Origin of the sequence: Acuticoccus kalidii, from assembly GCF_021556395.1 — a bacterium.
In the GTDB taxonomy this organism is placed as follows: domain Bacteria; phylum Pseudomonadota; class Alphaproteobacteria; order Rhizobiales; family Amorphaceae; genus Acuticoccus; species Acuticoccus kalidii.
This window is the reverse complement of sequence record NZ_JAKGCS010000005.1, coordinates 158,636-216,094: the sequence shown is the minus strand read 5'-3', so window position 1 is coordinate 216,094 and position 57,459 is coordinate 158,636. Positions and strand designations below refer to the sequence as shown.

48 protein-coding genes (1 of these 48 running past the window's edge) are annotated in these 57,459 nt (G+C 67.3%); 21 read left to right on the top strand and 27 right to left on the bottom strand.

Annotated elements, in window-relative coordinates; translation table 11 throughout:
• On the top strand, positions 1-272 hold the 3' portion of the coding sequence (locus tag L1787_RS01175) for a TetR/AcrR family transcriptional regulator (protein ID WP_235706642.1). Its footprint begins 340 nt before the window's first position; only the last 272 of its 612 coding nucleotides appear in the window; its start codon lies off the left edge, out of view; it ends in the stop codon at positions 270-272.
• A gap of 29 nt (positions 273-301) precedes the next feature.
• Here the strand turns inward: L1787_RS01175 and L1787_RS01170 are convergent, their stop codons facing one another.
• Positions 302-1,450: an MFS transporter gene (locus tag L1787_RS01170; RefSeq protein WP_235706641.1), complete on the bottom strand. Its 1,149-nt coding sequence runs from the start codon at positions 1,448-1,450 to the stop codon at positions 302-304.
• A complete protein-coding gene (locus L1787_RS01165) occupies positions 1,447-1,974 on the bottom strand; it encodes a TetR/AcrR family transcriptional regulator (protein WP_235706640.1) in 528 nt (175 codons plus the stop codon). Before L1787_RS01165 ends, L1787_RS01170 begins: the two co-directional genes overlap by 4 nt.
• A gap of 171 nt (positions 1,975-2,145) precedes the next feature.
• On the opposite strand from L1787_RS01165, the gene L1787_RS01160 reads away from it, so the two are divergent.
• From L1787_RS01160 to L1787_RS01150, 3 genes are all read left to right on the top strand, one after another.
• Positions 2,146-2,886: an SDR family NAD(P)-dependent oxidoreductase gene (locus tag L1787_RS01160; protein WP_235706639.1), complete on the top strand. Its 741-nt coding sequence runs from the start codon at positions 2,146-2,148 to the stop codon at positions 2,884-2,886.
• A 63-nt stretch (positions 2,887-2,949) separates the two neighbouring features.
• A complete protein-coding gene (locus tag L1787_RS01155; protein WP_369415041.1) occupies positions 2,950-4,371 on the top strand; it encodes an EAL domain-containing protein in 1,422 nt (473 codons plus the stop codon).
• Between the two features lie 113 nt (positions 4,372-4,484).
• Positions 4,485-5,903 (top strand): alanine/glycine:cation symporter family protein, encoded by a 1,419-nt coding sequence (locus tag L1787_RS01150; RefSeq protein WP_235706637.1) that lies wholly within the window; start codon positions 4,485-4,487, stop codon positions 5,901-5,903.
• 90 nt (positions 5,904-5,993) lie between these two features.
• Here the strand turns inward: L1787_RS01150 and L1787_RS01145 are convergent, their stop codons facing one another.
• The 9 genes from L1787_RS01145 to L1787_RS01105 form a co-directional block, all read right to left on the bottom strand.
• On the bottom strand, positions 5,994-7,931 hold the full coding sequence (locus L1787_RS01145) for a hydantoinase B/oxoprolinase family protein (protein WP_235706636.1): 1,938 nt from the start codon (positions 7,929-7,931) through the stop codon (positions 5,994-5,996).
• Positions 7,932-7,940: 9 nt separating this feature from the next.
• Complete coding sequence (locus tag L1787_RS01140; RefSeq protein ID WP_235706635.1) at positions 7,941-9,980, bottom strand: hydantoinase/oxoprolinase family protein; 2,040 nt, start codon at positions 9,978-9,980, stop codon at positions 7,941-7,943.
• 48 nt (positions 9,981-10,028) lie between these two features.
• Positions 10,029-10,721: a GntR family transcriptional regulator gene (locus L1787_RS01135; protein WP_235706634.1), complete on the bottom strand. Its 693-nt coding sequence runs from the start codon at positions 10,719-10,721 to the stop codon at positions 10,029-10,031.
• Positions 10,722-10,867: 146 nt separating this feature from the next.
• Positions 10,868-12,295, bottom strand: a complete 1,428-nt coding sequence (locus L1787_RS01130; RefSeq protein WP_235706633.1) for an aminotransferase — start codon at positions 12,293-12,295, stop codon at positions 10,868-10,870.
• Positions 12,296-12,354: 59 nt separating this feature from the next.
• A complete protein-coding gene (locus L1787_RS01125) occupies positions 12,355-13,233 on the bottom strand; it encodes an ABC transporter permease (RefSeq protein ID WP_235706632.1) in 879 nt (292 codons plus the stop codon).
• Positions 13,234-13,248: 15 nt separating this feature from the next.
• Positions 13,249-14,178 carry an ABC transporter permease gene (locus L1787_RS01120; RefSeq protein ID WP_235706631.1) on the bottom strand — a complete coding sequence of 310 codons (930 nt, stop codon included), beginning with the start codon at positions 14,176-14,178 and terminating at the stop codon, positions 13,249-13,251.
• Positions 14,179-14,271: 93 nt separating this feature from the next.
• Positions 14,272-15,471, bottom strand: a complete 1,200-nt coding sequence (locus tag L1787_RS01115; protein ID WP_235706630.1) for a type 2 periplasmic-binding domain-containing protein — start codon at positions 15,469-15,471, stop codon at positions 14,272-14,274.
• A gap of 44 nt (positions 15,472-15,515) precedes the next feature.
• Positions 15,516-16,607, bottom strand: coding sequence for an ABC transporter ATP-binding protein (locus L1787_RS01110; protein ID WP_235706629.1), 1,092 nt, complete (start codon positions 16,605-16,607; stop codon positions 15,516-15,518).
• 237 nt (positions 16,608-16,844) lie between these two features.
• Entirely contained in the window at positions 16,845-18,344 is a 1,500-nt protein-coding gene (locus tag L1787_RS01105; RefSeq protein ID WP_235706628.1) for a TCP-1/cpn60 chaperonin family protein, read from the bottom strand.
• 198 nt (positions 18,345-18,542) lie between these two features.
• Here L1787_RS01105 and L1787_RS01100 point away from each other — a divergent pair, with 198 nt between their 5' ends.
• The 4 genes from L1787_RS01100 to L1787_RS01085 are packed head-to-tail and all read left to right on the top strand — an operon-like array spanning position 18,543 to position 25,190.
• Positions 18,543-20,600, top strand: coding sequence for a hydantoinase/oxoprolinase family protein (locus L1787_RS01100; protein WP_235706627.1), 2,058 nt, complete (start codon positions 18,543-18,545; stop codon positions 20,598-20,600).
• Between the two features lie 8 nt (positions 20,601-20,608).
• Positions 20,609-22,426: a hydantoinase B/oxoprolinase family protein gene (locus L1787_RS01095; RefSeq protein ID WP_235706626.1), complete on the top strand. Its 1,818-nt coding sequence runs from the start codon at positions 20,609-20,611 to the stop codon at positions 22,424-22,426.
• A complete protein-coding gene (locus L1787_RS01090) occupies positions 22,426-24,240 on the top strand; it encodes a hydantoinase B/oxoprolinase family protein (protein ID WP_235706625.1) in 1,815 nt (604 codons plus the stop codon). The genes L1787_RS01095 and L1787_RS01090 overlap by 1 nt, the downstream gene beginning before the upstream one ends.
• On the top strand, positions 24,237-25,190 hold the full coding sequence (locus tag L1787_RS01085; protein WP_235706624.1) for an aminotransferase class IV: 954 nt from the start codon (positions 24,237-24,239) through the stop codon (positions 25,188-25,190). Before L1787_RS01090 ends, L1787_RS01085 begins: the two co-directional genes overlap by 4 nt.
• A gap of 48 nt (positions 25,191-25,238) precedes the next feature.
• On the opposite strand, the gene L1787_RS01080 is transcribed toward L1787_RS01085, so the two are convergent.
• From L1787_RS01080 to L1787_RS01060, 5 genes are all read right to left on the bottom strand, one after another.
• A complete protein-coding gene (locus L1787_RS01080) occupies positions 25,239-26,123 on the bottom strand; it encodes an NAD(P)/FAD-dependent oxidoreductase (protein WP_235706623.1) in 885 nt (294 codons plus the stop codon).
• A 3-nt stretch (positions 26,124-26,126) separates the two neighbouring features.
• Positions 26,127-26,570, bottom strand: coding sequence for an Rrf2 family transcriptional regulator (locus L1787_RS01075; RefSeq protein ID WP_235706622.1), 444 nt, complete (start codon positions 26,568-26,570; stop codon positions 26,127-26,129).
• Positions 26,571-26,724: 154 nt separating this feature from the next.
• Positions 26,725-28,977 carry a xanthine dehydrogenase family protein molybdopterin-binding subunit gene (locus L1787_RS01070; protein ID WP_235706621.1) on the bottom strand — a complete coding sequence of 751 codons (2,253 nt, stop codon included), beginning with the start codon at positions 28,975-28,977 and terminating at the stop codon, positions 26,725-26,727.
• On the bottom strand, positions 28,970-30,040 hold the full coding sequence (locus L1787_RS01065; RefSeq protein WP_235706620.1) for an FAD binding domain-containing protein: 1,071 nt from the start codon (positions 30,038-30,040) through the stop codon (positions 28,970-28,972). Before L1787_RS01065 ends, L1787_RS01070 begins: the two co-directional genes overlap by 8 nt.
• Entirely contained in the window at positions 30,037-30,531 is a 495-nt protein-coding gene (locus tag L1787_RS01060; RefSeq protein WP_235706619.1) for a (2Fe-2S)-binding protein, read from the bottom strand. Before L1787_RS01060 ends, L1787_RS01065 begins: the two co-directional genes overlap by 4 nt.
• A gap of 174 nt (positions 30,532-30,705) precedes the next feature.
• Between L1787_RS01060 and L1787_RS01055 the strand changes: the two genes are divergently transcribed.
• Positions 30,706-31,290 (top strand): TetR/AcrR family transcriptional regulator, encoded by a 585-nt coding sequence (locus L1787_RS01055; protein WP_235706618.1) that lies wholly within the window; start codon positions 30,706-30,708, stop codon positions 31,288-31,290.
• A 12-nt stretch (positions 31,291-31,302) separates the two neighbouring features.
• Here the strand turns inward: L1787_RS01055 and L1787_RS01050 are convergent, their stop codons facing one another.
• Complete coding sequence (locus L1787_RS01050) at positions 31,303-32,397, bottom strand: hypothetical protein (protein WP_235706617.1); 1,095 nt, start codon at positions 32,395-32,397, stop codon at positions 31,303-31,305.
• Between the two features lie 369 nt (positions 32,398-32,766).
• On the opposite strand from L1787_RS01050, the gene L1787_RS01045 reads away from it, so the two are divergent.
• Positions 32,767-34,167 carry an aspartate aminotransferase family protein gene (locus L1787_RS01045; RefSeq protein WP_235706616.1) on the top strand — a complete coding sequence of 467 codons (1,401 nt, stop codon included), beginning with the start codon at positions 32,767-32,769 and terminating at the stop codon, positions 34,165-34,167.
• A gap of 12 nt (positions 34,168-34,179) precedes the next feature.
• On the opposite strand, the gene L1787_RS01040 is transcribed toward L1787_RS01045, so the two are convergent.
• A complete protein-coding gene (locus L1787_RS01040) occupies positions 34,180-35,349 on the bottom strand; it encodes a M24 family metallopeptidase (RefSeq protein WP_235706615.1) in 1,170 nt (389 codons plus the stop codon).
• A 402-nt stretch (positions 35,350-35,751) separates the two neighbouring features.
• Between L1787_RS01040 and L1787_RS01035 the strand changes: the two genes are divergently transcribed.
• The 4 genes from L1787_RS01035 (at position 35,752) to L1787_RS01020 (ending at position 40,902) form a co-directional block, all read left to right on the top strand.
• Complete coding sequence (locus L1787_RS01035) at positions 35,752-37,281, top strand: sugar ABC transporter ATP-binding protein (protein WP_439648253.1); 1,530 nt, start codon at positions 35,752-35,754, stop codon at positions 37,279-37,281.
• A complete protein-coding gene (locus L1787_RS01030) occupies positions 37,281-38,375 on the top strand; it encodes an ABC transporter permease (RefSeq protein WP_235706613.1) in 1,095 nt (364 codons plus the stop codon). Before L1787_RS01035 ends, L1787_RS01030 begins: the two co-directional genes overlap by 1 nt.
• Positions 38,376-38,409: 34 nt before the next feature.
• A complete protein-coding gene (locus tag L1787_RS01025) occupies positions 38,410-39,516 on the top strand; it encodes a substrate-binding domain-containing protein (protein ID WP_235706612.1) in 1,107 nt (368 codons plus the stop codon).
• 129 nt (positions 39,517-39,645) lie between these two features.
• Positions 39,646-40,902, top strand: a complete 1,257-nt coding sequence (locus tag L1787_RS01020; protein ID WP_235706611.1) for an LVIVD repeat-containing protein — start codon at positions 39,646-39,648, stop codon at positions 40,900-40,902.
• 11 nt (positions 40,903-40,913) lie between these two features.
• Here L1787_RS01020 and L1787_RS01015 read toward each other — a convergent pair whose 3' ends face one another.
• From L1787_RS01015 to L1787_RS00990, 6 genes are all read right to left on the bottom strand, one after another.
• Entirely contained in the window at positions 40,914-41,684 is a 771-nt protein-coding gene (locus L1787_RS01015; protein WP_235706610.1) for a shikimate dehydrogenase family protein, read from the bottom strand.
• On the bottom strand, positions 41,684-42,466 hold the full coding sequence (locus L1787_RS01010) for an ABC transporter ATP-binding protein (RefSeq protein ID WP_235706609.1): 783 nt from the start codon (positions 42,464-42,466) through the stop codon (positions 41,684-41,686). The genes L1787_RS01015 and L1787_RS01010 overlap by 1 nt, the downstream gene beginning before the upstream one ends.
• Positions 42,467-42,489: 23 nt before the next feature.
• The gene (locus L1787_RS01005; protein WP_235706608.1) at positions 42,490-43,290 is read right to left on the bottom strand and encodes an ABC transporter permease; all 801 of its coding nucleotides are present in this window, start codon (positions 43,288-43,290) and stop codon (positions 42,490-42,492) included.
• A gap of 34 nt (positions 43,291-43,324) precedes the next feature.
• Positions 43,325-44,317 (bottom strand): ABC transporter substrate-binding protein, encoded by a 993-nt coding sequence (locus L1787_RS01000; RefSeq protein ID WP_235706607.1) that lies wholly within the window; start codon positions 44,315-44,317, stop codon positions 43,325-43,327.
• A gap of 62 nt (positions 44,318-44,379) precedes the next feature.
• Entirely contained in the window at positions 44,380-45,144 is a 765-nt protein-coding gene (locus L1787_RS00995; RefSeq protein ID WP_235706606.1) for an ABC transporter permease, read from the bottom strand.
• Positions 45,141-45,962, bottom strand: a complete 822-nt coding sequence (locus tag L1787_RS00990) for an IclR family transcriptional regulator (RefSeq protein WP_235706605.1) — start codon at positions 45,960-45,962, stop codon at positions 45,141-45,143. The genes L1787_RS00995 and L1787_RS00990 overlap by 4 nt, the downstream gene beginning before the upstream one ends.
• Before the next feature lie 83 nt (positions 45,963-46,045).
• Between L1787_RS00990 and L1787_RS00985 the strand changes: the two genes are divergently transcribed.
• The 4 genes from L1787_RS00985 (at position 46,046) to L1787_RS00970 (ending at position 49,523) form a co-directional block, all read left to right on the top strand.
• Positions 46,046-46,735 carry a hypothetical protein gene (locus L1787_RS00985; protein ID WP_235706604.1) on the top strand — a complete coding sequence of 230 codons (690 nt, stop codon included), beginning with the start codon at positions 46,046-46,048 and terminating at the stop codon, positions 46,733-46,735.
• Between the two features lie 147 nt (positions 46,736-46,882).
• On the top strand, positions 46,883-47,629 hold the full coding sequence (locus L1787_RS00980; RefSeq protein ID WP_235706603.1) for a FadR/GntR family transcriptional regulator: 747 nt from the start codon (positions 46,883-46,885) through the stop codon (positions 47,627-47,629).
• A gap of 68 nt (positions 47,630-47,697) precedes the next feature.
• Positions 47,698-48,603, top strand: coding sequence for a 5-dehydro-4-deoxyglucarate dehydratase (gene kdgD / locus L1787_RS00975; protein WP_235706602.1), 906 nt, complete (start codon positions 47,698-47,700; stop codon positions 48,601-48,603).
• A gap of 146 nt (positions 48,604-48,749) precedes the next feature.
• A complete protein-coding gene (locus L1787_RS00970) occupies positions 48,750-49,523 on the top strand; it encodes a DUF2189 domain-containing protein (RefSeq protein ID WP_235706601.1) in 774 nt (257 codons plus the stop codon).
• Positions 49,524-49,526: 3 nt separating this feature from the next.
• Here L1787_RS00970 and L1787_RS00965 read toward each other — a convergent pair whose 3' ends face one another.
• From L1787_RS00965 to L1787_RS00955, 3 genes are read right to left on the bottom strand one after another with little or no spacing between them, the layout of a single operon-like run.
• Positions 49,527-50,801 carry an aspartate aminotransferase family protein gene (locus tag L1787_RS00965; protein WP_235706600.1) on the bottom strand — a complete coding sequence of 425 codons (1,275 nt, stop codon included), beginning with the start codon at positions 50,799-50,801 and terminating at the stop codon, positions 49,527-49,529.
• A 55-nt stretch (positions 50,802-50,856) separates the two neighbouring features.
• On the bottom strand, positions 50,857-52,014 hold the full coding sequence (locus L1787_RS00960; RefSeq protein ID WP_235706599.1) for an acyl-CoA dehydrogenase family protein: 1,158 nt from the start codon (positions 52,012-52,014) through the stop codon (positions 50,857-50,859).
• A gap of 3 nt (positions 52,015-52,017) precedes the next feature.
• Complete coding sequence (locus tag L1787_RS00955) at positions 52,018-53,196, bottom strand: CaiB/BaiF CoA transferase family protein (RefSeq protein ID WP_235706598.1); 1,179 nt, start codon at positions 53,194-53,196, stop codon at positions 52,018-52,020.
• A gap of 301 nt (positions 53,197-53,497) precedes the next feature.
• On the opposite strand from L1787_RS00955, the gene L1787_RS00950 reads away from it, so the two are divergent.
• From L1787_RS00950 to L1787_RS00940, 3 genes are all read left to right on the top strand, one after another.
• On the top strand, positions 53,498-54,628 hold the full coding sequence (locus L1787_RS00950) for a zinc-dependent alcohol dehydrogenase family protein (RefSeq protein WP_235706597.1): 1,131 nt from the start codon (positions 53,498-53,500) through the stop codon (positions 54,626-54,628).
• 437 nt (positions 54,629-55,065) lie between these two features.
• On the top strand, positions 55,066-56,520 hold the full coding sequence (locus tag L1787_RS00945) for a hypothetical protein (protein ID WP_235706596.1): 1,455 nt from the start codon (positions 55,066-55,068) through the stop codon (positions 56,518-56,520).
• A 123-nt stretch (positions 56,521-56,643) separates the two neighbouring features.
• Positions 56,644-57,435, top strand: coding sequence for an SDR family NAD(P)-dependent oxidoreductase (locus L1787_RS00940; protein ID WP_235706595.1), 792 nt, complete (start codon positions 56,644-56,646; stop codon positions 57,433-57,435).
• The last annotated feature ends 24 nt before the right edge of the window (positions 57,436-57,459 follow it).

The window sequence follows — 57,459 nt, the reverse complement described above, 5'->3', positions numbered from 1 at the left end:
GCGAATGGCACGCGGTGGGGGCGGCGCTCGCGGGAAGCCCGGAGATGGACGCCGTGCACCGGGAACTCCTCGACGGGTATGTGCGCCTGTTCGCCGCCGTCCTTGCCCCCCACAGCCCGCTTGCGGCGGCAGATCTCGAACGGCGCTGTGTCGGCCTCGTCGGGGCTGGCGAGGCGCTGTCCGCCGCGATGTTGCGAGGCGATTGCAGCGAGGTGGACGCCGCCACCGCGTTCGCCGCTCTGATCGAAGGCGGCCTCCACCCACCGGGATAAGCCTGCGCCGCGCGGCGGCCGCCCCAGGGTCACGCCCCGACGGCCCCCCGCGCGGCCCCCGGCGCCGGACGGTAGCTGACCACCCCGGCCGCGAGGCCAACCGCAGCGAAGGCGAGGACGGCAAGGTCGGGGCCGGACACATCCATCAGCATACCGAAGATCGTCGCGCCGGCGGTCTGGCCGATCGCGATGGTCAGGAAGCCGATCATCAGCCCGGTCGCGGGCCGGTCCGGCAGCGCTTCGACGCCCCAGACGAGATAGACGCCGGTCAGCATCACATAGGACGCGCCGAAGAGCGCCCCACCGACAAGCGTCGTCGCGGGGGTGGCAAAAGCGGAGCCCGCCGCCAGGATGCCGAGCGCCATCGCGGCGAGAAAGACACGGTGCACGGGATCGACCCCGAAGCGGGACACCAACGTGCCGGCAAACGCCCCGGCGATCCCGGCCGCGCCGATCACGGTCCACAGGAGCCCGGTTCCGGCTCCCCCCCAACCAAGCCGCATCGCGGCGAGCTGGCCGCCGAAAGACCACAGCGCCGTGCTCGCCGCCCCCATGAGGAAAGACGCGAGGACGAGGCGCATGATCGCCGCGCTGAGCGGCGGCATGCCGCGCGTCGCGGCCACGCCCGGCGCGCGCGGCACCGTCATCGCCACCACCACGGCGAGGACCACCGCGACCGCTGCGAAGGCCGCGAAGGCAAGCCGCCACTCCCCCGCGATCGCGAGCGCGACGGGACCGGACAGCGCGACCCCCGCGCTCGTCCCGGCGTTGATCGCGGTGTTCGTCGCGCCCTGGCGGTCGGGCCGGACGGCGATGGCGACGGCGGCCGCGAGGGGCGGCGATACGAGGCCCGTGCTCGACCCTGCGAGCAACACCGCCGCGGCGAGCCATGCCGGGTTGGGCGCGAACGCGATCCCCGCCATGCCGACGGCGGCGACGAGCGCCGCGCCGGTCGCGACGGCCCGCGCCCCGATGCGTTCGGTCAGGACCGCCGACCCGACGATCGCGATGCAGTAACCGAAAAAGGAGCCGCCCGAGATCACCCCGGCGAGCGTCGGACCGAGAGAGAGATCCGCATCGATCTGCGGCAGGAACAGCCCGAAGGCGAAGCGGGCGAGGCCGTAACAGACCGCGATGAGGGCGAAGCCGACGCCCCCGAGCCGCAGCGCCGCGCTCATCGCCGTGCCCCGTCGATCAACGTGGCTGCCGCCGCACGCGCCGCCGCCACCGCATCCGGCCCCCGATAGACGGCCGCGGCGGTCGCGCCCTCGATCAGCACGAGGATCTGTTCGGACAGCCCGGCTGCCGTCTCCTCCCCGACCTCGGCGGCGACGATCTCGGCGACCCGCTCGCGAAAGGCGGCTTTGTGCGCCATCACCGCGTCCGCGAGGACGGGCAGGTCAGCACCGGTCTCGCCGAGGGTGCGCAGGAAGAGGCATCCCCTCGCCCCTTCGGTGTGCACCCATTCGGCGAGCGCGACGAAGATCGCGTCGACGCCCGACACGTCGAGCCGCGCCATGAACCGCCGCTCGCGTTCGGCGAGGACGGCTTGCATCAGCGCGGTCTTGCTGCCGGCGTGCTTATAGAGTGTCCGGCTCGACATGCCGGCCTCCGCCGTCAGCCGGTCCATGCCCGTGGCAGTGAAGCCGTGCCGGTCGAACACGCGTTCGGCCGCGGCGATGAGCTTGTGCTTGGTGTCCATGCGCCGAAATGTAAAACGATCGTTTTACATTTCAACCCGCTGCGCCCCTCGCGTTTTCGGCTTTCACCGCGGTGCGCATCAAATATTTTTAGAATGATCGATATAAAAATCATTGAACCCCGAAACCCGCGCCTCTATTTCCGTATCGATCGACACAGAAATAGGTGCAACATGACTGAATTGGCTGGAAAGCGCGCGCTCGTCACAGGCGGCTCGCGCGGAATCGGCGCGGCGATCGCGTCATTGCTCGCCGAGAAAGGCGCGGACGTCGCGATCTCCTACGAGAACTCCGCCGAACGCGCGGCCGGGGTTGTTGCCCAAATCGAGAAGGCGGGCCGCAAGGGTCTCGCGTTTCAGGCCGACAGCGCAGACCCGGCGGCCCTCAAGCGTCTCGTCGCAGAGACCGCCGAAGGGCTCGGCGGCATCGACATTCTCGTCAACAATGCCGGCATTGCCCGTTACGGGCCCGTCGCGGACCTCGACCTTGCCGACGTCGACGCCCTGCTCGACGTCAATGTGCGCGGGGCGGTTCTCGTCTCCCAGGCGGTCATTCCGCATCTCGGTGCGGGCGGCCGCATCATTCTGATCGGCTCCTCGCTCGCCGACCGCATGGTCGCCCCCAACGTGACGATGTATTCGATCACGAAATCGGCGCAGATCGCCCTGACCCGCGGCCTCGCCCGTGAACTCGGTCCGCGCGACATCACCGTCAATCTCGTCAACCCGGGCGCGACGGACACCGAGATGAACCCCGCCGATAGCGACCACGCCGATATGCTTCGCGAAATGTCGGCACTCGGACGCTATGGCACGGCCGAGGACATCGCCGCGGCCGTCGCCTTCCTCGCGAGCCCCGCCGCCAAACAGATCACGGGGACGAGCCTCACCGTCGACGGCGGTCTCAACAGCTGATCGGACCGACCGCGCCATGACGAACCACGATCGGGCCGATCCTGGCCCGATCGTTCTTCGGCAATGCGCTCGATGACGAACGTCGCCTCAGGGACGAGCGAAATCCATAGCCATAGACATTCCCGATTGATCGAATTTCAGAGTTATTCCCTATTCCAAGGAACACATCTGACACTTTCAGGCCAATATGCGTCGAAATGGTGCTCGTCATTTGACGTGGATCTCAAACACGAGATATTCCGGCAAACTTGCTCGTTCCTCGTCGTTCGGACTCCGGCCGTCCAACCTCCATCGGGTCTCATGTTCTCGTCCCAATCGAGATTCAATCTGGCATTCGCTGCCGCCCTCATCGAAGGCCGGATCCGGCCGCATTTTCAGCCGATCGTTTCTCTAGCGGACCAATCGATCACGGGGTTCGAAGTACTCGCCCGCTGGTTCGACGAGGATCAGGGATCGATCAGCCCGTCAGTCTTCGTCGAATACGCCGACCGCGGAGGAATGCTCGACGATCTCCTCGACCTCCTGATGCGCGAAGCCTTCAAGGCCGCGCAGCAATGGCCGGGGCACATCACGCTGGCCTTCAACGTCTCTCCGACGCAATTGCGCGATTGCAACCTTGCCACCCGCTTGCACGACGCGGCCATCGAGCTTGGCTTCTCGCCCTCCAACGTCAACATCGAGATCACCGAAGCATCGATGCTGGAGGACGCGTCTCTCTCGACGATCAACAAGATGCGCTCCCTCGGCTGCGCCATCTCTCTGGACGATTTCGGAACGGGCTATTCGAGCCTGACATGGCTGCGCACGTTGCCGTTCTCGACGGTGAAGATCGACACCAGCTTCGTGCGGGCGATGACCGGACAGAAAGAGAGCCGCAAGATCGTGACGGCGGTGGTCGGCCTCGGACAGAGCCTCGGCTTCTCGGTCATCGCGGAAGGGGTCGAGACCACCGAACAGCAAGAGCTGTTGACCCGTATCGGGTGCTCGTCCGCGCAGGGCCATCTGTTCGGAAGAGCGGTGCCGGCGGCCGAGGTGCTCCCGATGCTCGCCGCCGCCCAGCCTGCGCCGCAAGGGGCGCATTCGCGCACGCGCATGTCGCGGGACAACCTGACCTACCAGGCCTCGTCGCTCTATCAATCGAGCGAAATCCTCGTCCTCTTCGTCGACAACGATCTCAACATCGTCAACACGGGCGCCGGCCTGTACCGCTTCTCGGAGGCCGATCCGATGCGGTTCAAAGGGCACCATATCAGCGCGCTCCCACCGGCCTTCGCCATCCTGATCGAGGAGCTGCGCGCGATGGACGGCGTGGACGAGAACGCCACCGCCTCCCGGGTGGTGACGTCGCACGCGAACGAACGATATTCGATCATCGCCCAAGTCGTTCTCGACGAGATGAAGGACCCGATCGGATATTCGATCTTCGGCTGCCCGATCGAAACCTCGACCGCACCGGAACGACGCCTTTACGCCGTCGACCGCTGACCGGCCGGGGACCACTCCAGAAAAACGCTTGAGATCGTCGCCCGCCAAAGCGCCATGGGTTGCCGCGTGGCATCGGCCCAGGCAGCCTGGGGGCGATCAAGGGGGAGATCACCATGACCGCCATCATCGACGCGCTCAACACCGTCTTCTGGAGCTACGTGCTGATCTACGGCCTACTCGGCGTCGGGATCTACTTCACGGTGCGGCTCGGCTTTCCCCAACTCGTCCATTTCAGCGAGCTGTTCCGCACGCTCTTCTCCGCGCCGGAGACGGACCGGGAGGGCATTTCGCCGTTCCAGGCGCTCACCGTCTCGCTGGCGAGCCGTGTCGGAACGGGCAACCTCGCCGGCGTCGCCGTGGCGCTCTATCTCGGCGGTCCGGGCGCGATCTTCTGGATGTGGGTGGTCGCCTTTGTCGGCATGGCGACGGCCTATGCCGAATCGACCCTCGCCCAGCTCTATAAGAGCCACGGCGAGCAAGGCGTCTATCGCGGCGGTCCGGCCTACTATATTCGGCGCGGCCTCGGTCAGGGCTGGCTCGGCTACGTCTTCTCGATCTGCCTCATCATCTCGTTCGGCCTCGTCTTCAACGCGGTGCAAGCGAACTCGATCGCCCAGGCGATGGAAGGCGCCTTCGGGATCTCGCCGATCATCGTCGGCGCGCTCGTTGCGATCGTCGCCGGCATCGTGATCTTCGGCGGCATCCGCTCGATCGCCCGCGTCGCCGAATACGTCGTCCCCTTCATGGCGATCGCCTATCTCGCTCTTGCCGTGTTCGTGCTGATCATCAACATCACCGCCGTCCCCTCGGTGATCGGCGCGATCTTCGCCTCCGCGTTCGGCCTTCAGGAGGCGGCCGGCGGCGTCACCGGCGGCGTGATGGCGGCGCTCCTCAACGGCGTGAAGCGTGGGCTCTTCTCCAACGAGGCCGGCATGGGCTCGGCCCCCAATATCGCGGCGGCCGCCACCCCGCGCCCGCACCACCCCTCCTCGCAGGGCTTCGTCCAGGCGCTCGGCGTGTTCATCGACACGATCTTGATCTGCACGGCGACGGCGGTCGTCATCCTGCTGTCCGGCGTTCTCGAGCCCGGCAACGGCGTCACCGGCACGCAGCTCACCCAGATCGCGCTCGAAGCGCATATCGGCTCGGCCGGTACGTTCTTCATCGCCATCGCGATCTTCTTCTTCGCCTTCACCTCGATCATCGGCAATTACAGCTACTCCGAGGCCGCGATGTCCTTCCTCGGGCTCGACAACACGGCCGCGCTCACGGTGCTCCGCCTCGCGGTGCTCGGCATGGTGGTGTGGGGCTCGGTGCAGGCGGTGAGCACCGTCTTCAACACGGCCGACGCCTCGATGGGCATGATGGCGACGATCAACCTCATCGCCATCTGTCTCCTGTCCGGCACCGTCGCCAAGCTGACGCGGGACTATTTCAATCAGCGCAAAGCCGGCCGGGAGCCCCGCTTCCACGCGAAGGACTATCCCGAGCTCGCCGGCCAGATCGACGAGACGATCTGGACGCGGGACTGAGACGAGCCGATCGGGTACGATCGCGGCGGCCGCGCCCCGATCCGCGAGCCTCGTAACGCCTCGGCTCCTGTTGCGTCAGCCCCTGTTGCTTCAGGCTTTGCCGCTCCAGCCATAGAGGCGGCTCGCTGCCTCGGCGCTGACATAGCCCTCGGCGACATCCTCGGCGATCGCCCCCGGATCGCGTTCGGCCGGATCGCCATAACCACCGCCGCCGGGGGTCCATAGGAGCACGCGGTCGCCGGGATCGAAGCGCACATTGGCGTACTTGCTCGACGACGTCTTGCCGTAGAGCTCGCACACGGTACTCCATGCCTCGCTGCCGGCCTTCTTCACCATCGTGCCGCCATTGCCGCCTTCCGCGCCGCCGAACAGGGCGAACGGCCTCACCTCGTGGCGGTCGCTGCACTGGCTCGCGGTGATCGGCACCTGCGTCACCACGAGCTCGCGGCGAAAGCCGAGCCCGCCGCGCCAGCGTCCGGCGCCGCCCGAATCCGGCATCATCTCGAAGGTCTCGACCCGCAAGGGAAAGCGCGTCTCGAACACCTCCGTCGGGTTGAAGCGGCAATTGCCGTTGATGGCGATGACGCAGTCATTGCCGTCATGCTCGTGCCGGCCGCCCCAGCCGCCCGACATGATGTCGTAGCAGGCGAAATACTCGTCATAATCCGGGTGCTCGCCGCCGAAAACGAAGTTGGTGCCGGTGCAGCTTTCCGAGGCCATCGCCCGCGTCGGCACGCAGCGGCTCATCGCGCCGATCACGATATTGGCGAGACGCGGGTGGGTCTCCGTGTTGCCGGCGACGAGCGGGCCCGGATAGTCGACATTGACGACGAGGCCCGGCGGGGAGACGACGCGGATCGGGCGGAAACAGCCGGAATTCTTCGGGATGGACGGGTCCGTCACATGGAGGATCCCGTTATAGACCGCCCCCGTCGCGACCCCGAGCGTCGCGTTCACCGGGCCGCGCGCCTGCGGCGAGCTGCGCCGATAGTCGGCGACCACCTCGTCGCCCTGGATGTGGAGGTCGATCGCGACCGTGTAGGGCTTCCTCTCGATCCCGTCATTCTCGATCACGTCCTCGAAGCCGTAGACGCCGTCGGGGAAGGCGTCGAGCTCGGCACGCATCCGGCGCTCCGAATAGTCCATCAAGTCTTCGCAGGTGTCGCGGAAGACGTCGGCGCCGTATTTCTCGACGATCTGGCCCACCCGGTCGACGCCGAGATCGACCGAGCCGATCATCGCCATCAGGTCCCCGTAATTCTGGCGCGGCGTGCGGCAGTTGGCGAGGAGGAGCTTCCACACCTCCTCGACGTCCTTGCCCGCCTTGCGGATCTTCACCGGCGGGACGCGCATCCCCTCGTGGAAGATCTCCGTCGCCTCGCCGCAGAAAGCGCCCGGCACCATGCCGCCGATCTCGGCGATATGGCCGATGCAGACGGCGAAGCCGAGGAGAGCGCCATCGGCGAAGATCGGCTTGAAGAAGGTGTGTTCGGGGCAGTGGAGGCCGCCGCGATAGGGATCGTTGTGGACGATGACGTCACCGGGCTCGAGCGTCGAGAAGTCGATCTCCTGCGCGCACGTCTTGATGAGGATCGGCATCCCGCCGATCATCGTCGGGCAGAATTCGGCGCAGGCGATCATGTCGCCCTTGGCGTCCGCGAGCGCGCAGGTGAAATCGAGCCCTTCATTGAAGATCGTCGAATAGGACGTCTTCATGAGGAGGATGCCCATCTCGCGGCAGATCGAGACCATGGTGGAATCGAGGATGTTCATCATCACCGGGTCCGCCGGCGGGCGTTCGGTGACGCGGGCGGCCATCGCCTCCTCGATCGGCAGGCGCGGCGGGACGATCGGAAGACGGGGCTCCGGGTCGCCCTTCGCCTTCAGCCCCGCCCACTCGACGCACCAGTCCGAGCAATAGATGTCCCGGCTTCCCTCGGTTTGGATGCCGGGGCCGTAGACCAGAAGTCCGCAATTGGCGCACTTCACATACTTCTCGACGTAAAAGCCGTTATCGGAAAAGCGCATGGTGCGACCTCAGGCGTTCGTGTGAGCAGCGATGTGGAGCGAGCCGAATTGGTCGACATCGAGATGTTGACCGGGCGCGACGATAGTGACGGAGGCGGCCTCCTCGACGATCGCGGGCCCCCCGATCGTCTGTCCCGCGAGGAGCGCCTCGCGGCGGTAGACGGGCGCCTCCTCGCGGCCGGAGGCGAAGACGACCGAGCGGCGGCCGACCGGCTCCGGCGGCCCGTCCCCCTCGGCGAGTTTCGGGAAGGCCGGCTTGTCGCCGATCGAGACCACCGTCGCGAGATAGTTCACGATCTCGATCGTCTCCCCCGGAATCGCGAAACCGAAGCGGGCCTCGTGCGCCTTGTGAAACGCGGCCCACAACCCGGCCGCCCGCTCGGGCGAGAGGTCGGCGGGCTCGATGGAGAGTTCGAGCTCGTAATTCTGGCCGAGATAGCGCATCGCAAGCGCCCGATGGACCACGAGATTCTCGGTGAAATCCTGCGCCTTCAGCTCGTCCACCGCATCGGCGACGAGATCTTCGAGGATCTGCGAGGCGCGGGCGGCGTCAAAGCGTCGGCTCGTGAGCTGCGTCGTGCGCTGCCGGTCGACGCGCGCATTGGTGACGATGAAGCCATAGGCCGAGAACTGGCCCGGATGCGGCGGGACGATCGCACGCGGAATGCCGATCTCGCCCATCAGCTCCGCCGCATGGGGCGGGCCGGCGCCGCCGAAGGTGGCGAGGGTGAAGTCGCGCGGGTCGAGGCCGCGCTCGATGAGGACGGAGCGCAGCGCCGAGACCATGTTGTTGTTGGCGATCTGGACGATCGCGAGCGCCGTCGCCTCCACCGACTGGCCGATCGCCTCGGCGACGGCGCCGACGGCGCGCTCCGCCGCTGCCTTGTCGAGCTTCATCGTTCCGTTGAGGAAATTGTCCGGGTCGATCCGGCCGAGGACCACGTTGGCATCCGTCACCGTCGCGTCCGTGCCGCCGAACCCGTAGCAGGCGGGCCCTGGCCGCGCGCCGGCGCTGTGCGGGCCGACGCGCAGCATACCGCCTTTGTCGATCCAGGCGATCGAGCCGCCGCCGGCGCCGATGGTGCGGATGTCGAGCATCGGGATCTGGATCGGAACGCCCCACTCGATCTCGAAATTGGTGGTGAAGCTCTCCTGCTGGCCGAGCACGGTCGCAACGTCCGTCGACGTGCCGCCCATGTCGAGCGTGACGAGATTGTCGATCCCCGTCAGCTCGGCGAGATAACGGCTCGCGATCACCCCGCCGGTCGGCCCCGACATCACGAGATTGACCGGCGCTTCCGCGGCCGCGCCCAATGTCATCTCCCCGCCATTCGACTTGATGACCACGACGGGCGCGCCCACCCCCTCCCCGTCGAGCCGGTCGCGCATGGCGCGGAGCTGGCGGCTCACGACAGGCTTCAGATAGGCGTCGGCGAGCGTCGTCGAGGCGCGCTCATATTCCTTCCATTTCGGCAGCACCTCGAAGGAGGTCGAAATCGGCATATCGGCGCCGAGGCGCTCGGCGAGGATCGCCTTCGCGCGGGTCTCGTGCGCCGGATCGAGATAGGAGAAGAGGAAGCACACGGCGACCGCCTCGATCTCCGGATCGGCCGCGATCCGGTCGGCGATCCGCGCGACCTCCGCCTCGTCGAGCGGGACGATCTCCTTGCCATAGGCGTCGATCCGCTCCGTCACCTCGAAGCAGTGACGACGCTTCACGAGGGGCTTCGGCTTCACCCAGCTCATGTCGTAATGGGCTTTGCGGTTGCCGCGCTGGATGAACGGCACGTCCCGGAAGCCGCGCGTCGTCACGTAGGCGACGGTGCCGCCTTTGCGCTCCAAGACCGCGTTGGTAGCGACCGTGGTGCCCAGCCGAACGAGGGAGATCGTGTCGGGCGAGAGGGCGCTGTGAATGCCGTTCAGGATGCCGTTGATCGGGTCGGTGGGTGTCGATGGGACCTTCCACACCTTCACGTCCCGCTGCATCGCGTCATAGGCGACGAAGTCGGTGAACGTGCCGCCGACGTCGATCCCCAGGAGATAGCGCATCGTTCGACCCTTTTTGTGGTGGCGCATCCGCAAAAGCGCCGCCGGGGCTCAGATGCTCCAGCCGCGCCGAGAATAGAGGTGACGTTGAAACGAGCGCAGATCGGCGCAGCGCAGATGGCGCGCCGCATCCGCGTCGCCCGTGACGATCGCGTGGACGAGTTCGTCCTGAATGTGGACCGTGAATGCCAGGAAGCTCGGCTCGTCCGGCGGCGCGAGCGCGAGGCATTCGGCGATGAAGGGCGCGTAGCGCAGGCGCAGCCCCAGGATCATGTTGAACAGCATCGGCGACTGCGCGCCGACCGCGAGATCGAGATTCCACGCCATCATCTGCCGCATGATCTCGCCCACATCGGACTGGCGATAGCGCTCCCCGAGCGCCGCATTGTGCGCGTAGAGGAGCTTGGCCTCCTCCGGCACCTTGCGCGCCGCAAAGCGCGCCGCCGCCTCGCCCTCCAGGAGAAAGCGCAACGACCACAGCTCGTCCGCCTGCGCCCGATCGAGGCGCGGAACGCGGACGGCACGCCCCGGCGTCAGCTCGAGGGCACTGGCCGCGAGGAGCTTGCCGACGGCCTCCCGCACGGGCTGGACCGAGGTGTTCAAGCGGGTCGCGATCTTGCGCAGGCTCTGGCGCGCCTCCGGCGGCCATCGACCCGTGATGATATCCTGTTCGAGCTCGGCATAGATCTGCTCGCCGAGCGTGGACGCGCCTTCGAGTGGCGCGTCCGCCGTGATGTCCGCCAAAATGAATCCATCTCCATCGCGCGTCCGCGTTCGGGCATGACACCCGAAGTGACGCGGCGTTCGGCCGAAAGTCGGCCCAATTTAGCATGACCCGCGGCACGATGGCGTGATCCCGCAATGGGCGCCGTCGCCGGCGCCCGATCCCGTCAGTGGCCGGCGAGGCGCGCGAGTTCGGGGCTCGCATCCTCGAGCCCGGCGGCGAACCGCTCGACCGCGAGGTCGCATTCCTCCTTCGAGATGGTGAGCGCGGGCGAGAACGACACGACCTCGATGAAGGGCAGCGCGCGGACCATCACGCCTTGCGCATTCGCCTTCGCCGCCACGAGACGGTGCGCCGCGGCCGCCGGATCGAAGGGGCGCCGGGTCGCCTTGTCGGCGATGAACTCGACGCCGATCATCAGCCCCTCGCCGCGCACGTCACCGACATGGGGGTGATCGCCCACCTTCGCCTTGAGGGCGGCGAGGAGATAGGCGCCCGATTCGGCCGCGTTCTGGACGAGACCCTCGTTCTCCATGATGTCGAGATTGGCCATCGCGACGGCGGCCCCGACAGGATGGCCGGAATAGGTGAAGCCGTGCATCACCGGGCCATATTCGTCCGAAGCCTCGGAGAAGACGTCCCACATCCGTTCCGACACCACCGACGCGGACATCGGGAAGTAGGCGCTCGTCAGCCCCTTCGCGAGGGTGATGAGGTCCGGTTTCAGCCCGTAGAGGCCGGTGCCGAACCAGTTGCCGGTGCGCCCGAAGCCGGTGATCACCTCATCGACGATCAAGAGGATGTCGTGCCGGTCGAGAACCTCCTGTACGCGGGCGAAGTAGCCCTTCGGCGGGATGAGGACGCCGCCGGTGCCCATGATGGGCTCCGCGATGAAGCCGCCGATCGTGTCGGCGCCCTCGCGCGCGATGATCGCTTCGAGGTCAGCGATCATCCGGTCGCAGAACGCCGCCTCATCCTCCCCGTCGCGGGCGAAGCGGTAGAAATGCGGGCATTCGGTGTAGACGACATCGGCCGCCGGCAGGTTCCACGCCTTGTGATAGGCAGCGATCCCCGTCAGCGAGGACGCCGCCGCCGTGAGGCCATGATAGCCGCCGGTGCGGGAGATGATCTTTTTCTTTTCGGGCTTGCCGCGCAGCGTCGAATAATAGCGGACGAGCTTATAATTCGTGTCGTTCGCGTCGGAGCCGGACGTGCCGTAGAAGACGCGCGCGGCGTTGGTGAAGCCGGCCTCCTCGCGAAGCAGCGTCAGGATCCGGCTCGACAGGCGAATGGTCGCCTCGTTCGAGGACGAGCCGAAGAGATGCCAATAATTGAGGTCCGTCATCGCCTTGGCGGCTGCCTCGGCGATCTCCTCCCGGCCGAAGCCGATATTGACGCACCAGAGGCCGCCCGAGCAGTCGACATATTCGGTCCCGTCCGCACCGACGACCCGCGCCCCCTTGGCCGAGCGCATGATCGCGGGGCCGGCCTTCATGTGGGCGGAAATCGAGGTCAGCGGGTGAAAGATCGTGTTCCGGTCCATTTCCTCCAGCGAATAATTCGTGCCGGGAAGACCGTTCTCGAGGTCGAGCATTGTCGTGTCGCTTTCTGCGCTAATTGGGGCGGCGGAGCGGGACGCCGCCCGGGAAAGGGTCAGGACTTGTCCAGCTTGACGAACAAGACCCAGAAGAAGGTGCCCATGACGGGGAGCGTGATCGCGAGGAGCAGCGTCGTCAGCGAGAAGATGATCGGCACCTGCGACTGCTGCGAGGCGGCCATCGCCCAGTTGTAGATCGGCATGGTCGTGTCGATCCCGCGCACGAAGAGCGAGCGCGGCAGCTCGTTGAAAGACAGGAGGAAGCCGAAGATCCCCGCGCCGAAGATGCCGGGCTTCAGGATCGGCAGCTCGACGTCGAAGAAGCGCCGCCAAGGCGAGGCGCCAAGGTCTTCAGCGGCCTCGAGAAGGTTGAGATCGAACCGGCTCGCGACGACGAGAACGAGGAGGAGGCAGAAGGGCAGCGCCCAGATGAGCTGGGCGAGATAGATCGACCACAGCCCCAAAGTCAGCCCGAGGATCGTGCGCAGGAAGATGAACAGCGCCGCCCCCATCGTGAGGCCGGGCACGAACAACGGGATCAGGGTGAGAAGAAGCGGCGCGCCGGGACTGCGCATCCGCGTCAGCGCCCGCCCGACCACCGTCGCGAGCACCATGCAGGTGAGCGCGACGAGAGCGCTCATGAAGAGGCTCGTCCGCATCGGCCCCATCCAGCGCTCATCGCCGGCGAGCGCGGCATAATGCTCGACCGTGAGGGGATAGGGCACGCCGGAGAGCGGGTTGGGCGTGAAGCTCATCACCGCGAGGAAGATCAGCGGGATATAGATCATCGCGAGGGCGAACAGCCCGCACGCTTTGGCGACCGTCGGCCAGAGGCCGGTCCGCCCCGGCGCCCGGCGGCGGGACGCGCGTGCCGGAGCGGCCGCCTCGCGCCCGCTTTTGGTTTCGCCGGCTTGGTCCAATGCGACGGATGACATGAGGCGCCCTCCCGATCAGCGTTTCATAGCGACGAACATCGCCGAGATGTCCGCCCGCTTTCTGAGGACGAGGATGAGGACCGCGAGGCAGATCCCGAGGAGCGCGACGACAAAGGTCGAGAGCGCCGCGGCGGTCGGATATTTGAGCTGCTGCAGCGCCGAGTTCACCGAATTGCCGAGCAGGTCGACGAACCCGCCGCCGAGAAGCTGCGGCTCGACGAAGGCGGCCATCAGCGGCACCAGCGTGAACACGATCCCGGCGACGATGCCGGGCAGCGCGAGCGGGATGATGACGGTGAAGAGCGTCTGCGAGGGGCGCGCGCCGAGATCCTGGCTCGCGGCGATATAGTCGTTGTCGATCAGCGCGCAGGACAGGAAGATCGGGAACACCATCGTCGGGAAGTGCGTGCCGATCAGGCCGAAATGGACGGCGAATTCCGAGTAGAGCAGCCACTCGATCGGCGCGTCTGTCACGCCGAGCCACATCAGGAGCGAGTTGACCGCGCCGTTCGCCCCGAGGATCGAGCGCCACACGATGATGCGCGAGGAGGCGTCGAGGAAGAACGGGATCGTGAGCAGCGTGATGATCGCCGCCTTCACATATTTCGAGCGGCACCCTTTGGCGAGCCACAGCGCGAAGGGAAAGGCGAGCAGGAGTTCGATGACGGTCATCGTCACCGCGACGCGCAAGGTGCGCACCGCCGAGAGCCACCGGCCCGAGTTGATCAGCGATTCCCAGGTCTCGAAGGTCGGCGAATAGACGACCTTGTAATATTTCACCGAGAAGAAGCTGAAGACGACGATCACCAGGAGCGGCAGGAGCACCAGGAGCGACCACGCCACGAGGAAGGTCGGCACCACGATCGAGGAGGGCCTCAGGCCGTCGATCCAGCGCAGGAGGAACGGTCGTCGTGTCGGCTTCGCCGTCTCGGCAGCAAGTGTCATCCGGTTGCCCCTTGTGGTCCTTGGCGAGACGCGGGCGGCGAGCGCCCGCGCAACGGCGTCGGGGGCGGACGGAAGGCCCGTCCGCTGACGCGATCAGGCGTTGAGGAAGCGCTGCCACTCCTCTTCCATCACGCCGGCATTCTCCGGCACGACCTTGCACGAGAAGGGCTTCTGGAATTTGCGGGCGACCTTTTCCTCGGTCCACTTGAGCTCGGCGATGTCCTCTTCGGACCAGCCGTTCTCCTCGGCATATTTCACGCCGAGATCCATGTTCGGACCGGCATAGCCGCGCTCCTTGGCCTGGTAGGCGCGGTACTCGCCACCGAGGAAGTAGTTCAGCATCTTGTAGATGTTGTCGACGTTGTCCCGCTCCATCGCGGCGGAGGCGACATGCGCGCCATGGCCCCAGAGATAGTACCCCTCGACGGTGAAGGCGTAGATCACCGTGTCCGGGCCGAGGGCGTTGTTCGCCTCCTTCACCGCCGGCTCCCAGCAGTTGATCATGTCCGCTTCGCGGTTCGAGAAGAGCTGCACCTGCTCCTCGAAGGCGGTGAAGATCGTGCGGAACTGGCCCGCGCGCTTCCGCTCCACGAGATAGTCGGCAACCGTGCGGGCGGCCTCCGGCGGAAGGTCGGCCGGATCCTCGACATCGAGGCGGCCGTGGTGCTTGAGGAAGTTCGCCGTCTCCGACATCGACTGGAGCCAGCTTCGGTCGATCGCGACGCGGCCGCGCACGTCCTCACCCTCGAAGAAGGTCGTCCACGGCACCTCGTCCATGCCGTCGGGCGAGGCGCCGATCTTTTCGGGGAAGTACCCGAACGCGTCGCCGTTGCCGATGACCGGAACGCCGAATTGCTTGTCGTCGGCACGCAGGAAGTTGGCGCGCTTCCAGCTGTCCGGCGTCCGCTCCCACAGGGTCAGCTCGGGATGATCCTCGACGATCTCCGCATAGAACCCTTCCGGCCCGAGAAGATCCTCGGACCCGCCGTCGAAGATGAAGATGTCCTGCGTCGCACCGAGATTGTTGCCCATGACATCGCGCATGAAGATGCCGATGTCCGCATTGGTGGGCGTGTAGTTCATCGTGAGGCCGATCGAGTCCGTCATCCTCGACCAGTCTTTGAGCTGCGCGGTGGTGACGCCGTAGAGCGAGACCTCGTTGGACGCGGCCCAGGCGGCCTGATCCATACCCGGCATCATCGAGGCGGCGAGCCCCATGGCCCCGACGCTGAGCGTGGAGCCGAGAAAATCGCGGCGCGACAGGCCGTTGGCTTTGGTCGTATCGTCGGTCATGCGGTTCTCCAGGATGGGTTGGGAGCGATAGGCGGCCTGTCGGCTCAGGCGTTCATCACGATGCAGTCGTCTTTCTTCCACCAGACGAAGGACGGCTCGGGGACGGCGGACGCGACGTCCCAGATGCGCGCCTTCATCGGCGCGACGCCGGTGTCGACGGTGCGGTCGAGATATTTGCCCTTGTAGATCGCGCCGTCGCCGCGGCAGGGCAGGACATTGATGTCGTCCCGGTCCGGCGCGGTGTCGGCGAGGGTCAGCCACTCGGCGCGCATCCCGATCGCGACCTTCTCGCCGGCTTTCGGCTTGCGCTTGCCCGACCAGCGGCCGGCAAGGCGTTCGCCGCCCACCATCACGTCGGCCCGCTCGCCGTCGAGCGAGATGAGGTCACCCTCGAAGCAGTTGTCGACGCCCATGAAGCGCGCCGCGAAGGCGGAGACGGGCCGATCGAAAATATCGGTCGGCGTGCCGGTCTGCTCGATCTTGCCGTGACGCATCAGGAGGATGCGGTCGCTCATGGTGAGCGCCTCCTCCTGGCTGTGCGTGATGTAGACGAAGGTGGTGCCCAGCGTCTTTTGCAGCCCCATGAGCTCGACCTGCATGTCGACGCGGAGGCGTTCGTCGAGGGCGCCGAGCGGCTCGTCGAGCAACAGGATGTCCGGTTGGGGGACGAGCGCGCGGGCGAGCGCCACGCGCTGGCGCTGACCGCCGGAAAGCTGGTGGACGCGGCGGTCGTACATGTCTTCGAGCTGGACGAGGCGCAGCGCCTCGCGCGAGCGGGTCTCGCGTTCGCTGGCGGGCGTGCCGCGCACCTTCAGCCCGTAGGCGACATTCTCGCCGACGCTCATGTGCGGAAACAGCGCGTAGTTCTGAAAGACCGTGGTGCAGTTGCGCTTGAAGGCCGGTGTGTCGCGCACGTCGACCCCGCCGAGCCGCAGGACGCGCACGCTATAAGGCGTCTCGAGGCCGGAAATGATGCGCAACAGCGTCGTCTTACCCGACCCGCTTTCGCCGAGGATGGTGAGGAATTCGCCGGGCGCGGCCGTGATGCTGACGCCATCGAGGGCGACGACGTCGTCATAGACGTGAACGGCATCAATGATCTCGAGGATCGGCGAGGCAGGAGGTGCGGTCGTCATCTCGTTCCCCGTGTCGTGTCGCGATCTCCCCGAGCCACGCGACAGCCCGGGTCTCGAACCGCATTTTGTGATCACAAAATAGTCCGCGGCCGTCCCCCACTGTCAAAGTATTCCATGGTGTTTGTCGAGATTATTTTGTGCGCAATCGTCATCCTCTGGATGAGCAAAGCGCCTTTCGTCTAGTCATAACGCCAAAAACGCCCGCAAAATCGCCAAAATAACATCGGGATGCCGCCGTCATTCGGAAACCATCGAGATCGACGCGGCGACACCCATGAAGGTCGTCGCCGTCGACGCGGCGCCACTCAAAGCGGCAGTCAGCACAGCGACTGGCTCGGCCAGTGGGCGCGCGGGCGCCATGCGGCGCAGCGTGACGTCGAAGGCGAAATCGCGCGGCGCCTCGGCGAGGGTGCGCGCCACGGCGCGGCCGTCGAGACCGGCGTTCGCGGCAATCGCCGCCGTCGGTGCGGCGAGCGCCTCGGCGAACACGCGGCGCGCCAGTATCGCGGCATCCGACGCGTCGCCGCAACCCGCCCGCGCGGCGCGGATATAGGCCGCCGCTCCACCCGGCGCGACGCCCTCCTTGAGCGCCGCACGGACAGCCGAAAGCGCCCGCTCCGCCTGGGTTTTCCGTTCGTCTTGCTCCCGCTTGTCACGCCCGCCGACGCGCACCTCGACGATGCCGCCGGTAAAGCGGGCAAGACGCTCGGCATACCGCTCCCGATCGAGCGAAAGCGACGTCTCCGCCTCCATCATGACGCGCAGCCCCTCGGCATAACGGGCCACCGTATCGGCCTCCCCGCCACCATCGACGATGGCGAGACCGCGCGCCGTCACACGCGCGCGACCGGCTTGCCCAAGCATCGACGGCCGCAGCCCTTCGAGCGACGTTCCGAAATGGGGCGCGATCACCGAAGCGCCCGTCGCCGCCGCGATGTCATCGAGATAACGCGCCTTCCAAAGCCCTGCGCCGGGCGCGCGGGCTGCGGCGACTTTGAGGCCGTTTTGCTGGTTCTTGACGAGCGTTCCGATCGCCTCGTCGCCGAACGCATCGGCCACGATGAGGAGGCTCTTGCCCGCCTTGGCGATCATCTCGAGGACGCGGGAGAGCGACGAAAAGGTCTCGACGATACCGTTATAGAGAAGCACCAGCGGCGCCTCGACGACGGTCTCGCTCACGGCCGGATCGGTTGCGAGGTGCGGGCTCGCCCAGGCGGTTTCGAAATACATGCCGGGCTCGTGCACACTCTCGTCACGCTCGGTCAGCGCCCGCGCGACAGTCACGGCACCGTCCGCCCCCGCCGCCGACACAGCCTGCGCAATCCGCGCCCCGAGGGCCCCGTCGCCGCCCGCCGCGCGCGTCGCGATCGCCAGCAAATCCGCCTCGTTCGCGGGCTCCGCGGCAGCATGAAGCGCGGCGATGACAGTGCGCTTTTCCCGCTCCATCTCGCGGCGCAACCCGGTCGGCGCGTGACCCGCAAGGATTGCCTTTTCACCATCGCGCAGCAGCGCACGGGCAATCAGGATCGCGGTCGCCGTGCCGTCTCCGACCGACTGCGAAGTCTGCCAGGCGAGCTCGCGCATCGCGACGACGCCGGCGCGCCGGCCGGGCGCGTCGTCCTCCAGCGCCTTTGCGATCGCGTATCCGCCCGAGAGCCATTCCGGCGCCCGGTTCGGGCGACCCGACAACACGGCACGCCCGCACGGGCCGATGGTGGTCGCCACGGTGTCCGCCACGAGGTCGATTCCGCACGCGATCGGCGCCCGCGCGCGCGCCTCCAGGCGAATTATCCTTGCGTTCATCTCGATCAATACCTGGCTATTTACAGAGCTTCACAAGATTATTTCCTGGCACCACCCTTGCATATGGCGGGCCAAGGCGGAAAAGTGTGATCACTATATCCGACCCGCCCGACCACATAGGAGAGGACGTTCATGCGTCTGGCTTGCGATACCGGCGGCACCTTCACCGATCTCGTTGTTGAAGAGGGCGACACGATCCGCCTCTTCAAAGCCTCGACCACCCCGGACGATCCGGTCCGCGGCGTGCTCGACGCGCTCCGTCTCGCCGCAGACCATGCCGGCGAGGACCTCGCGACCTTCCTCGGCCGCGCCGATGCGTTCATTCACGGCACGACGCGCGCCATCAACGCGATCCTCACCGGCAACACCGCGAAAACCGCCTTCCTCACCACCAAGGGGCACCCCGATATCCTGGTGATCCGCGAAGGCGGGCGGACCGAGCCGTTCAACTTCACCGTCCCGTTCCCCGAGCCCTACGTGCCGCGCCGCCTCACCTTCGAGGTGCCGGAGCGCGTCATGGCGAACGGCACCGTTCGCGAGGCGCTCGACGAGGCGGCCGTCCTCGAGATCGTCGAGAAGCTGAAGGCGATGAAGGTGGAGGCGGTCGGGGTCTGCCTCCTATGGTCAATCGTCAATCCCGTGCATGAAAAGCGTGTCGGCGAGCTTCTCGCGGAGCATCTGCCGGGTATTCCGGTCAGCCTCTCCCACTCGCTGAACCCGACGCTGCGCGAATATCGCCGCGCCTCCGCGACCGTCATCGACGCCTCGCTGAAGCCGTTGATGTTCGACTATCTCGACAGCCTCACCCGCCGCCTCGGCGAGGCCGGCTTCACCGGCCGCACGCTGATGGTGACCTCCGGCGGCGGCATCATGGACGCCTCGATCGTCGCCCGCGCCCCGATCCACTCGATCAATTCCGGCCCCGCGATGGCCCCCGTCGCCGGGCGCTTCTATTCCGATCGCGATTTCGACGGGCGTCCCGCCATCGTCGCCGACACCGGCGGCACGACCTACGACGTCTCCCTCGTCCGGGACGGGCGGATCCCGTGGACGCGTGAGACGTGGATCGGCCAACCTTTCCGCGGCCACATGACGGGCTTTCCCTCCGTCGACGTGAAGTCGATCGGCGCCGGCGGCGGCTCGATCGCCTGGGTCGATGATGGCGGCCTCCTGCGCGTCGGCCCGCAATCGGCCGGCTCGACCCCCGGCCCCGTCTCCTACGGCAAAGGCGGCACGGAGCCGACCGTCACGGACTGCTCGATCATTCTCGGTTATATCGACCCGGATTTCTTCCTCGGCGGCACCATGGTGCTCGACCGTGAGGCGGCGCGCGACGTCCTCAAGGAGAAGATCGCCGATCCGCTCGGCCTCACCGTCGAGGAGGCGGCGGCCTCGGTTCTCACCCTCGCCACCGAGAAGATGGTCGGCGCGATCGACGAGATCACCGTCAACCAGGGCATCGACCCGTCGACCGCCATCCTGATGGGCGGCGGCGGCGCGGCCGGCCTCAACGCCGTCGCGGTCGGTCGCCGGCTCGGCTGCGCGGGCGTCCTCATCCCGGAGGCGGGCTCCGTCCTCTCGGCCGCCGGCGCGCTGATGTCCGACATCTCGTCCGACTATGCGCAAATGCTCTACACCACCGACGCCAAGTTCGACTTCGACGCGGTGAACGCCGTGCTCGCGTCGCTGGAAGAGCGTTGCAAGGCCTTCGCCGCCGGCCCCGGCTCCGATGCCCTGCGCAACACGATCACCTTCTCGGTCGAAGCGCGTTACATGCACCAGATCTGGGAAATCGAAACCCCGATGGAAAAGGGCCGGATCGAGACCCAGGCCGATCTCGACGCGCTGTGCGCCGCCTTCCACGCCACGCACCGCCAGATCTTCGAGATCACCGACGACGAGAGCGACATCGAGTTCGTCACCTGGCGCGCGAAGGTGAGCTGCGTCATCCGCGAAGGCGGCACCGGCCAGCTTCCCCCGGAAGCGCCCGGCGGCACGCTCACCAACCGCAAGGTCTATTTCAGCGAGACCGGATGGACCGACGCGGAGGTGATCCGCTTCGAGACGATGGGCTCCGACCGCGAGGTCGCCGGCCCGGCGATCATCGAATCGTCCTTCACCACCGTTGTCGTCGACCCCAACACCCAGGCGCGCCGCACCGAAGGCGGCGGCCTGCGCATCACCTTCTGAGGCCCGGCATGGAAAAACAAATCTCCGCGCCGCGCGCCGACGGCGTCCGCACCGCGATCCTGTCGAGCCGGTTCGAGAGCATCGCCCGGAAGATGCAGAACACGCTCTTCCGCACCGCGCGCTCCGGCATCCTCAACACCGCACACGATTTCTCGTGCGTGATCCTGACGCCGGACTGCCGGCTCCTCGCCGCCGCGGAGAGCCTGCCGAGCCACACGCTGACGGGGCCGGACATCATGTGCCGCACCGTTAAGCACTATCACCCGGACCTCAAAGCCGGGGACTGCTTCCTGCACAACAGCCCCTATGAGGGGAACTCGCACGCGGCGGACCATTGCCTCATCGTCCCGGTCATCGACGCGGGCGGGACGCTGCGCTTCTTCGTTCTCGCGAAGGCCCATCAGGCCGATTGCGGCAATGCCAAGCCGACGACCTATGTCGCCGACGTCGCCGACGTCTACGAAGAGGGCGCGCTGATCTTCTCCGCCGCCAAGATCCAGTCCGACTACACGGACAACGAGGATCTCATCCGCATGTGCCGCGCGCGCATCCGCGTCTCGGAACAGTGGTGGGGCGACTATCTCGCCACCCTCGGCGCGGTCCGCATCGGCGAGCGCGAGCTTCTCGCCCTCGGCGGCGAGGTCGGCTGGGAGGCGCTCGAGGACTACGCGGAAGACTGGTTCGACTATTCCGAGAAGAAGATGGTCGACGCCATCTCCCGCCTGCCGTCCGGCAAGCGCACGGTCTACACCGCGCACGACCCCTTCCCCGGGGTGCCGGAGGGCATCCCGATCACGGCCGATGTCGAGATCGATTCCGAAGGCGCGATGATCCGCGTCGACCTCACCCGGAACCCGGATTGCACGCCGACCGGCCTCAACCTCACCGAGGGCACCTCGTCCTCGGCGGCAATGGTCGCGATCTTCAACGGGCTCATCGATCACACGGTGCCGGTAAACGCCGGCAGCTTCCGCCGCGTCGACATTCGCCTGCGCGAAAATTGCTGCGTCGGCATCCCGCGCCATCCGGCGTCCTGCTCGGTGGCGACGACGAACCTTGCCGACCGCGTGTCGAATCCGGTGCAGAGGGCGATCGCGGAGATCGCGCCGGGCTTCGGTATGGCGGAGACCGGGCCGATCATGCCGCCCGGCATGGGCGTCATCTCCGGCCGCGACCCGCGCCATGACAACGAACCCTTCGTCAACCAGGTCCATATCGGCATCACCGGCGGCGCCGGCACGCCCGTGACCGACGGCTTTCTCTTCATCATCCATGCCGGCAATGCGGGCATGTGCCATATCGACAGTATCGAGGTGGACGAGCTGCACCATCCGATCTACGTCGCCGGCCGGGAAATGCAGGTCGACACCGAAGGCGCCGGCACCTTCCGCGGGGCGCCCTCGATCCGGGCCGAGTTCGGCCCCATCGAGGATTGCACCATGAAGGTGCTCTACACCGCCGACGGCTCGCAGAATGTCGCCCTCGGTGCGCAAGGCGGCGGGCCGGGCGCCCCCTCGCGCGCGTTGAAGGCGGAAACGGACGGATCGCTCACCACCCTGCCCGCCTGCTATGGCGCCGCGCTCGGTCCAGGCGAGACGATCGTCTCCTACTCGGCCGGAGGCGGCGGCTATGGCTCGCCGCTGGCGCGCGCGCCCGAGCGCGTCCTCGCGGACGTCAAAGACGGCTGGATCAGCGCCGAGCGCGCCCGCAACATCTACGGCGTCGTCACCACCGGCAGCCGTGCCGACGATACGCTCGCGATCGATGCCGCCGCGACGCGCGAGACCCGCGCGCGCCTCACAGCCGAAATGACGGGAGCCGCATGATGAACATCCAGACCGTCGCCAAGCCGACCCTGGAGCCCGCGACCGGGTCGAGCGGCGTCAAGATGGCGCTGCTCTCGAACCGGATGGAGGGCATCGCGCGGAAGATGCAGAACACGCTCTTCCGCACCGCGCGCTCCGGCGTCCTCAACACCGCGCACGACTTCTCGTGCGTGGTGCTGACGGCCGATTGCCGCCTCCTCGCGACGGCCGAGAGCCTGCCGATCCACACCCTTCTGGGGCCGGACCTCATGTGCGAGGCCGTCCGCCGGCACCACAAGACGCTGAAGGCGGGTGACTGCTACATCCACAACAGCCCCTATGAGGGCAACTCGCACGCCGCCGATCACTGCCTCATCGTGCCGGTGGTGGACGAAGGCGGCACCCCGCGCTTCTTCGTCCTCGCGAAAGCCCACCAGGCCGACTGCGGCAACTCCAAGCCGACGACCTACATGGGCGACGCCTCGGACGTCTACGAAGAGGGCGCGCTGATCTTCTCCGCCGCCAAGATCCAGTCCGGCTACCGGGACAATCAGGATCTCATCCGCATGTGCCGCGCGCGCATCCGCGTGTCGGAGCAGTGGTGGGGCGACTATCTCGCGACGCTGGCGGCCGTGCGCATCGGCGAGCGAGAGCTTCTGACGCTCGGCGAGGAATTCGGCTGGGACGCGCTCGAGGATTATGCGGAAAGCTGGTTCGACTATTCCGAGGAAAAGATGGTCCAGGCGATCAAGCGCCTGTCGACCGGGTCGACCACCGTCCACTCCGGCCATGATCCGTTTCCGGGCGTCCCGGACGGGATCCCGGTCAACGTCACGATCAAGGTCGACGCCGAGGCGGCGCGCATCGAGGTCGACCTCACCGACAATGTCGATTGCCAGCCCTGCGGCCTCAACCTCACCGAGGGCACCGCGAGCACGGCGGCGATGATCGGCATCTACAACGCGATCAAAGACCATTCGGTGCCGGTCAATTCCGGCAGCTTCCGGCGCATCGACATCAAGTTGCGCGAAAATTGCGCCGTCGGGATACCGCGCCATCCGGCCTCCTGTTCGGTCGCGACGACGAACCTTGCCGACCGCGTGTCGAACCCCGTCCAGCGCGGCATCGCGGAGATCGCGCCGGGCTTCGGTATGGGCGAAGGCGGGCCGATCATGCCGCCCGCCATGGGCGTCATCTCCGGCAAGCATCCCGAGACCGGCGAGGCGTTCGTCAACCAGATCTTTCTCGGCATCACCGGCGGCCCCGGCACGCCGACGACCGACGGTTTCCTGACGCTGATCCACACCGGCAATGCCGGCCTTTGCCGGCAGGACAGCGTCGAGGTGGACGAGCTGCACCACCCGCTCTTCGTCAACGGCCGCCATCTCGTCGCCGACAGCGAGGGGCCCGGCGCCTTCCGCGGCGCGCCTGCGATGGAAGCCGAGTTCGGCCCGATCGACGGCTGCGAGATGACGTTGATCTACACCTCGGACGGCACCGTGAACCCGGCGGCGGGCGCGGCCGGTGGCGGCCCCGGTGCGCTCGCCGACCAATATAAGAGGCGCGCCGACGGTACGCTCGAGACGCTGCCCGCCTGCCATGCGGTGAAGCTCTCCCCCGGCGAGACGGTGATCTCCTATTCGTGCGGCGGCGGCGGTTACGGCCCGCCGGAGACGCGCGAGACGGCGCGTGTCCTCGCCGATGTCGCCGCCGGCCTCGTGACGGCCGAACGGGCACGCGCCGTCTACCGCGTCGCGATCACACCCGACGCGGCCGGCCTGCCGATGATCGACGCGCGCGCCACCGCCGCCCTGCGCGCCGAGGCCCAGCCATGACGACGCTCGACACCGCCGCCGCCCCGGCCGCCCTCGCGGGCTATGAAGCGGGTGCGGCCTATCTCGACGGCGAGTTCATGCCGGTCGGCGAGGCGCGCATTCCCGTCACCGATTTCGGCTATCGGCGCTCCGATGTGACCTATGACGTCGTCGGCGTGTGGGAGGGCAGCTTCTTCCGCCTCGACGATCATATCGCCCGCTTCCGCGCCTCGATGGACGCGCTGCGCCTGTCGCCGCCCGAGACCGACGAGGAGATCCGGGCGATCCTCAACACCCTCGTCGCGACCGCCGGCCTCACCTCGGCCTATGTCGCGATGGACTGCCTTCGCGGCGTGCCGAAGCCCGGCACGGCCCGTCATCCGATGAACGCGCGCAACTATCTCTCGTGCTACGCGGTCCCCTGGATCTCGATCGCTTCGCCCGAGCAGATGGAGCGCGGCAAGCATCTCATCATCGCGAAGACGTTGCGCATTCCGCCTGAATCGTTCGAGCCGCGCGTCAAGAATTTCCATTGGGGTGACCTCACCGCCGGCCTCTTCGAGGCGGCGGACAAGGGCGCCGACACCGCCGTCCTCCTCGACGGTGACGGCAACGTCACCGAGGGGCCGGGCTTCAACGTCTTTTCGATCACCGACGGTGTCGTCGCGACGCCGATCCGTGGCGGGCTCGACGGCATGACGCGCCTGTCGGTGATCGAGCTGTGCGCCGATCTCGGCATCAGGTGCGAGGTGCGGGCGGTTCCGGCCGCGGAGCTGCGCGAGGCGGACGAGATCTTCACCGCGACGACGGCGGGCGGGATCATGCCCGTCTCCCGCATCGACGGCCGGATTCTCGGCAACGACCGCCCCGGCCCCATCTCGATGCGCCTCAAGGACGCCTTCTGGGACAAGCGCGCCAAGGGTTGGCACGCGACGCCCGTCGACTATGGCGCGGCCCTGAAACCGGCCTGACCCCCGCAGGTCCCCGCCCCATCCCCCGCACGGAGGCGGGGGCGGCGATCATGTGTCGGGATGGATCAGCGAGAAGTGGATCTGCGCCCCCGCCCACGCGCCGTCCGCCACTGCAAGGCTGATCGAATGCGGCACCCGCGCGGTGTCGCCACATGCGAAGACGCCGGGCACCGTCGTCCGCTTCCCGCTGTCCGTGCGCACATGAAGGCCGAACCCCGTCTCCTCGAGCGCGCAGCCGAGCGTCTCGGCGAGCGGTGAGGCGGGACTGTTGCGTGGGGCGGTGAAGAGGCCGGCGAAATCGAGCCGCCTCCCGTCCGTCAGCAAGACCCCCGCATGATCGACGAGGGTTGCGATCGGCGTCTCTTCGATCGTCACCCCGCGGGCCTCGAGGGCACCCCGTTGTTCGGTCTCGATCGGCACGACGGCGTTGGTGAACAAGGTGGTCGGCCCCCATTCCGACACCACTTCCGCCTGATGGCCCGACATCGGGTTCGCCCCGATCACGCCGATCGCGCCGCGGCCGAGCTCGTAGCCGTGGCAATAGGGACAGTGATAGACGCTGACGCCCCATCGCTCGGACAGGCCCTTCACCGGCGGCAGCGCGTCGTGAACGCCGGTCGCGAAGAGGAGGCGGCGGCCGCTGAAGGTCTTGCCGGCGGCCGTCACCGTGAAGGCGTCCTTCGTGCCCGCGACCTCGGTCGCCCGGCCATCGACCCAATCGAGGTTCGGGTACGCTTCGAGCTGGCGGCGGGCCTTGCGCGCGATTTCCCCGGGATCGGTTCCGTCTTCGCCGAGAAAGCCGTGCGCGTGGGCGGCAAAGCGGTTCCGCCGCTCGCCGGCGTCGATGATGAGCACCGCCTTATAGGCGCGCAGAAGCTGGAGGGCGGCGGCCATTCCGGCGTAGCTGCCCCCGACGATAATGACGTCGTGCATCGTTTAGTCCTTTTTGGCTCGCCTCGCGCTGTGCCGCCGCGCAAAATCGGTCGCGAGGTCGGCGAGGCTGATCTCGTCGAGACGCTTCAAGATGACCGCCTCCGCCTCGGCGAACGCCCCGTCGAGCGCGGCATTCACCGACTGCTCGACGAGGCAGTCGGGCGCCTCGTGCCGGTGCCCGATCGCGAAGATCTCGGGTTCGCCGAGCGCTTCGTGGAGTTCGCGCAGAGTGATCGTCGAAAGGTCGGCGGCGATGGTCCACCCGCCGGCGTGGCCGCGCTCGGAGCGCACGAGACCCTTCTCGCGCAATAGCCCCATCGTGCGCCGCACGACGACGGGGTTGGTGGACAGGCACTTGGCGAGCGCATCCGACGTCATCGGATGGTCGTGCTCGGCCATGTGCATCAGAGCGTGGAGGACCATGGAGAGGCGGCTGTCGCGTTTCATGTAACAATAGATGTTACGTGAAACGGCGCAAGTCAACGCCCGCCCGCATTTTCTTTCGGTTCGGGGACGCGCCGCCCACGTCTCGCGGACAAAAAAAGGCCGGCGGCATCGCTGCCGCCGGCCTCGCATCGCAGTCTAATGCGCGGATCGATCGCTAGCCGAGCAAGGCGCCGATATGGATCGGGAAGCGGCCGACGCGCACGCCCGTCGCGTGCCGGACCGCGTTGGCGATCGCTCCGACCGTCCCGGTGATCCCGATTTCGCCGACACCCTTGACGCCGAGCGCGTTCACATACGGATCGTCCTCGCCGACGAGCAACGCCTCGACGGAGGGCGCATCGGCGTTCACCGGAATGTGGTAGCCGGCGAAATCGCCATTCACCGGCCGCCCGGTGCGCGGGTCGAGCACCGTCTCCTCATGAAGGGCAAAGCCGATCCCCCAGATCATGCCGCCGGTGAGCTGGCTCTCGGCGAGGCGCGGGTTGATGATCCGCCCCGCCGCGAACGCGCCGACGAGCCGGCTCACCCGGATCTGGCAAAGCTCCGGGTCGACCTTCACCTCGGCGAACACCGCACCGTGGGAGAACATTGCATAGTCCTCCGCGTTGGCCGGATTGCGCGCCCCGGTGCCCTCCCCCTCGATTTCGGCGAGACCGGCGCGGGCCATGATGTCGGAATAGGAGGCGCTGCGCGTTTCGTCGTCGGCCCGGTAGAGGCGGCCGCCCCGCGCGACGACGCCCGCATTGCCGGCCCCGAAGAGGGGCGAGGCCTCGTCCTCGGTCGCGATGTCGGCGAGCTTGCGGATCGCATCGCTGCCGGCGGCGAAGATCGCGCTGCCGGCCGTCGCCGTATGGCCCGAGCCACCCGCGACCCCGCCATCGGGAAGCTCGGAATTGCCGGCCCGGAACTCCAGCCGGTCCTGATCGATCCCGAGACCGTCGGCAGCGATCTGCGCAAGCGCCGTCAACGCGCCCTGCCCCATCTCGACGGCGGAGATTTCCACGAGGCCGGACCCGTCCTCGCGGACGACGGCGCGTGCCTTCGCCTGGAACATCGGCGCGGGGAACATCGCCGTTCCGACGCCCCAGCCGACGAGATGCCCCGCATCGTCCCGCATCTGACGCGGCGCGAGTGGCCGGCCGGCCCAGCCGAACCGCTTCGCCCCTTCCGCATAACATTGGCGGAGCGCCTTGGAGGAGAAGGGCTTGCCGCTCGCCGGATCCGTCTCGGCATAGTTGATGAGGCGGAACTCGAGCGGATCGATGCCGAGCGCCTCCGCCGCCTCGTCCATCGCGCATTCGAGCGCGGCCGAGCCGGAGGCCTCACCGGGCGCGCGCATCGGGCCGGGCGTTCCGATATCGGCCCTGACCCCGGTGTGGATTTGCCGCATCGCCGGCGTCGCATAGATGTTCTGCGAGGCGTTGGCGGCGGGCTCGAGGAAATCGTCGAAACGCGAGGTCATGGCGCTCGCGCGGTGCTCGAGAGCGGTGAGCCGACCGTCCGCGTCGGTGCCGATCCGCAGCGCCTGCCGCGTCGCGCCGCGATGGCCGACGGGGCCGAACATCTGCTGCCGCGTCAGCACCAGCTTGACCGGCTGCCCCGTCATCCGCGCGGCGAGAATGCACAGGATCTGCGGTCCGTTGAGGATCGCCTTGGAGCCGAAGCCGCCCCCGATAAAGGGGCTGCGCAGCGTCACATTTTCGGGCGGTATTCCGAAGAAAGAGGCGAAATCGTTGCGCGCGATCGCGATCGCCTGGTTCGGCACGTCGACGGTGAGATGATCGCCCTCCCAAGCGGCGACGATCGCGTGCGGCTCCAACGCGTTATGATACTGCGCCGGTGTCTCATACTGCGTCTCGACGCGGTGGGCGGCCGCTTCGAGCCCCGCCTCGACATCGCCTTTGTCGAAGGACGGCGGCGCACCGACGCCGACGGCCTCCGGCGCGAACGCTTCGCCGTCGTCGAGCCCGGTGCGCGGGGCCTCGCTTTCATAGCGCGGCGCGAGAAGGCGGGCGCCTTCGGTGGCGGCCTCCAGCGTCGAGGCGATCACCACCGCGACCGGCTGACCGGCGTAGCGCACCCTGTCGTCCTGAAGGGCTTCGAGCCTCCAGGAGAACATGTGCACCTTCGCGTCCGGGTCGCGGGCGAGCGGCGGCCGGTTCGCCGTCGTCATGACCTCGACGACGCCGGGATGGGCCTTGGCTGCCGCGACGTCGAGATGCGTGACGCGCCCGCGGGCGATCGAGCTCGCGGCATAGACGGCATAGAGAAGCCCGTCCGGCCGATTGTCCGCCGCGTAGGTCGCGGCGCCGGTCACCTTCAGCGCGCCGTCACGGCGTGTGATCGGCTGTCCGGCGTTCGAGCCCAGCCGGACGTGGCCCGTCGGAAATTGCAGGGTTTCAGCCATGGATGGCACCTGTGGCGGTCTGGGCGGGAACGGCGGCGAAGACGGAGCCGGGAAGCGCCGGCATCCGCTCCGGCGTCCCGGCCGCGGCAAGGGTGATGGCGCGGGCAAGGACGCGCGTCGCGAGGACGATCTTGTCCGCGTTGTCGCCGGAGGGACGGGCGTCCGCGAGCGCCGCCTCGGCGGCTTCGCGGGCGGTCTCGGCGGTCACGGGCCGGCCGACGAGCGCCGTCTCCGCAGCGTGCGCGCGCCACGGCTTGGCGGCGACCGCGCCGAGCGTGAGGCGCGCCTCCGACACGACGCCGTCCGCGATATCGAGCGCCGCGGCGGCGGAGACGAGCGCGAAGGCGTAGGATGTGCGCTCGCGGACCTTCAGATAGCGCGCATTCGGAGCAAAACGGCGAACCTCGGCAGGCAGCCGGATCGCCGTGATCAGCTCGCCGGGGCGAAGCGCCGTCTCATCGGACGGGTCGTCACCGGGCAGGTTGTGCAGCGCGTCGAACGCGAGGTCGCGGCTTCCGTCGACGCCGGCCACCTCCACCACCGCATCGAGCGCGGCGAGCGGCACGCAAAAATCCGACGGATGGGTCGCGATGCAGGCATCGCTCCAGCCGAGAATGGCCTGGCCGCGCGTGTCCCCGCCGCGCGCGTCACAGCCGGAACCCGGCTCGCGGCGATTGCAGGCGCTTTCGGGATCATAAAAATAGGCGCAGCGCGTGCGCTGCATGACATTGCCGCCGACCGAGGCGGCATTGCGAAGCTGCGCCGACGCGCCGGACAGGAGCGCTTCGGCGACCGCGGGGGCGGCGGCGAGAAGCGTGGGATCGCGCGCAAGGTCGGCGTTCTTGACGAGAGCGCCGATGCGGATCGACCCGTCCGCCAGCGTCTCCACCGCGTCGAGCCCCGGCAACTTCGTGATGTCGACGAGGCGGCCCGGGTGGCGCACGCCGCCCTTCATCAGATCGAGAAGATTGGTGCCGCCGGCGAGATAGGCCGCATCCGCCGACGCGGCGGCCGTCACCGCTTCGGCGACGGAGGTCGGGCGAACATAATCGAACAGGTTCATGCGCTTTTCCGTTCGTTGTCGGCGAGGCGCTTCTGGGCGTCCGCCACGGCCTTGGCGATGCCCGGATAGGCAGCGCAGCGGCACAGATTGCCGCTCATGCCCTCCCGGATGCGCTCGGGATCGTCACCCGCTTCGCCTTCCGCGATGAGGCCGACGGCGCTCATGATCTGACCCGGCGTGCAAAAGCCGCACTGGAAAGCGTCGTTCTCGACGAAGGCGGCCTGGACCGGGTGAAGCGCGCCGTTCTCGGCGAGGCCCTCGATCGTGGTGATCTCGGCGCCGTCGACGCTCATGGCAAGGGTGAGGCAGGCGTTCATGCGGCGGCCGTCGACGAGGACGGTACACGCGCCGCATTGCCCCCGGTCGCACCCTTTCTTCGTCCCGGTGAGCCCGATCCGCTCACGCAAGACATCGAGGAGGGTCGGGCGCGCATCGTCGAGGGGAACCTCGCGACGCTCTCCGTTGACTGTGAGAGTGAGGGTAAGGGTCATCGTCCCTCCATTGAGGTGGATGTATTGGCAGGACGGCCCTAGGACTTCATCGCAGGCATGGTTCGGCGCACGAGGGAGCAACGTGCGTTCGGGGATGCGTTCGTCACGGGGCCGCGAAGGCATATATACGGAGGCACCCTCCGTTTTCAACATGGAGAAAGTCGAAATTGGACGATGAGCGATAAGACCGCACAACCTCGCAAGCCGCGGGCGGATTCGATCCGCAACCGCAAGCGTCTCCTCGCGGCCGCCGCCGAGGTGTTCTCGGTCGGCGGACCGGATGCGAGCCTCGAAGCCGTCGCCCGCACGGCGGAGGTCGGGATCGGCACGCTCTACCGCCATTTCCCGACGCGCGAGGCGTTGTTTCAGGCCGTCTATCAGAACGAAGTAGGCGAGCTCGTCGAACTCGCCACCCGCCTCGGCGAAGAAATGGAGCCGATCGACGCGATCCGCCGATGGCTGCGCGCCTGCGTGCGCATGGTCGCGATGAAGAAGGGCATGGTCGCCGCCCTCGCCCCGGTCCTCGACGCGAACGCCTCGATCTACGCCGATAACGCCGCGCGCCTTCGCGGGGCGCTCGCCGGCCTCCTCGACCGCGCGGTGGCCGCGCGCCTCGTTCGCGACGACGTCAGCGCCGACGAGGTGCTGCGGGTGATGATCGCGCTTTGTTATTCGCGTGAGATGCAAGCCGGCGCTCAGGACGAGATCATCCGCCTTCTCGACATCTTCGTCGACGGGCTCGGCGCCCCGAGGCCTTAGAGAGGCGCGCCGCTAAGCGCGCCACCAATCGGGATCGGTCTCGTAGCCGGTGTTCATCAGCGTCTCGGTCATCCCGATCGAATGGAGCAAGGCTTTATCCTCGGCGGACAGAACCGCGCGCCAGCGGCTGCCGCTTTCGAGCGTCAGCCAGCGGTCCATCATCGACCCGTCCGGGTAGATCGGCGCCTTGCCCCATTGCGGTTTTTCGGTCCTGAGGCGCTGCGCGTTCTCCGCCGAGCGCACCAGCGCCGTCTCGTAATCGCTCCGGGTGAGATCGATGTCGATCTTCGCGAGAAGCGCCTTCAGGTGCGCAAAGCCCGTCGGGCCCATCAGTTCGTCATAGCGGGAGAAATCGACATTGCCGTGGGTGCGGCTATGACGGAGCGCCGAGTCGACATTCTCGTGCCACGGCCCGCAATCGACCTTCTCGAGCCGCTTCAGGATCCGCGTGAACCCGTCGGCCATTCGCGGCACGACCTCGGGCCGGTTCCGGCTGATGCCGCGGATCACGAAATCGTTGTAGGACAGCAGGGAATCGCGCCCGTCCCGGTGCTGATAGATGACCGGGTTGTTGCGATAGGCCGGCCGCATCACGTGATCCTTGACGAACACCGGCGAGCGGAAGCCGATCGTGCGCACCTTGTTCGAGAAATAGCTGCGATTGCTGTAATAGGCGGTGCAGACACGCGCCTTCACCGCATGGATCAGAAGCTGGATGAGATGGGTGTTGCCCGACCGCGGGAACGACACCACGAACGTGATCGGCCGGCCCTCGATGTCGACATAGGGCGCATCGAAATCCGGCTCGGGCAGAAAGGCTTCCATCCGCCTGACGAGGGCGCGCACCGCCGGCCGAGACATCACGACGCCCGCCCGGCCGACCTGCATCAAGCCATGGGCATAACGGCCCTCCATGGCCTGACCGATCACATAAGCCAGCGCGATCTTGTAGCGATCGAGATCGGCGAAATGGGGGCTGAGTTCGTCGAGCTCGGGTGACGCGCGGGCTTTATCCACCATGGACCGCGCGAGCGCGGGATCGCCGGTCTCCTTTTCGAGCTCGACCATCACCGCTTCGAGCTCAGAGACCAGGGAGTTGTCCCGCACGATACGACCTCGAAAATGACACACCTGGAGCCGGCGACCCGCCCCGCGGCCGCCACCGGAGCGAGCGGCGCGCGCCTGCGGCGCTTCTGTCCATATCGTCCCGGATTAGGGGAATGAATGGGACCGCGCAAGCGGCCTTCCTTGGCGCGGCGCGCGGTCACCATAGGCGCCAGCGTCGCCGTCTCGGCACATGATCGTCACACCGACGCCGGAAATCCCGATCTGCGATCGGCGGAATGGGGCGGGCAGCGTCAATCGGCCCGGCTGGAGGATTGTGCACATCGTTCGTGCAAAATCGCGCGACATGCTAAGTCACTCCAAAGTGGCGGATCGCCCCCTGAATCGAGCCTCAATCGGCCGAGTGAGCTAATGGACACTTTCATTCGGGATCTGCTCGCGCGTCGCACCGGCGAGCAGTTCTCCCTCCACGAATCGCACATGAATCGCCAGATGGTGAGGGTCCTCCGCACCATCGGCTATGACCGGAACTATGTCCGCGCGACGGGGCCTTATCTCTACGACGAGGCCGGAGACGAATATCTCGACCTTCTGAGCGGTTTCGGGGTGTTCGCGCTCGGGCGCAATCACCCGGTCGTCAACAGCGCCCTCAAGGAGGTGCTGGACGCCGAGCTGCCGAACCTCGTCCAGCTCGACGTGTCGCTCCTGTCGGGCCTTCTCGGCGAAGCGCTGATCGACACCGCCCCCTCGGACGGGCTCGACCGCGTCTTCTTCGCCAACTCAGGCGCCGAGACGGTCGAGGCGGCCATCAAGTTCGCCCGTTCCGCGACGCGGCGCGAGACGATCGTCTCCTGCGACCACGCCTTTCACGGCCTCACCTATGGCGCCCTCTCCCTCAATGGCGAGAAGGTGTTCCGGGAGGGGTTCGGCCCCTTTCTCGGAGCCTGTCGGTCGGTCCCCTTCAACGATCTCGATGCGCTCGAGGCGGCGCTCTCCAAGCGCGATGTCGCGGCTTTCGTGGTCGAGCCGATCCAAGGCAAGGGCGTCAACCTGCCCGATCCGAACTATCATGCCGACGCCGCCCGCCTGTGCCAGAAATACGGCACGCTCTTCGTCGTCGACGAGGTGCAGACCGGGCTCGGGCGCACCGGCAAGATGTGGGCGATCGAGCATTATGGCGCCGAGCCCGACATGCTCCTCACCGCGAAGGCGCTGTCGGGCGGGCAAGTCCCCGTCGGGGCGGTGCTGATGCGCTCCAAGGTCTTCGAGGCGGTGTTCGACCGGATGGACCGGGCGGTCGTCCACGGCTCGACCTTCGCCAAGAACAACCTCGCGATGGCCGCCGGCCTCGCGACCTTGAAGGTTCTCAAGGAGGACCGCCTCGTCGAACATGCGGCCGCGATGGGCGACCGGCTGATCGCCGATCTCTCCGCCTTCATCGGCAAGCACGAGTTCGTGCACGCCGTGCGCGGCAAGGGGCTGATGATCGGCATCGAGTTCGGCAAGCCGAAGAGCTTCCGCCTGCGCACGGCCTGGGGGCTTCTCGAACAGGCGAACGTCTCGCTGTTCAGTCAGATGATCCTGATCCCGCTCTTCACCGACCACCGCGTTCTCGCCCAGGTCGCGAGCCACGGCCAACACGTGATCAAGCTGTTGCCGCCGCTGGTGATCGGCGAGCGGGACGCCGAGTGGATCGTCGGCGCCTTCGACAAGACGATCGGCGATTGCCACAAGGTGCCGGGCGCCATCTGGGATCTCGGACGGCGCCTCGCGGGGCACGCCATGGCGCGCCCCAAGGCGGCTGCGGAATAGAGCGCGGGCCCGTCAGGCCTTCGACAGGAGTTCGCGCGGGAAATCGGCGAAGCATTCCGCCCCCGTCTCCGTGACCGCGAACGTCTCGGAGACGACGAGGCCGCCATCGTCGGCCCACAGCGCCGGGATGCAGTGGAACGTCATGCCCGCCTCGAGGACCGTCTTGTCGCCTTTTCGGAGGCTCGCGGTCAGCTCACCCCAGGTCGGCGGATAGCCGATGCCGACCGGATAGCCGATACGGCTGTCCTTCTCGACGCCGTGGCGGGAGATGACATTGGTCCACGCCTCGGCGAGCTCTTCGCAGGCGACGCCCGCCTTGACGGTCGCGAGCACCGCTTCGAGCCCTTCGACGATCACCTTCGTGACACGGTCCTGCTCGGCGCTCGGCTTGCCGAGGAGGATGCAGCGCGACAATGGCGAGTGGTAGCGATGCCGCACGCCGCCGAGCTCGATATAAAAGAGATCGCCCGGCACGAGCGGCTCGTCGCTCCAGGACAGATGCGGCGCGGACGCGATCTCGCCGACCATCGCGTTGGGCGGCTTGCACGGGAAGGTGCCGCCGAAGCCCGGCAACCCCGCCGTCGTGACCCGGTAGACTTCCGCCATCACATCGCACTGGCGCACGCCGGGCGCCGCGGCATCGAAGGCGGCCTGTTGCGCGGCGGCGGCGATCTGGCCCGCCTCGCGCATGAACTGGAGTTCGGCCTCCGACTTCACCATGCGGCAGCGATTGACAAGCAGGAAGGCGTCGACGAAGCGGGCATTGGCGAGGCCGTCGGTCAGCACCTGGTGCCATTTGGCGGTGTAATAATAATCGTCCATCTCGACGCCGATGGTGCCCGCGTCGAGGCCGCGACGCTGGAGTTCCTCCACCACGAAGGACATCGGATGCAGCGTCTCGCTGCCGACATATTTGTCGGGATAAGGCACGACATTGTCCGGCGCGAGGAACGCGGTGAACTTCGCCCCGACCGCGTCCATCTTGCGGCCGATCCAGATCGGCTCCTCAGCGTCGAGCGCGACGACCACCATTTGCGGCGTATAGAACGACCAGCCGTCATAACCCGTCAGCCAGAACTGGTTCGCGGGGCTCGCAACGAGAAGGACATCGATCCCGCGTGCCTGCATCGACGCTTTCGCGCGGGCGACACGGGCGAGATATTCGGCGCGCTCAAAGAGCATCAGGCAGGCCTCCGATCGGGGGTTTCAGCGGTGATCCGGCATAGCAGGCGCGCAAACGATGCAAAAGACCGAGGCCGCCCCTCCGGTCGCCCGCCCGCCTTGGCACCATTGTGACGACAGTGGGGCATGACCCGCGGTCTTTTTAAGTCAGCCGGTTCTTGCAGTCGCCTCGCGTGTTGTATTTAGTAGTCATCGGCGACTGAACAGAGAGCAGCCCAAGCTGCCGATAATAATCGTTCCGGTTTTCCCGAACGTCAGTCTCCGGAGGAAACGTATTTTGGACGCACTTGGCTTGCCAGCGCGTCGTGAGGGCGGGTTTGCCTGCGCGCCCCACACGACGAATTTTTGCAAATTACCAAGCCCCCGGCCCCGCCTGCAATGACGGCGCCCCGCGCGGCCCCCATGCCGGAAGAGCCGATCCTCGCCTTCCGAGGCATGACGAAGGCCTTCGGCGGAACGGTCGCCGTCGACGACGTGTCGTTCGACCTTTATCGGGGCGAAGTCCTCGCGTTGCTCGGCGAGAACGGGGCGGGCAAGTCCACCCTCATCAAGATGCTCGCGGGCGTCCATGCGCCCGATTCCGGCGAGATCCTGTTTGCCGGAAAGCCCTATCACCCGCGTGCGTCGGCCGGAAAAGTCGCGTTCATCCATCAAGATCTCGGGCTGATCGAATGGATGACCGTCGCCGAGAATATCGCGCTCTATCGCGGCTATCGCCGGCCGTTCGGCCTCATCGACTGGGCCGGAACCTCGAAGGCGGCGGTCGACGCGCTCGCCCTCGTCGCCGGTGACATCCACCCGGAGCGACGTGTCCAGGAATTGAGCCGCACCGAAAAATCCCTTGTCGCGATCGCCCGCGCCGTATCGATGGACGCGGCCGTCCTCGTCCTCGACGAGCCGACGGCGAGCCTTCCGAAGGGCGAGGTGAACCTCCTGTTCGACGTGCTTCGCGACCTGCGCGCCCGTGGCGTCTCGATCATCTACGTCTCGCACCGTCTCGACGAGGTGATGGCGATATCGGAGCGTCTCGTCGTCCTGCGTGATGGCCGCCTCGTCGGCGTCACACGCACCGCCGAGACCTCGCCCGACGATCTCGTCCGCATGATCATCGGCCGCTCACCAGAGAATCTCTTCGTCCGTCCGCCCGCGCCCTCTGCCACCCCGGCGCTCACGGTTCGCGGCCTCGTCGCCGGCGATGTCGGGCCGCTCGATTTCGATGTCGGAAAGGGCGAGATCGTCGCCCTTGTCGGCCTGCGCGGCGCGGGTCAGGAGGAGGTCGGTCGCGCCCTTTTCGGTGACCGGCCGGCCGAAGCGGGCACCATCACGCTCGACGGCCGCATGGTCGCCCCCCACGCGCCGCCCCAAGCGATCGCGGAAGGGATCGGGTTCGTCGCCGGCGACCGCACCTCCGAATCCGTCGCGCATCGCCTTTCGGTGCGGGAGAATATGTTCATCAACCCGGCCGCGACCGGCCGCTCCGTCCTCGGCCTGCGCACGCCCCGCGCCGAGGCGGAGGAAACCCGGACCCTCGGCCGGCGCATCATGCTGTCGCCGAACGACCCGGATGCGCCGATGGAGACCCTCTCGGGCGGCAATCAGCAGAAGGTCGTCCTCGCCCGCTGGATGCGGATCGGCGGGTCCGTCCTCATTCTCGAGGACCCCACCTCCGGCGTCGATGTCGGCGCGAAGGCGGAGATCTACCGCCTCCTGAGCGCCGCTGTCGAAGGCGGGCTGACGCTGGTTCTCGTTTCCACCGACTTCGAGGAAGTGTGCGCCATCTGCCACCGCGCCCTCGTGTTTCGGGACGGACGGATCGTCGTCGCGCTCGGCACCGACGACCTCACGATGGAGCGTCTCACGCACGCGGCATCCCTTCAGCAGTCACCGCCCGATCCGCGCGGCGCGGCGGGATCGATCACGGGATATCACTGATGCAATCCTTGAAGTCCAACGCGCTCGAGCCGACCCGCTTCGACCTCGCGCACATGTCGAACGGGCAGAAGATCGCGCGGCTCCTGCCGGTCTACGGGATCCCGATCCTCACCGTCCTCCTCATCATCCTGTTCTCGATCATCCTGCCGCGCACGTTCCCGACGATGCTCAATCTGCGCTCGATCCTCGGCGACAAGGCGATCATCGCGCTCCTGTCGCTCGCGGCGATGGTGCCGATGATGGCCGGCCGGATCGACCTCACCGTCGGCTACGGCATCGTCCTTTGGCACATCCTCGCGATCGGCCTTCAGGTGCAGCTCGGTTTCGAGTGGTGGCAGGCCGCGTTGATCGTGATCTGTCTCGGCGCGATGCTCGGCCTCTTCAACGGCCTCCTCGTCGAGCTCGCGCAGATCGATTCGTTCATCGCGACCCTCGGGACCGGCACGGTGATCTACGCGCTCGCGCTCTGGTACACCGAGGGCCGGCAGATCATCGGCGCGTTGCCGCCCGAGTTCACCAACATCTACATGACGCAGGTCTTCGGCCTTCCGATCGCCGCCTTCTACGTGCTCGGGGTCGCGCTGGTGCTGTGGGTCGTCACGGAATATCTGCCGATCGGGCGCTATCTCTACGCGATCGGCGCCAACCCGCGCGCCGCCGCCCTCAACGGCATCCCGACTCGGCGCTATGTGATGGGCGCCTTCATCACCTCCGGCGCCCTCACCGCGCTCGCCGGGGTGGTGCTCGCCGCAAAGCTGAGGATCGGGCAAGCGAGCGTCGGGCTCGAATATCTGCTGCCTGCCCTCGTCGGCGCCTTTCTCGGCTCCACCACCATCAAGCCGGGGCGGGTGAATGTGTGGGGCACGGTCGCCGCAGTCGCGATCCTCGCGGTCGGCATCTCCGGCATCCAGCAACTCGGCGGCGCCTTTTTCGTGGAGCCGCTTTTCAACGGCGTGACGCTCGTCCTCGCGATCGGCCTTGCCGGCTACGCCCAGCGCAAACGCGGGAGCGTGCGCCACAAGACCCTCGCCGGAGCGGCGAACGCGCCGGCGCCGACACCCCCGGCCCCGGAGGACGATCAGAGCCGCGGGTGAATAAAAACAAATCGTCCGGAGGAAAGGAACGCTCATGCAACGGGGATGGATCGGGGCCGGACTGACGGCCGCACTCCTCCTCGGCGGTCTCTCGCCGGCGCTGGCACAAGATCAGCTCGCCGAATCGAGACAGATCGTCGAAGACTATTCCAAGCCGAACCCGCCCTGGGACGGCCCGACGACGGGGCCGAAGGCGGAAGCCGGCAAGCTCATCGTCTATGTCTCGACCGACCAGCGCAATGGCGGCGCCCGCGGCGTCGGCGAGGGTGTCGTCGAGGCGGCCGAGCTGATCGGCTGGGACACGCGCACGATCGACGGTCAGGGCACCGTGTCCGGCCGCTCCTCCGGCCTCACCCAGGCGATTGCCCTCCAGCCCGACGCGATCGTTCTCGGCGGCATCGACGCCAACGAGCAAGCCGCCCTCATCGAAGAGGCGGCGAACGCCGGGATCAAGGTTCTCGGCTGGCACGCTTATGCCGCGACCGGGCCGCACGAAACGCTGCCGATCTTCACCAACATCACCACCGACCCGATGAAGGTCGCCGCCGCGGCCGCCGCCTATGCGGTGGTCACTTCGGAGGGGAAGGCCGGCGCGATCATTTTCACCGACAGCGTCTATGAGATCGCCGTCGCGAAGTCGGATGCGATGGCGGAGGTGATCCGAGCCTGCGCCGAGTGCACGCTCCTCGAGATCATCGACACGCCGCTGTCCGACACCGCGATGCGTATGCCGCCGATGACGACATCGCTCCTCCAGAAATACGGCGATCAGTGGACGCACGCCCTCTCGATCAACGACCTCACCTTCGACTTCATGGCCCCCTCGCTCGCCTCGGCCGGGATCGCGGGCGATGGTCATCCGACCAACATCTCGGCCGGTGACGGCAGCGAGGCGGCCTTCCAGCGCATTCGGGAGAAGCAGTATCAGGCGGCGACGGTCGCCGAGCCGCTGCGGCTCCAGGGCTGGCAGGTGGTCGACGAGGCGAACCGGGCGCTCGCCGGCGAGAAGGACTCCGGCTATGTCGCCCCGCCGCACCTCTTCACGCCGGACAATATCGGCTTCGATGGCGGGCCGGACAACATCTACGACCCGAACAACGGCTACACCGAGATCTACGCCAAGATCTGGGGCGCCGACTGACGCACCGACACACGGTCCGGCCCCGCGCGGGCCGGACCGCCCCCGCGCGCGCCGCACCGCCTTCGGGCCGGCCGCGCCGACGCGGCCCCATCAGCGGGCGCGCCCTCCCCCCTTCCGAGGATCTCCGTCATGACCGACACGCTTGCGAAAGCCGACCTCGCCCGCAACCTCACCCTGATCGGACACAGCGACCAAGGCGGCCGCCCCGACGGCGTCCAGCTCATGGTGAACAAGGGCTACGCCATCACCGGACATATGTTTTCCAAGGGCTTCAGCGTCATCGACGTGCGCAATCCGCGCGCGCCCGAGCCCGTCGCCTATATTCCCGCGCCGCCGAACACCTGGAACATCCACCTTCAGACCCACGAGGATCTCCTCCTCGTCATCAACGCCAAGGATCTCTTCGCCTCCAGCGAGTTCGCCGACGAGAAAGCCTATTATACGACCTCCGTCGGCAAGACCGTCGGGATCGACGAGGTGGGCAAGCGCCCGCGCGACTGGACCGCGGGGATGAGTGTCTACGACATCAAGAACCCCGTCGCGCCGCGTGAAATCGGCTTCATGCCCGTCGAAGGGGCCGGCATCCATCGGATCTGGTACACCGGCGGGCGTTACGCCTACGCCTCCGCCCTGCTCGACGGGTTCGCGGATTATATGTTCATCACCATCGACATGGCGGATCCGACGAAGCCGCGCGAGGTCGGCCGGTGGTGGATTCCGGGCATGCACACCGCTGGCGGCGAGGTGTCCGACGTGCCGCCCGGCAAGCGCTACGGCCTCCACCACGCGATCATCCACGGCGACACCGCCTATGCCGCCTGGCGCGATGCGGGGATGGTGATCCTCGACATCGCCGACCGCAGCGAGCCGAAGCTGATCCGGCACATGAACTGGAGCCCGCCTTATGGCGGCGGCACCCACAATTGCCTGCCGCTGCCCGAGCGGGAGCTTCTCGTGGTCCTCGACGAGGCGGTCCTCGACCATCAGGAGGACGGGGTGAAGCACATCTGGATCTTCAACAACGCGGTCCGCGACAACCCGATCTCGATCGCCACCGTCCCTCAACCGGACGAGGACGATTATGTCGCCAAAGGCGGCCATTTCGGACCGCACAATCTCTATGAGAACCGGCCGGATGGCTTCGTCAGCGAAGAGCTGATCTTCACCACCTTCCAGAATGCCGGGATCCGCGTCTTCTCGATCGCCGATCCCTATCGGCCGGTCGAGACGGCGGCCTATGTGCCGGGCGCGCCGGAGCGGCTCGTCGACCACCGGCCGAACCGGGCGAAGGTGATCCAGAGCTGCGACGTCTATGTCGACAAGAACGGGCTCGTCTACGCGAACGACTATAATGGCGGGCTCTATATCCTCGAATATTCGGGCTGAGGGCGGCGGCCTCAGCTCGTGAGGAAGGCGCCGATCGGGTCGATCTGGAACGTCACCATGTCGTAGCCGGAGACCAGCGGAACGGCCATCGTCCGGGCAAGGTCCGCGAGCCGCGTCTCGTTCGGCACGGCCACGATGTCGGCGACGAGCGCGGCCGCGCCGACCTCCTCGGCCGAGAAGGGGCTCGGATCGTCCGCCGCCATGCCGAGCGGCGTCGCGTTGATCAGGATGTCGGCGGCGGGGCGCGGATCGCCGGGGGCGAGCATCGAAGGCGGCCGCTTCAGGAGCGCCGCCGCCTCGGCGAGCCGCCCGTGTTCGGTGTCGACGAGCGTGAGGGCGGTGCATCCCGCCTCGGCGAAGGCGAGCGCGATCGCAAGGCCCGCCCCGCCGACACCCGCGAGCGTGACGCGCGCCGCCGCAAGGTCCACGCCGCGCGCCGCGACCGCCCGCGCGAGGGCGATCCCGTCAAACTGGTCGCCCACGAGACCCCGGGCGCCGACGCGCTTCACGGCGTTGACACTCCCCACGGCACGCGCGGTTTCGCTGACACTATCGAGGAGGGGCAGCATCGCCCGCTTCAGCGGCATCGAGACCATCAGACCATCGAGCGTCTCGTCCGCCCGGACCTCGTCCATCAGCGCATCGAGGTCGGCGAGCTCCACATGACGCACGTCGCATCGCGCCGGAATCCCCCGCGCGGCGAACCAGGCCTCGAGGAGCGGCGGCGTGCGTACGCTGGTGATCGGCGCCGCCACCATGAGATAATGCCGGGCGCGCGCCATCAGTGGAACTGATAGACGCCGAGCTTCTCGAACGTCGCATAGATGCGCTTGGCGTAGGCCGCGAATTCTGGATACTCGCCGAGATGGGCCGGACGCGGCCGCGGCAGGTCGATCCTGATCTCGTCGACGATCGTTCCCGGCCCCTTCGACATCACAAGAACACGGTCCGAAAGACCCACGGCCTCCTCGATCGAGTGGGTGATGAAGAGGACCGTCTTGCGGGTGTCGAGCCACAACATTTCGAGGTCGTGGCGGATCTGGGTGCGGGTGATCGCGTCGAGCGCCCCGAACGGTTCGTCCATCAGGAGCATCGAGGGGTCGTGAACGAGCGCGCGGGCGATCGACACGCGCTGGCGCATACCGCCCGAAAGCTGCCACGGATAGCGCTGTTCCGCCCCTTCGAGGCCGAGACGCGCGAACAGCGTGTGCGCCCGCTCCTCGATCCGCTTGCGGTCGAGGCGGCGGATCTCCTGCTGGAGCATCACGTTCTTCATCGCGGTGCGAAATTCGAGCAGCAGATGGTCCTGGAAGACGATGCCGACATCGGAAATCGGCGCCGTGAGCGGCTTGCCGTCGACCGCGACCGTGCCGGCGGTCTGCGGCTCGAGGCCGGAGACGAGGAGCAGCGTCGTCGACTTGCCGCAGCCGGACGGGCCGATGAGGCTGACGAACTCGCCCGGCGCGATATCGAGATCGATCGGCCCCAGCGCGTGATAGGCTGACGGTCCCTCGCCATAGACCTTGGTGAGGCCCTTCGCCTCGATCGATGCGCCGGTCGCCATCTCATTCCCTCGTTCGGCGCGCGTCATACGCGGCGCGCCCATGGCATCAGGACGCGTCCGAGGAGCGTCATGATGGCGTTGAAGATCAGGGCGACGATCGCCGTCGCGATCAGCCCGCAGAACATCAGCGGCATGTCCATGTAGCTCGACGCCCGCATGATGAGATGGCCGAGCCCCGCGTTCGAGGCGATGAACTCGGCGATGATCACGCCCTCGACCGCCTTGATGATGCCGATGCGCATCCCCGAATAAATGTGCGGCATCGAGGCCGGCAGGCGGATATGGCGGAAGGTCTGGAACGACGTCGCGCCCATCGAGCGGGTGATGTAATGGAGCCGCGGGTCGACCGCCCGAAAGCCCGACATCGCGTCGACGAGGACGGGAAAGAAGCACATCAGGAAGACGATCAGCACGGCGACCATCGGCCCGATGCCGAACCAGACGATGAGGATCGGCCCGATCACCGTCTTCGGCATGATGTTGAGGAAGACGATAACCGGATAGAGCCCGCGCTCCAGCGCCGGGATCGAGACGAGCGCCAGCGCGAGCGGCACCGCAACGGCGACGCCGAGCAGAAAGCCGAAGAAGATCCGCACCGAGGTCGCCCAGGCCGCCGCGGCGAGCGTCGGCAATTCGGTGGCGAAGCGGCCCAGAAAATCGCTCGGCTTCGGCACGAGCCAGACCGGCACGTCGAAGAGACGGATCACCCCTTCCCAGAGGCCGAACACGATCGCGATAGCGAGGAGCGGGTAGACGATCCCCGCGAGGACGCGACCATCGAAGGCGCGCGCGCGGATCGACCATCCGCGCGCGCCCGTCGTCATCGTAGGGTCCTGCGTTGCCACGGGGCCGGCCGGATCAGGGGCAGGTGATCGGCTCGGCCGGGAGGAGGTCGAGCGTGTAATAATCGGTCACCGGCCGATCGCTTGAAAAGCCCATGGCCGTCGTCATCACGTCGTAAATCTCGCTCCAGGTGTCGTCATCGGTGACGCCGATCGCATCGCCCGCGCCGCCGGGGCAGACCGACGCGAAGGAGTATTTCGCGCCCTGCAGCAGCGCGTCCTTGGTGTTCTCCGTCTCGGGGAACTCGGCGAGGAGCGCGTCGACCGCGGCCTCGGGATCCTCCATCGCGGCCTGCCACCCTTTCAGCGTGGCGCGGATGAAGCGCTCATAAAGGTCGGCATTCTGTTCGACCTTGTCGGAGCGGGCGATGAGGCTGAGGCTCACCACCGGAACGCCGTTGTTGTAGAAGTACATATTCTCGACATCGAGCCCCTCCGCCTCGAGCGGCACGACGGTGTTTTCCGGCGTCTCGGCGATCGCATCGATATCGCCCTTCGCGAGGAGGCCGAGGGCGGCGCTCTGCGTCGCGTTGACGATATCGACGTCGCTCTCGCTCATCCCGTTGGCGGCCAGGAAGGCGCCGAAGAGCGGCACCATCGCCGTGCCGGGCGCCACCGCGACCGATTTGCCCTTGAGGTCGGCGGGCGTCGAGATCCCGGAATCGGCGAGATACTGGACGCCGAACTGCCCGGACTTCCAGATCGTCGCGATCACCTCGATCGGCGCGCCCTGGGCGGCGACGTTGAGTGCGGCGCCGGCGTCGGCGAGGCCGATCTCGGTGCGCCCCGTCGCGACGAGCTGCGCCGCGACCGAGGAGCCGCGCCCCTCTTCGAGCGTCACGTCGAGATCTTCGTCGGCGTAAAAGCCCTTCGCCTTCGCCATCGCGAAACCGAGATGGGCCGAGTCCGCCGTCCAGTTCATCGTCAGCTTGACGGGATCGGCCGCCATCGCGGCGTGCGGCAACGCAAGCGCGCAGCCGGCGAGAATGGTCGTCACGAGCGATTTCATGGTCGTTTCCTCCGTGTTGTTTCGGCTGACCTTCTTCGGATCATGCCGCCTGTCGGTGCCGTTCAGCGTCGATCGCGCCGCCTCCATGGCAGGAGGGCCTGCTCGGCGAGGGTGACGCCGTAGCTGAGGACGACGCCCACCGTGGAGCCGACGACGAGGATCGCGAAAATGAAGGCCGTGTCGGTCGAATCCATCGCCCGCAGGACGAGATAACCGAGGCCATTATTGGAGTTCAGCCACTCCACCACGATCACCACCGTGACGGCGATGACGATGGTGATCTTGAGGCCGGAGAAGATCTGCGGCGCCGCCGACGGCAGCTCGATCGACACGAACGTGCGCCACCAGGAGCCGCCCATCGAGCGCGTCAGATAATAGAGCCGGGGATCGACCGACTTGAAGCCGGCCACCGCGTCGACGAGCACCGGGAAGAAGGTGACGAGGCCGGTCAGAAGCACGATCGGGAACGGACCGAAGCCGAACCACACGAGAAGCAGCGGGGCGAGCGTGATCTTCGGCAGGCCCTGGATGAAGATGATGATCGGATAGAGCAGCCTCTCGCAGGTTCGCGAGCGGGCGATCAGATAGCCGAGCGCGACCCCCGGCACCGCTCCCGCCACGAACCCGTAGAGGATCATCCGCGTGGTGATGAGGCCGTGATGGAGGAGCCGGTCATGCTCCTCCACGATGCGCATTAGGAAGACCGACGGCGCCGGCAGCATGAAGGACGGCACGTCCGCGAGCCGGACGACGAGCTCCCAGACCACCATCAACCCGGCGAACCACAAAAGCGGCTCCAGAATGCGGCGGGTGCGTGAAACGCTCATGCGACGCGGGCCTGTTGGCTGACGGCGCGGCCGGTGCGGCCATAGGCGCGGATGGGCCAGAGCGTCGCGAGTTCGGCCGCCGCGCTCTCCAAAGCGTCGGCGAGCGCGCGGTGCCGCTCCGGCGGAAAACGCGTCAGCGGACCCGCGACGCTGATCGTGCCGGCGACGGGCGAGGTCTGTCCCTCCCCCGCGCGGAACGGGATCGCGACCGCAGCCGTCCCCTCCTCCGCCTCCTCGATCGCGGTCGCATAGCGGTTGCGCCGCACCCGTTCGAGTTCGGCGAGGAGGCCGTCGAGATCGGCGATGCATCGCGGACCGAGCGGGCGCGATGTCGCAAAGCCGCGCGCGGTCAGGATGCGCCGCGCCTCCGCCTCGTCGAGCGTCGCCAGCCATGCCTTTCCGTTGGCGGTCGCATGCAACACGATTTCCTCGCCCATGTCGGGATCGTAGCGCAGGCCGACGGTCGCCCCCTGGGCCCGCGCCACCCAGACCAGGTCTTCCCCTTCGAGGATCGCGAGGCGGCAATATTCATGCGTCGTGGTGGCGAGACGGTCGAGCACGTCCTGCACGACATCGGGCAGCGAGCGGGCGTCGAGATTGCGAAAGCCGAGCGCGGCGAGACGGAGCGACAGGGCATATCCCTGGCTCGCCGGATCCTGGATGACCCAGCCGCGGGCGCTCATCGCCGCGAGCGTCCGATGCGTCGCGCTCATCGGCAGATCGACGCGCGCGGCAAGCGACGACAGCTCGACCGGCTCCGGTTCGCCGGCGAGCGCCTCGATCAATCTGAGACAACGATCGACAGCCGCTACGGTCATTCTTCGCCCTCCGCGAGGGGAGACTATAGCGAGCGGCAGGAAATTGGAATAGGTTTCCAAAAACACGGAAAGGGAGAAGGCGCGTGGCACTATTAGGACGCGGAGCCGTCGCGATCTGGCATGATATCGTCCCCGAGGGGCGCGACCAATTCTATGATTGGCACGGCAACGAGCACATGCTGGAGCGCGTCGAGATCCCCGGCTTCCATCGCGGCCGGCGCTATATCGCGATCGACGCCGACCTCGAATTCTTCAACCTGTACGAGGCCCAGTCGCTCGACGTCCTGAAGAGCCCCGCCTACCAGGACCGCCTCAACAATCCGACGCCGTGGACGGTCGATTCGGTGAAGCATTTTCGCGGCGTGAACCGTTCGCTGGTGAACGTCGCCCACACCACCGGCCGCACCGAAGGCGGGCTCTGCGCGACGCTCCGCTATGACGTCGCGGACGACGATGCCCCCGGACACCAAGCGCGCGCCTGGGCCCATCTCGAAGACATCGCCGCGCTGCCGGAGGTCGCGGGCGCGCACCTCCTCGTCGCCGATCGCGCGGCGAGCGCCATCGACACCGCCGAGCGTAAGGCGCGCGGCGAGGCGAACCGGATTCCAGCCTGGATCGCGATCGTCGAAGGCTGGGGGGACGCGGACCGATTTGCAAATCTCTGCCGCGCGCGCCTGTCCGCCGATGCCTTCGCCAGCCTCGGCGCCCAATCTGTGGATAATCTCGGGATCTACCAGCTTCAGATCACCGTCGCGGATGCTGCGGTTGCGTGAGCCGGGCGCCCATCCAAATAAACTTTGAGTTTATTCGTATGATAAGACGCACTTCACTGCGATGAATTGCACAATGACATCTCGATCATCCCCGTCTGGTCGGCTAAGCCTTCCAATGGTCGAATGTCACAGGGAGGGTCCGAAAGAATGTCGACGTGGGAAGAACCCGCAGCCCCGCAAAAAAAGTCACGCCGAAACTTGGTGATCGGCGTCATCAATTCGCTGCGGACCGACATTCTCGAAGGCCTCTACAAGCCGGGGGACCGCCTTCCCCCGGAAACCCGGCTCACCGAAAAGTTCAGCGTGAGCCGCACCGTCATCCGCGAGGCGATCGCCGGGTTGCGCGCCGACGGACTCGTGGAGCCGCGCCAAGGCGCCGGCGTCTTCGTCCTCGAGCCGCAGCCGGCCAACGGGCGGCCGTTCGAGATCGTCGATTTCGGCAAGATCTCCGCCATCATCGAGATGCTGGAATTGCGCGCAGCGGTCGAGACGGAAGCGGCCGCCATCGCGGCGGTGCGCCGCTCGCCGGCCCAGGAAGAGGCCATCATCGAGGCATGTGAGGAGATGCGGCGCCTCGTCGACAAGAGCACGAGCGCGGCCGAGGTCGATCTACGCTTTCACCTCGCCCTCGCCGACGCCACCAACAATCCCCGCTTTCGCGAGTTTCTCGAAGTGATGGGGCTGACGGCGATCCCGCGCTCGGTCATCCTCTCCCCGCCCCAGGCGAACACCGCGGAATATCTCGACATGATCTGCGAGGAACACCGCGAGGTCGCCGCCGCCGTCAGCCGGTCGGACCCCGAAGGCGCGCGCGAAGCGATGCGCCGCCACCTCAAGGGCAGCCAACAGCGCTACCGGGATCTCGCCAATGAGCGGGCCAAAGTCATCATATGAATTGTTGACAGTCGTCATGCATCTTGGCTAGCTGGCGTAAAATGAGGCACGGCGGAGGGAGACCGATGATGGACCCGCAACAACTGAAACACGCACTTGGGTCCGGCCTCTTGTCGTTCCCGGTCACGGCATTCGGCGCGGACGGGCAGTTCAGCCCGGAGCCCTACAAGGAGCACGTCTCCTGGCTGTCCGGCTTCGACGCTGCGACGCTGTTCGCCGCCGGCGGCACCGGCGAGATCTTCTCGCTCGCCCCGTCCGAGGTCGGCCCCATCGTCGCCGCCGCCAAGGATGCGGCGGGCGAAACCCCGATTGTCGGCGGCTGCGGCTATGGCACGGTGATGGCGATCGAGCTCGCCCAGTCGATCGAAAAGGCGGGCGGCGACGGCATCCTGCTGCTTCCCCACTATCTCATCGACGCGCCGCAGGAAGGCCTCTACCAGCACGTCAAAGCCGTCTGCGATTCGATCAGCATCGGCGTGATGGTCTACAATCGCGACAACTCGATCATCGAGGCCGACACGCTCGCCCGCCTTTGCGAGGCATGCCCCAACCTCGTCGGCTTCAAAGACGGGTCGGGCAATATCGGCCTCGTGCGCCAGATCACGGCGAAGATGGGCGACCGCCTCACCTATCTCGGCGGAATGCCGACGGCGGAGCTCTTCGCCGAGGCCTATCTCGGCGCGGGCTTCAGCACCTACTCCTCCGCCGTCTTCAACTTCGTCCCGCAGCTCGCGGTGGAGTTCTACACGGCGCTGCGCGGCGGCGACCGGGCGCGTTGCGAGGCGATCCTCAACGACTTCTTCTATCCCTTCATGGAGATCCGGAACCGGAAGAAGGGCTATGCGGTGAGCGCGATCAAGGCGGGCGTGCGCCTTCAGGGCTTCAATCCCGGCCCGGTCCGCGCTCCCCTCACCGACCTCACGGGCGAGGAAACCGAGATGCTCGCCGCCCTCATCGGCCCCTATAAGCGCTGAGACGTCGCCGGGCACCTGACCCGGCGCCCATCCTCGCGCCTCGCGCCTCGCGTCTGTGGGGCACGAGGCGCGGGCGCGGCCCGATCCCGTAGATCGGCGACGCAAAGTCGGCCAAGATCGCGAAAAACGACCGCGAGACGACGCCGATGACCCGCGAGACAGAAGCTGCCCCCATCCCGACCATCGCACGGATCGGCCCCGGTGATCTGGCACGCGCCCTTGCCGCCGGCGGGCGCGATTTCGTGCGCGCCCCGCTCTTCGGCCTGTTCTTCTCCGCCTTCTACGTGATCGCCGGGATAGGCCTCGTCCTCGCCGGCGCGGGCACGATCGAGTGGACGCTCGTCCTGTCGCTCGGCTTTCCGCTCGTCGCCCCCTTCGCCGCGGTCGGCCTCTACGAGGTGAGCCGCCGGCTCGAGACCGGCGAGCCGCGTGGCTGGCGCGACATTCTCGGCGTCGTCTGGCGCGAGCGGGGTCGGCAGACGCCGTGGATCGGCGCGATCCTCGTTCTCGTCTTCCTGTTCTGGAGCTTCTTTGCGCACATGTCGTTCGCGCTGTTTCTCGGCCACATGCCGATGACCAACATCTCGACATCGTGGGAGACGCTGATGACGACGAACGGCCTTTCGATGATCGCGTTTCAGATCCTCGTCGGGCTCGGCGTCACCTATCTCGTCTTTTCGCTGACGGTCGTCTCCCTCCCCCTCCTCCTCGACCGGGAGGTCGACTTCGTGACCGCGATGCTGACCTCGATGCGCACCGTCGCGCGCAATCAGGCGACGCTTCTCCTCTGGGCGGCGCTGATCGCGGTCCTTCTCTTCATCGCGATGTCGCCGCTCTTTCTCGGTCTCTTGCTCGCCCTTCCGGTGCTCGGCCACGCGACCTGGCACCTTTATCGGCGGCTAATCCTCTTCCCCGCCTGAGCCTCACGCTGCGGCGAGCGATCCGTACACCGCACGCCGCGCCGCGACCGCATCGCCGACCGCCTGGAGGAAGCCCGCGATCTCCGCCTCGCTGACGGGCAGCGACAGGGCGATGAGGCCACGCGCGGCGATGTGGTAGCCCGCCCGACCGAGATCGAACTGGAGGAGCCGGCGCAGCGCGATATCGCCCGCCGGATCGTCGCCGTGGATCGTCAGGATCGAGCCCATGCCGGTCGCGTGATAGGGCGCGTGCGCATCGGTGAAGACGCCATTGAGGCGGGCGCGCAGATCCTCCCCGCGGGCAAAGAGGGCATCCAGATTGTCGGCCGTGAGGTAGGTTTCGATGGCGGCAATGCCGGCGGCCATCGTCAGCGTGTTGTTGTTGAACGTGCCGGCATGGCCGAGCGCGCCGGAACGGCGTGGATCCATCGTCTCCATGATGGCACGGCGGCCGCCGAAACAGCCGAAGGCGAGGCCGCCGCCGAAGAACTTGCCGAGCGTCGTCATATCGGGCGTGACGCCGGTGCGCGCCTGGACGCCGCCATGGGCCATGCGCGCCGTCTGCACCTCGTCGAAGATCAGAACCGCGCCGTGCTCGCGCGTCAGCCGTCGCAGCGCTTCGAGCACATCCTGCCGCGCGGGATGACAGCCGCCCGCCCCCAGCATCGGCTCGACGAGAACGGCGGCAATGTCGTTCTCCGCGAACGCCGCCTCGGCGGCCTCGATGTCGTTGTACGGCAAAACGAGGAAGTCGAGCGGCGCATTCACCGGCGAGCCGCCGCCCGCGAAGGTGAGGACACCGCCATGATAGCCGCCATCGAACACGACGATCTTCGAGCGCCCCGTCGCCGCTTTCGCGACCATGAGCGCCATCAGGTTTGCTTCGGTGCCCGAGTTGGTGAACCGCAACAGATCGATCGAGGGGAAGCGCGCGGCGATCAGCTCGGCGAGGCGAACCTCGAGCGTGTTGTGGGACGACAGGTTGATCCCGTTCGCGTGCGCCTTGGCGACGGCCGCTGCAAGGACCGGCGAGGAATGCCCGAAGATCCCGGCCGTGAACTCACCCACGAGATCGACATAAATGTGCCCGTCGACATCGGTGATGCGGCACCCTTCGCCCGATGCGATCGTGAGCGGGAACGGCGCACTCCACAGAGACGTGCGCGTGTTCCCGCCGGGCATCACCTGCGCCGCGCGCTGGTGGCTCGCCTCGCTTTGCGGGTTGCGGGCGACGAAATCGCGCTCCGCCTCGGCGAGCGCTTCGGCAACCGACATCATGACATCCTCCCGCTCGGCCTATGGGTCTCCGCCGCCGGCGCGGCGGAGCACCATCTTAGAACGAACGCGGCAGGCCGAGAACGTGCTCCGCGACGTAGGAGAGGATGAAGTTCGTCGAGATCGGCGCGACCTGGTAGAGTTTCGTCTCGCGGAATTTGCGTTCGACGTCGTATTCCTCGGCAAAGCCGAAGCCGCCATGCGTCTGCAAGCACACGTTCGCCGCCTCCCAGGAGGCATCGGCCGCGAGGAGCTTCGCCATGTTCGCCTCGGCCCCGCAGGGAAGGTTCGCGTCGAACCGCTCGGCCGCATTGAAGCGCATCAGGTTCGCCGCCTCGACGTTGATATAGGCGCGCGCGATCGGGAACTGGACGCCCTGATTCTGGCCGATCGGCCGGTCGAACACCGTCCGCTCCCCGGCATAGGCGGATGCCTTGTCGACGAACCAATAGCCGTCGCCGATGCATTCGGCCGCGATCAGCGTCCGCTCGGCGTTGAGCCCGTCGAGGATATATTTGAAGCCGGAGCCTTCCTCGCCGATCAGATTTTCCGCCGGAATTTCGAGATTGTCGAAGAACAGCTCGTTCGTCTCGTGCCCGACCATGTTGCGGATCGGGTTGACGGTGAGGCCGTTGCCGATCGCCTGATGCAGGTCGACGAGGAAGATCGACAGCCCCTGCGACTTCTTCTTCACCTCCGACAGCGGCGTCGTGCGGGCGAGAAGGATCATCAGATCCGAATGCTGAATGCGCGAGATCCACACCTTCTGGCCGTTGACGACATAGCGGTCGCCCGTCTTCACCGCCATCGTCTTCAACTTGGTGGTGTCGGTGCCGGTGGTGGGCTCGGTCACGCCCATCGACTGAAGGCGCAGTTCACCGGAAGCGATTTTCGGCAGATAGTGCGCCTTCTGCGCGTCGGAGCCGTGCCGCAGCAGCGTGCCCATATTGTACATCTGGCCGTGACAATGGCCGGCATTGCCGCCCGCGCGGTTGATCTCCTCCATCACGATCGAGGCTTCGACGAGGCCGAGGCCGGAGCCGCCATAGGCCTCGGGGATCATCGCGGCGAGCCAGCCCGCCCGGGTCAACGCGTCGATGAACTCTTCCGGGTAGGTGTGTTCCGCGCCGTGCTTGCGGTGATACTCGGCCGGAAACTCGGCACAGAGCGCCCGCAGCGCGTCGCGCAGATCGGCATAGGGATCGTCGTTCGTCATCGGTCAGGCGTCTTTCTCGTTGTCGGTCAAAGCGGCGGCCTCCTCCTCCGAGAGGCCGAGCTCCGCCAGAATGCTCGCGGTGTGGGCGCCGAGGGCCGGAACCGGGTCGAGCCGGGGCGTCCAACCGGCTCCCGTCAGCGGCGCGAGGGCCGGGATCGTCCCGCCCGGCAGGCCGATCTCGTGCCAGCGGCCGCGCGCTTGCAGTTGAGGGTGAGCCCACAGCGCCGCCATGTCGTTGACGCTCGCGGTTCCGATCTTCGCCTCTTCGAGCCGGGCCATCGCCTCGGCCGTGCTGAGCGTCGAAAACACCGCGTGGATCGCCCCGTTCACCTCATCCTTGTGCGCGGCCCGGCCGGAATTTCCCTTGAAGCGCGGATCGTCGGCGAGCGCCTCTTGCTGCAAGACGATGCGGGCGAAGGCGGACCATTCCCGGTCATTCTGAAGGCCGAACAGGACGGCGCCGTCGGCGGTATCATAGGGGCCATAGGGGAAGATCGTCGCGTGGCCGGCGCCGGCGGGCGTCGGCGCCGCCTCGCCATCGCTCGCGAAATACATCGGAAAGCCCATCCACTCGGCCATCGCCTCGAGCATCGAGACCTCGATCTCGTCGCCCTCGCCGGTCTTGTGGCGGTTGAGGATCGCCGCGAGGATCGTGTTGTAGGCACTGACACCCGCCGCGATATCGGCGATCGAGATGCCGGCCTTGACCGGCTCGCCCGGCCAACCCGTCACCGACAGGAAGCCCGCTTCGGCCTGGATGAGGAGATCGTAAGCCTTTTTCGACCCGTACGGCCCGCTCTTTCCATAGCCTGAGATCGCACAGGTGATGAGGCGCGGATTGGCGGCCCGCAGCTCCGCCGCGCCGAGGCCGAGCCGCTCCGCCGCGCCCGGCGCGAGATTCTGGACGAAGACGTCCGCCTTCGCGAGAAGCCGCTTCAGGGCTGCGACGCCGTCCGGCCGCTTGAGATCGAGGGTGAGGCTCTCCTTGGACCGGTTCGTCCACACGAAATGGCTGGAGACGCCGCGCGCCCGCGAATCGTACTGCCGGGCGAAATCGCCGCCATCGGGCCGCTCCACCTTGATGACGCGCGCGCCCTGGTCGGCGAGGAGGCGGCTCGCGTACGGGGCGGCGATCGCCTGCTCCAGGCTGACCACGAGAAGGTCGTCGAGGGGGCGCATCATAGTAGTCCTGTCCTTCACGGCGTCATCCGCCGCTGAGGCCGGTCGGCGGCGTCGCTATGGGTGCCGAACGTCGCCGATGGATCGGGCCATCGGCTGGCGCGCGACATTAACGAGCCCGCCAGCGCGATGAAAGCGGCAAGCAATGCCTGGAATGAAAACCGGAATTTCTGTTTTCTCGGTTGCTGAGGGTTTGCGCCCCGCTCAGCGCCCGACCTTGAGGCGGCGCGACGCTTGGCGCTAACCTTGAAAGGACACCCAACGCGCCGCGACATTCGCTCGCGAACGCCGGGAAGGAACCATCATGAAGACCCGCGCCGCCATCCTCTCCGCCTTCCCGGCGCCGCGGCCCTACGCCGCCTCCCGCCCGCTCACGGTCGAAACCGTCGATCTCGACGATCCCGGCGAGGGCGAGGTGCTGGTGAAGATCGCCGCGGCGGGGCTTTGCCACTCCGATCTGTCCGTGATCAACGGCGACCGGCCGCGGCCGATGCCGATGGCGCTCGGCCATGAGGCGTCCGGCATCGTGGAGCGCGTCGGGCCGGGGGTCGGCGATCTCGTCCCCGGCGATCAGGTGGTGATGGTGTTCGTGCCCTCCTGCGGCACATGCGATTGTTGCGCCGAAGGCCGCCCGGCGCTGTGCGAGCCGGGCGCCGCGGCGAACACGGCCGGCACGCTCCTCGGCGGCGGCCACCGCATCCACCGCGACGGGGAGACGGTGTACCACCATGTCGGCGTTTCCGCCTTCGCCGAGCACGCGGTCGTCTCGCGCCGCTCGCTGGTGAAGATCGCCCCCGACTTTCCACTCGACATGGCGGCTCTCTTCGGCTGCGCGGTCCTCACCGGGATGGGCGCCGTCGTGAACACGGCCGCGATCCGCGCGGGCGAGACGGTCGCCGTGGTCGGGCTCGGCGGGGTCGGGCTGTCGGCTGTCCTGGGCGCACTCGCGGCCGGGGCGGCGGAGGTGATCGCCGTCGACGTCAATCCCGACAAGCTCGCCTTCGCCGAACGGCTCGGCGCGACCGCCGTCTACGATTCGCGGGAGGCCGACACCGCCGGCGCGATCCGCGAGGCGACCAGAGGCGGCGTCGACGCCGCGATCGAGACCGCCGGCGTGATGCCCGCCCTCTCCCTCGCCTTCGACATCACCCGACGCGGCGGGCAAACGGTGACGGCGAGCCTCGCCAATCCGGAGCACACCTTCGCGCTTCACCCGGTGCGCCTCGTGGGCGAGGAGCGGACCCTGCGCGGCTCCTATCTCGGCGGCGGCGTTCCGGCGCGCGATATCCGCCGCTACATGGACCTTTTCGAGCGCGGCCGCCTGCCGGTCGACAAGCTTCAGACGAGCGCGGGGCCACTCGACGACATCAACGCCGCCTTCGACGCCCTCGCCGACGGCAAGACGATCCGCCACGTTCTGCGGATGACGGGGTGAGGCCGGCGCGTCGATCATGGCCCCGATCGACCACGCGGAACGACCGCCGATGCCGCGCCCGCGGATCGCGCGCAAGCCTCATCGCACGCGCTCGACCTTACGAGTTGCAGCGCCTGCATGGCGGCGATGCGTTGTAGGTGGCATGACACTCATGGTACGCGGGCACTCAAGTTCACGGCGCGATAAAGGTTTGCCGCTCCGGTGACCGTGGGCCGAGCGCCGAAGGCAGCCGCTGCGCCGCGCGTCTCCGCGATGACGCACCTTCGCGCCATGTTCCGGCCGGTGGCGCGCGTCTTGCGTATCCCGGACCATCCCGCGTCGCCGCGAACGCGCGCGTTGGTGTGACGTCTGATTGCGAGCAACGCTCGCTCGATTGATTTCAACCGAGTGAACGCCGCTCGAACCGCTTTTGGCCCAGGGCTCCCGCGAGCCCCAACATGGCCCAGCCGGACGGCGCAACGCCCGGTGCCGGCCGGGAATGGACTTTGTCGATGCCGGCGATGCCCCTCGCCCCCAAGCCGTTCACCGGGATCATCCTCGCAACTGTCGCCCTTCTCGTCGTCATCGAAGAATGGGCCCCGTCGCCACCGCTCGAGGCCGCAACGGCGATCGGCGCGCTCGTCGTCACGATCCTCCTCTCCTTCGGCGCGAAGCGGCTGCAACTCTTCTTCGTCGTGATCGCGGCGGTCCTCACCGTCATCGCCGCCCTCGCAGGGCACGACTGGCTCGCGACCTCGGTGCGCGGGGCGATGATCGCGGCGTTCATCTCCGCCTTCTTCACCGCCCTCTCGACCTTGCGCAACGCGGCCGACACCTCGCCCGGCATTCAGGAATGCGGCCGCTATCTCGCCCAGCAGCCACCGGGGCGGCGCTATATCGCCCTCACGGTCGGCGGCTCGCTGTTCGCCCTCGTCCTCAATTATGGCTCGATCGCGCTTCTCGGCAGCCTCGCCATGTCGAGCGCCAATCACGAGAAGAACGAGGAGATCCGCGCGATCCGCATCCGCCGGATGCTGCTCGCGATCCAGCGCGGCTTCATCACGGCGCTCCCCTGGTCGCCCCTCTCCTTCGCGATCGCCGTGTCGACGACGCTGGTGCCGGACGCCACATGGGCGGGCGGGATCGTGCCGTGTTTCGTCAGCGGCGTCATCATTGGCGGGATCGGCTGGGCGATGGACACGATCTATAAGCCGAAGCTCAGCGGCCCCCGTCCCGTGCGCCAGCCGAGCGACGGGTCGATCCGGTCCGTCACCCCGCTCGTCCTCCTCCTCCTCATTCTCGGCACCGTCGTTGCCGCGCTCCACCTGTTGACCGGCCACCGTGTGGTGATCCTCGTGATCATGCTGGTGCCGATCGTGGCCGGCGGGTGGATTGCGTTGCAGGCACGCAAGTCGACGCCGATCGCCAATCTCGCGATCCGCGCCCGGCGCTATGTCGCCTACGATCTGCCGAGCTATCGCGGCGAGATCCTGCTCCTGATGATGGCCGGCTATATCGGGACGGTGGGCTCCCACCTTCTCGCGCCCCTCGTCGAGGCGAGCGGGATCGACCTTGCGACCCTGCCGCCGCAGGTGATCCTCGTCGCGCTCGTCTGGGCGATCCCGCTCGCGGGTCAGTTCGGGATGAATCCGATCCTCGCGGTCTCGCTGATGGCGCCCCTCCTCCCCTCCGCGACCGAGCTCGGCATCTCGCCGACGGCGATCCTCGTCGCGATCACCTCCGGCTGGGCGCTCGGCGGTGCCTCCTCGCCGTTCACCGCGACGACGCTTCTCGTCGGCTCCTTCGCCGGCAAGAGCGCGACTCATGTCGGTCTGCGCTGGAACGGCGCCTATACGCTGATCTGCGCCGTCGCCCTGTCGATCTGGGTGGCGATCTATTCTTTCATCGCATAGAGGAAGCAGCGCGCGGTCGCCCGCGATGGTGCCTTCAGCGGCGGCGGATCCGGCCTAAATGAGTTGCGGACGCTTCGCGTCCCAGCGAAACCGCGCCGCGCCAACCGCACCAAGGATATCGCCATGCAGATCGACCTCACCGGCCTCACCGCGATCGTCACAGGATCGACCGGGGGGATCGGATACGCCACCGCGCACGGGCTCGCCGCATCGGGCGCCTCCGTCGTCGTCAACGGTCGCACGCAAGGGGCCGTCGACAAGGCGGTCGCCACACTCGACGCCGCCGTCCACGACGCGAAAGTGACCGGCGTCGCCGCCGATCTCGGCACGCCGGAGGGCTGCGACACGCTCCTCGCCGCGGTGCCGCAGACCGACATCCTCGTCAACAATGTGGGCATTTTCGGCCCGCAGGATTTCTTCGACACGCCGGATTCGGAGTGGCAACGCTTCTTCGACGTCAACATCATGTCCGGCGTCCGCCTCGCACGTGCCTACGCGCCGGGCATGGTCGAGCGCAAATGGGGGCGCATCCTCTTCCTGGCGTCGGAGTCGGCGCTCAACATTCCGGCGGACATGATCCATTACGGGTTCACGAAGACCGCCGTGATGTCGATCGCGCGCGGGCTCGCCAAGCGCCTTGCCGGCACCGGGGTCAACGTCAATTCGATCCTTCCCGGCCCCACATTGTCGGAGGGCGTCGCCGAGATGCTGCGGGGCGACGCGGAGAAGACCGGCAAGACGATCGAGGAGGCCGGCGTCGATTTCGTCAAGTCGCATCGCCCGTCCTCGATCCTGCAGCGCATGGCGACGGTCGACGAGGTCGCCAACATGATCGTCTACGCCGCGTCCCGCGAGGCCTCCGCGACCACGGGTGCGGCGTTGCGCGTCGATGGCGGCGTCGTCGATACGATCTGATGCACGGCGTCGCGCCGCGCTCCC

What these genes read in the sequence shown, in the direction of transcription:
- L1787_RS01110 (WP_235706629.1), bottom strand. Translation starts at nt 16,607, where the DNA reads ATGACGACCGCACCTCCTGCCTCGCCGATCCTCGAGATCATTGATGCC.
- L1787_RS01140 (WP_235706635.1), bottom strand. Translation starts at nt 9,980, where the DNA reads ATGCGCTATCTCCTGGGGATCGACGTCGGCGGCACGTTCACCGACTTC.
- L1787_RS01070 (WP_235706621.1), bottom strand. Translation starts at nt 28,977, where the DNA reads ATGGCTGAAACCCTGCAATTTCCGACGGGCCACGTCCGGCTGGGCTCG.
- L1787_RS00990 (WP_235706605.1), bottom strand. Translation starts at nt 45,962, where the DNA reads ATGACCGTAGCGGCTGTCGATCGTTGTCTCAGATTGATCGAGGCGCTC.
- L1787_RS01040 (WP_235706615.1), bottom strand. Translation starts at nt 35,349, where the DNA reads ATGCTCTTTGAGCGCGCCGAATATCTCGCCCGTGTCGCCCGCGCGAAA.
- L1787_RS01120 (WP_235706631.1), bottom strand. Translation starts at nt 14,178, where the DNA reads ATGACACTTGCTGCCGAGACGGCGAAGCCGACACGACGACCGTTCCTC.
- L1787_RS01080 (WP_235706623.1), bottom strand. Translation starts at nt 26,123, where the DNA reads ATGCACGACGTCATTATCGTCGGGGGCAGCTACGCCGGAATGGCCGCC.
- L1787_RS00995 (WP_235706606.1), bottom strand. Translation starts at nt 45,144, where the DNA reads ATGAGCGTTTCACGCACCCGCCGCATTCTGGAGCCGCTTTTGTGGTTC.
- L1787_RS00940 (WP_235706595.1), top strand. Translation starts at nt 56,644, where the DNA reads ATGCAGATCGACCTCACCGGCCTCACCGCGATCGTCACAGGATCGACC.
- L1787_RS01020 (WP_235706611.1), top strand. Translation starts at nt 39,646, where the DNA reads ATGACCGACACGCTTGCGAAAGCCGACCTCGCCCGCAACCTCACCCTG.
- L1787_RS01025 (WP_235706612.1), top strand. Translation starts at nt 38,410, where the DNA reads ATGCAACGGGGATGGATCGGGGCCGGACTGACGGCCGCACTCCTCCTC.
- L1787_RS01010 (WP_235706609.1), bottom strand. Translation starts at nt 42,466, where the DNA reads ATGGCGACCGGCGCATCGATCGAGGCGAAGGGCCTCACCAAGGTCTAT.
- L1787_RS01165 (WP_235706640.1), bottom strand. Translation starts at nt 1,974, where the DNA reads ATGGACACCAAGCACAAGCTCATCGCCGCGGCCGAACGCGTGTTCGAC.
- L1787_RS01085 (WP_235706624.1), top strand. Translation starts at nt 24,237, where the DNA reads ATGACGACGCTCGACACCGCCGCCGCCCCGGCCGCCCTCGCGGGCTAT.
- L1787_RS01125 (WP_235706632.1), bottom strand. Translation starts at nt 13,233, where the DNA reads ATGTCATCCGTCGCATTGGACCAAGCCGGCGAAACCAAAAGCGGGCGC.
- L1787_RS00945 (WP_235706596.1), top strand. Translation starts at nt 55,066, where the DNA reads ATGGCCCAGCCGGACGGCGCAACGCCCGGTGCCGGCCGGGAATGGACT.
- L1787_RS01115 (WP_235706630.1), bottom strand. Translation starts at nt 15,471, where the DNA reads ATGACCGACGATACGACCAAAGCCAACGGCCTGTCGCGCCGCGATTTT.
- L1787_RS01095 (WP_235706626.1), top strand. Translation starts at nt 20,609, where the DNA reads ATGGAAAAACAAATCTCCGCGCCGCGCGCCGACGGCGTCCGCACCGCG.
- L1787_RS01065 (WP_235706620.1), bottom strand. Translation starts at nt 30,040, where the DNA reads ATGAACCTGTTCGATTATGTTCGCCCGACCTCCGTCGCCGAAGCGGTG.
- L1787_RS01075 (WP_235706622.1), bottom strand. Translation starts at nt 26,570, where the DNA reads ATGAAACGCGACAGCCGCCTCTCCATGGTCCTCCACGCTCTGATGCAC.
- L1787_RS01035 (WP_439648253.1), top strand. Translation starts at nt 35,752, where the DNA reads ATGCCGGAAGAGCCGATCCTCGCCTTCCGAGGCATGACGAAGGCCTTC.
- L1787_RS01170 (WP_235706641.1), bottom strand. Translation starts at nt 1,450, where the DNA reads ATGAGCGCGGCGCTGCGGCTCGGGGGCGTCGGCTTCGCCCTCATCGCG.
- L1787_RS01045 (WP_235706616.1), top strand. Translation starts at nt 32,767, where the DNA reads ATGGACACTTTCATTCGGGATCTGCTCGCGCGTCGCACCGGCGAGCAG.
- L1787_RS01130 (WP_235706633.1), bottom strand. Translation starts at nt 12,295, where the DNA reads ATGCTCGACCTCGAGAACGGTCTTCCCGGCACGAATTATTCGCTGGAG.
- L1787_RS01030 (WP_235706613.1), top strand. Translation starts at nt 37,281, where the DNA reads ATGCAATCCTTGAAGTCCAACGCGCTCGAGCCGACCCGCTTCGACCTC.
- L1787_RS01090 (WP_235706625.1), top strand. Translation starts at nt 22,426, where the DNA reads ATGAACATCCAGACCGTCGCCAAGCCGACCCTGGAGCCCGCGACCGGG.
- L1787_RS01155 (WP_369415041.1), top strand. Translation starts at nt 2,950, where the DNA reads ATGCGCTCGATGACGAACGTCGCCTCAGGGACGAGCGAAATCCATAGC.
- L1787_RS00980 (WP_235706603.1), top strand. Translation starts at nt 46,883, where the DNA reads ATGTCGACGTGGGAAGAACCCGCAGCCCCGCAAAAAAAGTCACGCCGA.
- L1787_RS00970 (WP_235706601.1), top strand. Translation starts at nt 48,750, where the DNA reads ATGACCCGCGAGACAGAAGCTGCCCCCATCCCGACCATCGCACGGATC.
- L1787_RS00965 (WP_235706600.1), bottom strand. Translation starts at nt 50,801, where the DNA reads ATGATGTCGGTTGCCGAAGCGCTCGCCGAGGCGGAGCGCGATTTCGTC.
- L1787_RS00960 (WP_235706599.1), bottom strand. Translation starts at nt 52,014, where the DNA reads ATGACGAACGACGATCCCTATGCCGATCTGCGCGACGCGCTGCGGGCG.
- L1787_RS01160 (WP_235706639.1), top strand. Translation starts at nt 2,146, where the DNA reads ATGACTGAATTGGCTGGAAAGCGCGCGCTCGTCACAGGCGGCTCGCGC.
- L1787_RS01100 (WP_235706627.1), top strand. Translation starts at nt 18,543, where the DNA reads ATGCGTCTGGCTTGCGATACCGGCGGCACCTTCACCGATCTCGTTGTT.
- L1787_RS01055 (WP_235706618.1), top strand. Translation starts at nt 30,706, where the DNA reads ATGAGCGATAAGACCGCACAACCTCGCAAGCCGCGGGCGGATTCGATC.
- kdgD (WP_235706602.1), top strand. Translation starts at nt 47,698, where the DNA reads ATGGACCCGCAACAACTGAAACACGCACTTGGGTCCGGCCTCTTGTCG.
- L1787_RS00955 (WP_235706598.1), bottom strand. Translation starts at nt 53,196, where the DNA reads ATGATGCGCCCCCTCGACGACCTTCTCGTGGTCAGCCTGGAGCAGGCG.
- L1787_RS01005 (WP_235706608.1), bottom strand. Translation starts at nt 43,290, where the DNA reads ATGACGACGGGCGCGCGCGGATGGTCGATCCGCGCGCGCGCCTTCGAT.
- L1787_RS01015 (WP_235706610.1), bottom strand. Translation starts at nt 41,684, where the DNA reads ATGGCGCGCGCCCGGCATTATCTCATGGTGGCGGCGCCGATCACCAGC.
- L1787_RS00950 (WP_235706597.1), top strand. Translation starts at nt 53,498, where the DNA reads ATGAAGACCCGCGCCGCCATCCTCTCCGCCTTCCCGGCGCCGCGGCCC.
- L1787_RS01150 (WP_235706637.1), top strand. Translation starts at nt 4,485, where the DNA reads ATGACCGCCATCATCGACGCGCTCAACACCGTCTTCTGGAGCTACGTG.
- L1787_RS01000 (WP_235706607.1), bottom strand. Translation starts at nt 44,317, where the DNA reads ATGAAATCGCTCGTGACGACCATTCTCGCCGGCTGCGCGCTTGCGTTG.
- L1787_RS01145 (WP_235706636.1), bottom strand. Translation starts at nt 7,931, where the DNA reads ATGCGCTTTTCCGATAACGGCTTTTACGTCGAGAAGTATGTGAAGTGC.
- L1787_RS01060 (WP_235706619.1), bottom strand. Translation starts at nt 30,531, where the DNA reads ATGACCCTTACCCTCACTCTCACAGTCAACGGAGAGCGTCGCGAGGTT.